The sequence below is a fragment of the Variovorax sp. PAMC 28711 genome, assembly GCF_001577265.1.
In the GTDB taxonomy this organism is placed as follows: domain Bacteria; phylum Pseudomonadota; class Gammaproteobacteria; order Burkholderiales; family Burkholderiaceae_C; genus Variovorax.
This window is the reverse complement of sequence record NZ_CP014517.1, coordinates 3,207,420-3,262,856: the sequence shown is the minus strand read 5'-3', so window position 1 is coordinate 3,262,856 and position 55,437 is coordinate 3,207,420. Positions and strand designations below refer to the sequence as shown.

Below are 55,437 nucleotides of genomic sequence, written 5' to 3'. Positions count from 1 at the left end.
TCACCGCCCATCTGCACGGACTTGACGATGTTCTGGTAGCCCGTGCAGCGGCAGATGTTGCCGTCGAGCAGCGCGCGGATTTCGGTCTCGCTCGACCCGGGGTGGTAGGTGCACAAGTCGATGGCGCTCATCACCATGCCCGGGGTGCAGAAGCCGCATTGCAACCCGTGGCACTCCTTGAAGGCGGCCTGCATCGGGTGCATGGTGCCGTCGGCCTCTGCGATGCCCTCGATGGTCGTCACCTCGGCGCCGGCGACCTGGGCCACCAGTACGTTGCATGACTTGATCGCGCGCCCGTTCACATGGACAGTGCAGGCGCCGCACTGGGCGGTGTCGCAGCCGACGTGGGTTCCCGTGAGGTGGAGGTGCTCGCGGATCGCGTGCACGAGGAAGGTGTTGGGCGGCGCGTCGACCGTGACGTCGCGGCCGTTGACCGTGAGCTGGACCTGCATGTGGCTGTCTCCTGCAATGGGTGATGGCTGTTTCCGGCGAACTGCATCTTCGGCGTCGGTCGGGGGCCTCATCCTAGGCAAAACCCTAGACGCTTGCGCCCCGGCTTTGAAATTCTCAAAATGAAACAGCGCCCGAAAAAAAGAACCCCCGATGCTGTCGCCCTCCCCCCTCTTGCCGCCGATCCCGCCCGAACGCAGCGCCGTGATCGCACAGGCGCGTCGCGCGCTGCTCGACCACGACAGCGCCGCCAGCGCGGCGCCCATGCGCATCGAACCTTTCATCACCCGCTCCTGGCAACGCTGCCTGTCGGCGGGCCGCCAGCCCCGACAGCGCATTGCGTTCGATGCGGTGTCGGTGGCGGAGGCAAAGCGTGCGGCCCTGAACAGCCATGACCTGGTCACCGCAGCCCGCCCAGTGCTCGACCGGCTGGCGCGCGCCATTGCGGCGACCCGTTATTTCGCGATCCTGACCGACGCGCGCGGCGTCGTGGTCGATGTTCGCGGCCTGCCGGCGAATGCCGAACGGCCTGCCGTGGACATTGCGCGCATCGGCGTCGATCTGTCGGAGCGTGCCGTCGGCACCACCGCCATCGGCGCGGCGCTGGCCGAATTGCAGCCGGTGTGGCTGCACCGCGGCGAACATTTCTTCGACGACACCCGCCACTACAGCTGCGCCGGTGCGCCGCTGTTCGGGCCCGATGGCCGCTGCGTCGGCATGCTGGACCTGACCGGCGTCAACGTGGTCGAACGGCCCGAGCTCAAGCACCTGGCGGCGCTGTCGGTCCGCAGCATCGAAAACGCGCTGGTGCTGCAGCGGCCACACGCGCTGCTGGTGCGCCTGAACTGGCCCGGCTATGGCGGCAGTGCCGAGTCCGAAGGCCTGCTCGGCCTGGACGAGGAAGGCCACGTCACGGGCAGCAACGCTGCGGCACGGGAGATGCTGCAGCCCGCGCTGGCCGGGCCGGCGACCTCGGCACGCCTGCATGCGAGCGACCTGTTCGCGTTGCCGTGGACGATGCTGTGGGACGCTGCGAGACGCGGTGATGGCGCCGTGCTCGAAGTGCCGCTTTGGTCAGGTCTCAGGCTGCAGGCCAGGCCACAGATGGCGCGCGAAGGCGCAAGCGACCCCGAGACTACGGCGATGCGTCCGCCGCCTCGCTTGCGCGACGTCGAGACCGCGCTGATCCGCAAGGCGGTCGACGAGGCACGCGGCAACGTCGCCGAAGCGGCGCGCGTGCTCGGCATCAGCCGGGCGACGGTGTATCGCAAGCTGGCGCGCGGTGGCCGCAACTAACGGTAAAACGCCTCGACTTTGCCCTTGATCTTGATCAACAGCGGCTTGCCCTTGCGATCGAGCGTCTTGCCTGCAGGCACCTTGACCCAGCCTTCGCTCACGCAGTATTCCTCCACGTCGAGCCGGTCTTTGCCGTTGAAGCGGATGCCGATGTCGTGCTCGAAAACGGCAGCCACATGGTGCGGGCTGCGCGGATCGATCGACAGGTGATCGGGCAGCGGCGGCGCGGATGAAGTGTCCATGGTCGCGGGAGCTTGTGGCGTGTCGTTCATGAATTCGTTTCCTTGATGGCCTCTATTTTGAAGCCGATCGGGCGCACTCAGCCCGGCAGTGCCACCACCACCGCCGCTTCGTCCACGCTCGCAGCCACGCGCTGCCGCGTGCGCAAGCCGCTGCTGCTGGCCGCGAAGCCGACGAGTTGCTGCGCCCCTGCCAGCGCGACGACGATTTCGTCGCCGTTCTCGCCGCGCGTCACCTTGGTCACCGTGCCCACCAGATGATTGCCGCGTCGCCGGGGCCGCTTCTCGACAACCTCGGCCCGCTCGATCTGCACGGCCGTCGCCTTGCAGAGTGCGAGGGCCACCATGCCAGTTGCAAGACCCAGCAGCTCCGAGCTTTCCTGCGTGATGCGGGCGGTCATGTGCTCGCCGCCGGGCAGCATGAGGTGCACGCGCGAGACGCGGCCGGTCACCTCCAGGGCCTGCACCATCGCCGGCAGCTGGTTGCGCATGCTGGTGCGGATCGAGAGGCTCGCCACCGCCGTGGCCGCTCCGCCAGCGCGCGCCTGCACCGCGCGACGCGCCAGGTCGTGCGCGTCGGCCAGTTCGAGCAGCTGACGGCCGTCGGGCGTGAGCGTCGCTCCGCCGCCGCCCGCGCCACCCACCGCCCGCCGAACGAGCGGCACGCCGGCCAGATTGGTCAGCGTGGCGATCGCCTGCCACGCCGCCTTGTAGCTGATCGCCGCGTCACGTGCGGCTTGCGAGATGCTGCCCGTGCGGCCGATGCCGCGCAGGATGTCGATGCGCTTGTCGCTCATGCCATGGCCGAGCGCGTCGCCAAAACGGGGTGCTGTCATTGCTGGATTGTGCAGTCCTTGCCTGCACGTCAACGCCGACAGGACGCCCCCGGCTATCATTCGCTATTCCATCAATGAATAGCGAACTGAAAGAACCACCGCCCATGCCGAGATCTCCCAAATGGCTGCGTTCGGCGGCCGTCGTGACAGCCTTTTCCCTCAGTGGTGCTGCGCTGCATGCGCAGGAACTGGTGGTGTCGGCCGCAGCCAGCCTGACCAACGCCTTCCAGGCCGTTGGGAAGGCTTTCGAGCAGAGCAAGCCGGGCGCCAAGGTCACCTTCAATTTCGCCGCTTCAGGCCCGCTTCTCGCTCAGATCCAGCAAGGCGCGCCGGTCGACGTATTCGCCTCGGCCGACCAGGAAACCATGACCCGTGCGGCCACCGCCAGGCTGCTCGACGACGCGACCCGCGTCGACTTCGCGCAGAACACACTGGTCCTGATCGTGCCTGCCGCCGCCGCGCAGACACCCAAGCGGCTGAGTGACCTGACGGGCCCGAGCTACGCCCGCATTTCCACGGGCACACCGGCCACCGTGCCGGTCGGCCGCTACACGGTCGGTGCGATCGAACTGGCAGGTCTCACTGCAACGCTGCAGCCGAAATGGATCTATGGCGAGAGCGTGCGCCAAGTGCTCAATTACGTGGCCCGCGGCGAGGTCGACGCCGGCTTCGTGTACCGCACCGACGCGTTGATCGAACCTGACAAGGCCCGCATCGCGCTGACTGTCCCGACCACCACACCCGTGAGCTACCCGATCGCGCAGATCGCCACGAGCAAGAACCCGGCGCTGGCGAAGGACTTCATCGCCTTTGTGCGCAGCGTGCCGGGCCAGGAAGTGCTCCAACGCTTCGGCTTCTCCAAGCCCTGACCCTTGCTCACGCCGCTCTGGCTCACGCTCAAGGTCGCGTTGCTCGCCACGTTGTTGGCGGGGGCGGTCGGCATCGCGCTGGGCTGGTGGATGTCGCGCCGGCGTTTCGCCGGCAAGGACGTGGTCGATGCGGTGTTGCTGTTGCCGATGGTGCTGCCGCCCACGGTGATCGGCTATTACCTCATCGTGCTGATCGGCCGCAACGGCGTGTTCGGCCAGTACCTCGATCGCTGGTTCGGCATCAACCTCATCTTCACCTGGCAGGGCGCGGTGATCGCGGCGTCGGTCGTGTCGCTCCCACTCATCTACAAGGCGGCACGCGCGGCCTTCGAAGAAGTCGACGGCCAGTTCGCGAGCGCGGCACGCACGCTCGGCGCGGGCGAGGCGGAGGTGTTCTGGCGCATCGCGCTGCCGCTCGCGGTGCGCGGCATCGCGGCCGGGCTGATGCTCGCCTTCGCGCGCGCGATGGGCGAGTTCGGCGCGACGTTGATGATTGCGGGCAACCTGCCTGGCAAGACCCAGACGCTGTCGATCGCCGTCTACGAAGCGGTGCAGGCAGGCAACGACAAGCTCGCACTCGAACTCACCGCGGTGATCTCGGTCGTGTGCGTCGTGGTGTTGGTGGTGTCGGGCCGTCTGCTGCAGGCCAGGCACTGACATGACGCCGCCCTCGCCTTCGCTTGACATCCACATCCAGCTCGCGCTGCATTCGCCGGGGCGTGACTTCAAGCTCGATGCGCAGTTCATGTCGAGCGCACGCCGCACCGCGCTGATCGGCCCGTCCGGCTCGGGCAAATCGACCTTGCTCAAGGCCGTGGCCGGCCTGGTGCCCGGCGCGCGCGGCCATGTGCGCGTCGGCGCCGAAGCACTGCTTGACAGCGCGCGCCAGGTCGACTTGCCCGCACGCGAACGTGGCATCGGTTTCGTGTTCCAGGACTACGCGTTGTTCCCGCACATGACGGTGTTTCAGAACCTGATGTTTGGCGTGCATCGCCTCGGCACCCGCGCGACCGACGCCGAGCGTCAGCGCGTGGCTGCCTTGCTCGAACAGTTCGATCTGCTCGTGCTGCGAGACGCGCGGCCGCGCCACCTTTCCGGCGGCCAGCGTCAGCGCGTGGCACTGGCCCGCGCACTCGCACCGCAGCCGCGCCTGCTGCTGCTAGACGAGCCGCTCTCGGCACTCGACATTCCGCTGCGCGAGCGCCTGCGCAGCGAACTCGCCGAGATGCTGGACCGCGTGCAGGTTCCAGTGCTGCTGGTCACGCACGATCCACAGGATGTCAGTGCGCTGACGCAGGCAGCGATCCATCTCGACCACGGCCGCGTCGTCCCTCCAGCGATCGCCTGAAAGACCTCGATGCGCCGGCTTCGCCTTGTTCTCGCGCCCCTGATCATGCTGGTTGCAATGGCCACATCGCTCGGCCAGACCAGCACGCAGATCGACATCGCGGGGGCGGTGCAACGTCCGCTGCAATTGAACGCCGCCGCGCTCGCCGCCTTACCAGCGGCCGATATCCTCAGCGTCGTGCAGACACGCGGCGCCGCCGGCAGCGAAACGAAGAGCACGGTGCGGGGCGTGAGATTGACCGCACTCGTCGAGCAGGCCGGCCTCGTGCTTCGCGACCACAACGACTGGAAGAAGCGGGTCGTCATTGACACGGCAAGCGATGGCTACCGCGCCCTCTTCTCCTGGCCAGAACTCAAGAACACGCCTGTCGGCGACGGCGCGCTGGTGCTGTTCGAGCGCGACGGCCAGCCACTCGACGAGCGCGAAGGCCGCATCGCGCTCGTGTCCACCATCGATCGCCAACCCGGCCCGCGCCGAGTGCGGAATCTCGTGCGCGTCGAGGTCCGCTCCAATCGATTGATCAACTCGTCTTCAAAGGAGAACACCCATGAAAATCAGCGCCCGCAACATGCTCCCCGGCACCGTCGTCTCGATCGCGGGCGGCCCGTCACGACCGAGGTCACGCTCAAGATCGCACCGAAGGTGCAGATCGTGGCAAGCATCACCACCACGTCGGCCGATGCGCTGAAACTGCTCGAGGGCGGTCCGGCCTACGGATTGATCAAGGCATCGAGCGTGATGATCGGGACGGACTGAGCTGTGTGTTGGCTGCGCCCGGGCTGAGGCCGGTGGGGCAGTGCCGTTGCTCAAATCCAGATACGACCGCTCTAGGGATGGTCTGCACAAGTCCACCGGTTGCCGCCAGTGATCGTTGAACACAGATGAAGCAAATCAGCCTTGGCGCCAGCGGGTTCGAACTCTCCAGCAAGAGAACGCGCAAGCGCGACTTTCTCGACGAGATGAACCTGGTGGTGCCTTGGGCCGAGCTGGTCGGGCTGATCCAACCCCACGCACCCGCTGGCAAGACCGGCAGACCTCCCTTTGCCGTGGAAACCCTGCTGCGCATCCACTTCATGCAGCAATGGTTCACCTTGTCGGACCCGGCCATGGAAGAAGCCTTGTACGACGTGCCCCTCTACTGCGAGTTTGCGCGGCTCGATCCCGGCATGAGCCGCCTGCCCGACGAGAGCACCATCCTCAGATTTCGTCACCTGCTTGAAGCCCACGGCCTGGCCTTGCAGATCATGGCGACGGTCAACGCCATGCTCACCCAGCGCGGCCTCTTGCTCAAGAGTGGCACCGCCGTCGATGCCACCCTCATTGCCGCACCGAGCTCCACCAAGAACAAGGACGGCTTGCGCGACCCCGAGATGCACCAGACCAAGAAGGGCAACCAATGGCACTTCGGGATGAAGGCGCACATCGGTGTGGATGCCGACTCTGGCCTGGTGCACACGGTGATCGGCACGGCGGCCAATGTGAACGACGTGACCCAGGCCAACGCATTGCTGCACGGGCAGGAGTCGTCGGTTCACGGGGATGCGGGCTACCAGGGAGCGCACAAGCGTCTTGATGCCCGGCAAGACCTGACCTGGCACATCGCCATGCGACCGGGCAAGCGAAGGATGCTGGACAGGACAGCCGAGATCGACGCGCTGATCGACAAGGTCGAGCAGCTCAAGGCCAGCGTGCGCGCCAGGGTGGAGCACCCGTTTCGGGTGATCAAGCGGCAGTTCGGCCATGTGAAGGTGCGATACCGGGGGCTGGCCAAGAACACGGCGCAATTGCACACGCTGTTCGCGTTGAGCAATCTGTGGATGGCCAGGGGCAAGCTGATGCAGGGCGCACAGGGATGAGTGCGCCTGGAAGTCGGGGAATCGCCCGAACTGAGCTCGCCAAGGGCAATCTACGCGGGGAGCGGTCAGGTAAACACACAAAAATCAGCCGCCAGCTTCACGTCGCTTGAAGTTCACGCCGCCTGTCGCTCGCGGCGCAGGTTGTGCAGACCATCCCTAGCGGTCGTCGGCGGTGGGCCCTAAGCGGAGATTGCTGGCTCAAGAAAACGGACGTTTCCTCGAACCACCTTTCACCGCGCTACGGCGACTGCATTCCTGGCTCTTGGATGTTCGCACGCGCGCGCTCTTGCCATCCCGGAGGCGCCCCTATAAGACCTCTCCTAAGGCAACTTGTCTATCAATTTCCATTTGCCTTTTTCGGTACGGACCTCCCAATCTTTGCCGTTTCGACTTCGGTGAGGACTAATTCCACCCGCGCATCCACCGCCTGCACCCATTGGCGTTTTGCAGAACTCTATTCTTACGTATTCGCCGTCATATTCCACACTCTCGCGGTTGCACGCCGACGGGAGGGGGTAGAACTCAGCGACTTCCTGTACGTGAACCCACTCGGTAACTACCCCTTGCTCAGGTTCGGCGCGGTAGACCTTGCAATCTTTCAGACCTATCAAAATAGGCTCGCCTTTCCCAGCCTTGTTTAGTCGGACGAGATTTTCTCCAAAGGGATTTTGCAAGAGGAGAATTCGCTCCCTATCTTCATTACTAAGCTTCAATTTCTCAATGTTGTCGGTGCACCCCGCCATCAGGATAAAAGACAAAAGCGCTTGAAGTGTTTTCTGAAAATGCTTCATAGGTTATTGACAACATCGCACGCCAAACAAAAAGGTTTATTGGCAGACCAAGCCGGTTTACTGCAGCGCCAAGGGCTGCTTCTGGCCGATTGCAGCTGTCCACAAATTTCTTCGCTACGCCGTTCGAGCACCCACTACGCATCCATGGCTGAGGGTGGCGGGTGGCCCCTGTAGAGAAATAAAGGAGGAGGCCGCAGGCCGGGGGACATTCGCGGAAGGGGCCACCTGCCAACCTCGGCCCCCCCCTGCATCGTTCTCAACATCCCGAGTGAAACGAAATCGAGTTGAAAGCTAAGTGCGCAAGCGGAACGGGCGCTGCCGCCCGTTTTCATTCGAATCTCACGCGCCGATCGTCACCGTGTCCAGCAGGCCAGTGAGGCTGTGCAGCCTGCCAGCGTCGAGCGGCACGAAGTCTGCGCTCTGGACCCATGGGGTGAAGGAATGATCGTTTCTACAGGCGCGCGTCGATGACGCGGGCGGTCGTGCTGGGCGCCGAGCGGCGCCCACGCGTCACACGCCCATGATCGACACCGACTTGGTGACGAGGTACGACTCGAGCGCTTCCGGGCCGCCCTCCGAGCCATAGCCCGAATCCTTCACGCCGCCGAAGGGCATTTCCGGCGACGGCGTGGCCGGCTGGTTGATCCACAGCATGCCGAGCTCCAGGCGCTGCGCCAGGATGTGCGCGTTCTTGATCGAGCCGGTGAACGCGTAGCCCGCCAGGCCGAACGGCAGGCGGTTGGCTTCGGTGATGGCTTCGTCGAGCGTGTCGAAACCGCGAATGGCCGCGACCGGACCGAAGGGCTCGTTGTTGAACACATCGGCGTCGAGCGACACGTTGGTGATGACGGTCGGCGCGAAGAAGTTGCCGGCACTGCCGACGCGTTCGCCACCGGTCGCGATGGTCGCGCCCTTGCTGCGCGCGTCGTCCATCACCTTGGCCATCGCGGTGATGCGGCGTGCGTTGGCGAGCGGGCCGAGCGTCGTGCCTTCGGTGAGGCCGTCGCCGAGCTTCAGGCTTTCGGCGTGCTTGACCAGCGTCTGCGCGAACTCTTCGACCAGGCTGTTGTGCACGAGGAAGCGGGTGGGCGAAATGCAGACCTGGCCGGCGTTGCGGAACTTGGCCGCACCGGCGGCCTTGACCGCGAGTGCCACGTTGGCGTCTTCCGCGACGATCACCGGGGCGTGGCCGCCGAGTTCCATCGTCACGCGCTTCATGTGCTGGCCGGCGAGTGCGGCCAGTTGCTTGCCGACCGGCGTCGAGCCGGTGAAGGTGACCTTGCGGATGATCGGGCTGGCGATGAGGTAGCTGGAGATTTCGGCCGGGTCGCCGAACACCAGGCCAACGGTGCCGGGCGGGATGCCAGCATCCACGAAAGCCTGCAGCAGCGCGGCGGGCGATGCGGGCGTTTCTTCCGGGGCCTTGACCAGGAACGAACAGCCGGTGGCGAGCGCCGCGCCGAGCTTGCGCACGATCTGGTTGATCGGGAAGTTCCACGGCGTGAACGCGGCGACCGGACCGACCGGCTCCTTCAGCACGAGCTGCTGCGCGGCGAGGTTGCGCGAGGGCACGATGCGGCCGTACACACGGCGGCCTTCGTCGGCGAACCATTCGATGATGTCGGCGCCCGCCATCACTTCGACGCGCGCTTCGGCCAGCGGCTTGCCCTGCTCCTGCGTGAGCAGGCGGGCGATGCTGTCAGCCCGTTCGCGCAGCAGCCCGGCGGCTTTGCGCATGGTGGCGGCGCGTTCGTTGGCGGGGGTGTTCTTCCACTTGTCGAAACCGCGTTGGGCCGAGGCCAGGGCGCGGTCGAGGTCGGCGATCCCGGCATGCGCGACGCGTCCGATGCGCTCGCCCGTCGCCGGGTTCAGCACGTCGAGGGTCTTGCGGCTGGCGGCATCGCACCACTCGCCGTCGATGAGAAGTCGGGTGTCGGAGTAAGAACTGGTCATGTCGGTGTGTCCCGGGCTGGTTGCAAAAAAGTGCCCTGACTTTACCGGCGACCGCGGCTGGCCGCGACAACCGGCTACGAAAGCACTACCGGCGGTGCGGTGCCCGGCGCGAACGTCATGGCCAGCCCATTCATGCAGTAGCGCAGGCCGGTCGGCTTGGGCCCGTCGTCGAACACATGGCCGAGATGCCCGCCGCAGCGGCTGCACAGGACTTCATCGCGGCTCATGCCGAGGCTGTTGTCCGCCGTCTTCTCCACCGCCTTGCCGATCGGCGCATAGAAGCTCGGCCATCCAGTGCGGCTGTCGAACTTGGCAGCCGACGAAAAAAGCGCCTGCTTGCAGCCTGCGCACGAGAAGGTGCCGGCGCGCTTTTCCTTGTCGAGCGGGCTCGAATAGGGCCGCTCGGTACCGGCCTGCCGCAGCACCTCGAACTGGTCGGGCGTCAGCATCGCCTTCCATTCGGCTTCGGTGCGGGTGACTTCGTAGGCCTTGGCCGCCTGCGCGAGCGGCGTGAACAGAAAGCCCGACAGCGAACCCAAACCGGTTGCAGCCAGGGCGGCGGTGAAAACTCTGCGTGGAATCATGTGGTGTTCTCCGTTTGAATGCACCCTTGCTGTACGCGCGCAAGGGGTATCGGGATTCAGGATCGCCTCTTTTAAATGCCCTCGCAAGTGCCGTCCCATAATGACCTTGACATGACGACAGCCACCAGCGATATCCCCGCCCGGCTCGACCGGCTGCCCTGGTCGCGATGGCACTGGCGGGTCGTGATCGCACTCGGCGTGGCCTGGGTGCTCGACGGCCTGGAGGTGACGCTGGTCGGCTCGATCGGCGCGGTGCTCGAACGCGCCGACACGCTCGCGCTGAGTGCCGGCCAGATCGGCTGGTCGGGCTCCATCTACATCGCCGGCGCGGTGATCGGCGCCCTGCTCTTCGGACGGCTCACCGACCGGCTGGGTCGCAAGAAGCTCTTTCTGGTCACGCTGGTGGTCTACACCGTCGGCACGCTCGCGACTGCGTTCTCCACCGACTTCGCATTCTTCGCGCTGTGCCGCTTCGTCACCGGGCTGGGCATCGGCGGCGAATACGCGGCGATCAATTCGGCCATAGACGAGTTGATCCCGGCGCGGGTGCGTGGCCGCGTGAACCTCGCGATCAACGGCAGCTTCTGGGTGGGTGCGGCGCTCGGCGCAGGGCTGAGTCTCGTGCTGCTCGATCCGCACGTGCTGGGCCCCGTGTGGGGCTGGCGCGCGGGCTTCGGACTCGGCGCGGTGCTTGCCGTCGCGATCCTGCTGGTTCGGCGCGACGTGCCCGAGAGCCCGCGCTGGTTGATAGCGCACGGCCGCGCCGACGAGGCGTTGCGCATCGTCGAGCGTATCGAGGCCGAGGTGATCGCGCAGCACGGTGCGCTGCCGCCCGCCGCCGGACGCTCCGCGATCGGCACGCATGGCAGCCCCTCGATGCGCGAGGTGGCGCGCGTGCTGCTGCACCGCTACCGGCAGCGCAGCATCGTCGCGATGGCGCTGATGGTTTCGCAAGCCTTTTTCTACAACGCGATCTTCTTCACCTACGCGCTGGTGCTGACGCGCTTTCACGGCGTGGCGGACGCGCGGGTCGCGCTCTACATCTTTCCGTTCGCGCTCGGCAATGTGCTCGGGCCACTGCTGCTCGGCCCGCTGTTCGATCGCGTCGGGCGACGCAAGATGATCGCGCTCACGTATGTGCTGTCGGGCGTCGGCCTGGCACTCACCGGCTGGGCCTTCATGCTCGGCTGGCTCGATGCGATGAGCCAGGCCTTGTGTTGGTCGGCGGTGTTCTTTCTCGCCTCGGCGGCGGCGAGCTCGGCCTACCTCACGGTGAGCGAGGTGTTCCCGCTCGAGATGCGCGCGCTGGCGATCTCGATTTTCTACGCGGTTGGCACTGGCGCGGGCGGCTTCGCGGCGCCCGTGTTGTTCGGCATGCTGATCGAGACCGGCAGCCGCAGCGCGGTGATGGTGGGCTACTGCATCGGTGCGGCCCTCGTGATCGTCGCAGGACTGCTGGCCTTGCGCTGGGGCGTCGATGCCGAGCGCAAGCCGTTGGAGGAAGTGGCGCCGCCGCTCGGCGCCGGCCCGCCCTGAGATCAGCCGCGGACCATCGCCTGCAACTTGCGCTGCGCAGCGCTCAGCTCGGCGCCGCGCAATTGCAACGACTGCAGCATCTTGTTGAGTTCGGCCAGCGTGGCCGGGTCTTCCACGGTCACATTGCTGCCGGTGATCTTCACTTTTGCCGCGTTCTTCTGCAAAAAGTCGGCAATCTTCAGCGTCTCGGCGAGCGTGAAATCGACGGCAGGGAACACGTCCTTGAACGTGGTCGCGGGCACAGTGACCGTGCGGGCGTAGGCCTGGTCGTAGACGGTCTTCAAGTCGTCGGGCTGCTTCAGGGCGGCGCGCGCCTGGTCGGCGGCGGCCTGCTGCTGGTCGAGCGCGGCGCGCAGGGTCGCCATGCCCTGCTGCACCTGCTCGATGTCGCCACGCCGCGCAACGACTTCGGCGATCGAACGGATCGCGCCCTTGGCGATCAGCGCGTTCATCGGCTGGCTCACCGCGCTGCTCATCCCATCGTTGAAATCGGAGATGACCGCGTAGTGGGCGGCGTAGTCGCCGAATCTCCCTTTTTCTTCTTCGGTGAGCTTGGGCACGTGAAGGCCGGGCTTGTCGAGGATGCGCGTCTGCAGGAACCCGATGAAAGCGGTGCGCTGCGCCGGCTCCTTGCTGCCGCAACCGGCCAGCAACAAGGACAAGCCGAGGCAAAGCGCTGCGAAAGCGCGAAACGGAAAAGACATGGAAGCTCCCTGAAAAAAACTACAGCGCGCAAGTCCGGAAGCCGAAGAAGCCGGCGTCGCTGTGCGGCAGTGCGAAATCGCGTCGCCGCGGCGAACGCAGGCGTGCGCGGGTGGCGAAAGAGGCGCCGCGCAACACGCGGGCCTGACCGAACGCGGGCACCGGGTCGAACGCACTGCCGGCGCTCCACGGGTCGGGCCTGAACCCCGGCCAGGGGCGCAGCGTGCCGGCGGTCCATTCCTGCACGTCGGCCCACCGAAAGCCCCGGCGCGGCGCGGTGTGCGCGGCGATCTCCCATTCGACTTCGGTGGCGATGCGACGGCCCGCCCACCGGGCCCAGGCATCGGCTTCCCACCAGCTCAGATGCACCGCGCTGTGGTGGCTTGCGGCGCGCACCGTGGTGCCGAAGCGCTGTTGCAGCACCGAGCCCCCGCTGCCGTTGCGCGCCCCGCCGATCTGCTCGACATGGCGCGGCGCGCGCCGGCCCTCGACCTGCGCCGCGAGCCAGCGCCAGCCATCGGCGTGCCACAGCGCTTCGTTGTCGTAGCCACCGTCGTCGACGAATTCGATGAACTGGCTCCAGGTCACCGGCTGGGCATCGATCTCGAACTCGGGCACGTCGACGCGGTGCATGCCCTGCTCCTGCGAAAAAACGAATCCACTGTCGGGCCGCCCGAGATCCCATGCCGTCGCGGGCACCAGCAACGGTTCGCGCGTGACGGCCGCGGGCGGCTGCCCAATGCCCAGCGACACGCCGAGCGTTTGCGCCATCACCACCAGCTGCTCGCCGCACAGGTCTTCATGCGACAGCGCGAGGCGGTAGAAATAGAGGCTGGCGTCGGTTTCGGCAGCGTTCTCGAGCAGCTCGAGCGTGACCTCCAGCGTTTCCAGCAAGTAGGCCTTGGTCTGCCCAATGTCGGGCAGGTCGGGGCCCCAGCGCGCCGCGTGTGGCCGCTGCATCGGGTCCCACCACGCGTCGGCGTTCGGGTCGATGGCGGCGAGGCGCATCGGTCGCGTCGGACACCGCTCGCCGAAGGCGCGTTGCGTGTTGCGGCTGATCCACCATTCGGCAAACCAGCCGACGTGACCCGCCAGCCAGAGCGGTGGCGCCACGCCCGGTTCGTCCGCCAGATACGGCACCGGCAGCAGCACAGACGCCAGCGCTTCTTCGTACAACGAGAGCAGGTGCAGCGTGTGGTTGCGCGCGTCGATCAGCGCCAGCGACAGCAGCTCGCGGCCCGCGCGCCGCATGTCGGGCGAGTCGATCGAATGGGGCGCCATGCCATCGGAAAACGGGGAGGATCGCGGTGTCTGGGCCATGGCCGCATTATGGCCAGCCCCTATGGTTCGCCCTGTAGGGCGGTGCGTTGGGCGCCGATAGAATTGAGCCCCCCAACGCACCCGACACCAAGGCTCACGAAGCCGCCGCGTCGGGTGCCTTCGTATTGGGGGCACCGATACCCAAATGGAGACGCAATGCAAGGCTTGCTCAAGCTGTCAAAAGCCATCGACTGGCTCAATGCCCAAGTGGGCAAATACGCCATCTGGCTCATCCTCGCCGCGACCGTGATCAGCGGCATCAACGCGATCGTGCGCAAGGTGTTCAACACCAGTTCCAACGCCTTCCTGGAAGTGCAGTGGTACCTGTTCGCCTGGTCGTTCCTGATCGCCGCCGGATTCACGCTGCTGCAGCGCGAGCATGTGCGCATCGACGTGCTCAACAGCCGCCTGTCCAAGCGAAAGCAGGTGTGGATCGACATCATCGGCTTCGCTTTTTTCCTCACGCCGTTGTGCGTGACGGTGCTCTACCTGTCGACGCCCGTCGTGATCCAGATGTATCAGTCAGGCGAAACGTCGGGCAACTCGGGCGGCCTGATCCGCTGGCCGGTGTGGGCCGCGTTGCCGATCGGCTTCGTGCTGCTGCTGCTGCAGGGCTGGTCGGAGCTCATCAAACGCATCGCGTTCCTGCGCGGCGAAGGGCCCGATCCCATGGGCCGCGTGACCGACAAGACGGCCGAGGCCGAACTGATCGAAGCACTGCGCCTGCAGACCGAAGCCGCCGCCGCGACCGCGACGACCGGCACGGCGACCAAGCCGCAACACTGAACGGCCACGCAGAAAAACACCATGGAATTTATTGTTGCCAACTTCGCCCCGATCATGTTCGCGGGGCTGATCTGCTTCCTGCTGATGGGTTTCCCGGTGGCGTTCAGCCTCGGGGCCTGCGGCCTGTTCTTCGGCCTGGTCGGCGTCGAGCTCGGCGTGTTCCAGTCGTCGGTGATGGCCTGGCTGCCGCAGCGTCTGATCGGCATCATGGCCAACGACACGCTGCTGGCCGTCCCCTTCTTCACGCTCATGGGACTCATCCTCGAGCGAAGCGGCATGGCCGAAGACCTGCTCGACACCGTCGGCCAGGTTTTCGGTCCGATGCGCGGTGGCCTGGCGCTGGCGGTGATCTTCGTCGGCGCGTTGCTGGCGGCCACCACCGGCGTGGTGGCCGCCTCCGTCATCTCGATGGGCCTGATCTCGCTGCCGATCATGCTGCGCTACGGCTACGACCGGCGGCTGTCCAGCGGCGTCATTGCCGCTTCGGGCACGCTGGCGCAGATCATCCCGCCCTCGCTGGTGCTGATCATCATGGCCGACCAGCTCGGCAAGAGCGTGGGCGACATGTACAAGGGCGCCTTCCTGCCCGGCTTCATGCTGATGGGCCTGTACGTTCTCTACGTCGTTTTCCTGGCGATCTTCAAGCCCGCGCAGGTCCCGGCGCTTCCGCTCGAAGCCCGCACCTTCCGCGAACCCGATGGCGGTGGCGGGTACGCATCGCTCGTGGCCATCACCGCGCTGTCGGCGGTGGTGGCGTTCTTCCTGGCGCACAACATGGAAGCCGTGCACACGTGGTTCCAGGGCGAGCCCGTGACCTTCGTGGCCACCGACGAGAAAGTCGTGGTCGCCATGTGCGGGGGCGTGTTCGTGGCCCTCGTGATCGCGCTGATCAACAAGGGCCTGAAGCTCAACCTGTTGTCGCGCCTGGCCGAACGGGTGACCTTCGTCCTGATCCCGCCGCTGCTGCTGATCTTCCTGGTGCTGGGCACCATTTTCCTGGGCGTCGCCACCCCCACCGAGGGCGGCGCCATGGGTGCACTCGGCGCGCTGGTCATGGCCTGGGCACGCCGACGCATGAGCTTCAGCCTGCTCAAGCAGGCGCTCGGATCGACCACCCGCCTCTCGAGCTTCGTGATGTTCATCCTGATCGGTGCCACGGTGTTCAGCCTGGTGTTCCAGGCCGCGGACGGCCCGATCTGGGTCGAGCATCTGCTTTCGAGCCTGCCAGGCGGCCCGGTCGGCTTTCTGATCGCGGTGAACCTGCTGGTGTTCTTCCTGGCGTTCTTCCTCGATTACTTCGAGCTGTCGTTCATCGTGGTGCCGCTGCTCGCACCCGTCGCCCACAAGCTGGGCATCGACCTGATCTGGTTCGGCGTGCTCCTGGCGGTGAACATGCAGACTTCGTTCATGCATCCGCCGTTCGGCTTCGCGCTGTTCTTCCTGCGCTCCGTCGCGCCCGAAAAGCAGTACGTGGACCGCGTGACACAGAAGGTCATGGAACCCGTCACGACGATGCAGATCTACAAGGGCGCGGTTCCTTTCGTGTTGATCCAGCTGACGATGGTCGGCATGCTGATCGCGTTCCCGCAGATCGTGACAGGCGCCCTCGACAAGGAGGTCAAGGTCAACCTCGATGACATCGGCTCGCAGATGCGCGACAGCCTCAAGCCCGAAGACGGTGGCCCCGCGGCCGACCCTTACGGCGCGCCGGCAGAAGGCGAGCCAAGCAATGAACCCGCCGCCGCCACCGAACCCCAGGCGCCGGTGGCGACGCCAGAAGCCGCGCCGGAAAGCAGCGGCGAGAGCGATCCCATGAAGGCCATGCAGGACGCGCTCAAGCCGCCGCCGGGCAAGCCCTGACATTCCCGGCGCGTCGAAACACCATTGCAAAAAAAAGGCCGGCCTGCTTTCGCAGGTCGGCCTTTTTGCTTGTGAACGGCCAGATCGTCAGATCTTGACCGAGTTCATGTACTGGTTGAACGGGTACTCCGAGAACCGGTTCCACAGGATCTGATCGCGCTGGAAGGCGCGCATGCTCTCATGAATGGTCTTGAATTCCGGCGACTTGGCTTCGTGCTCGGCGAACACTTCCATCGATGCCTTGAAACCCGCATCCATCACGGCCTTGGGGAACGCCTTGAGCTGGGTCTTCTCGGCGACCAGCTTCTTGAGCGCGATCGGGTTGACAGCGTCGTACTTGGCCGTCATGTCGACGGCGGCAACCTTGCAGGCGGCATCGAGGATGGCCTTGTTCTCATCCGACAACGCGTTGAACTTCTTGACGTTGATGAAGAACTCCAGGTCGGCACCGCCCTCCCACCAGCCGGGGTAGTAGTAGTAAGGCGCAACCTTGTTGAAGCCCAGCTTGGCATCGTCGTACGGACCGACGAACTCAGCCGCGTCCAGCGTGCCCTTTTCGAGCGCCTGGTACACATCGCCTGCAGGCATGTTCTGCGAGATGACGCCCAGCTTGCCCATGGCCTCGCCGAACACGCCGCCGCCCAGGCGCATCTTCAGACCCTTCAGGTCGGCAACGGTCTTGATTTCCTTGCGATACCAGCCGCCCATTTGCGTGCCGGTGTTGCCCGCGCTGGCCGTCTTGAAGTTGTACTTCGAGAAGAAATTGTCGAGCAGCTTGCGGCCGCCGCCGTACTCTTTCCAGGATGTGTTCTGGCGCGCGGTCAGCCCGAACGGGACGGCGCAGCTGAAGGCAAAGATCGGGTCCTTGCCGGTGAAGTAGTAGGCCGCCGATTGCGCCATGTCGATGTTGTCGCCTTGCAGCGCGTCGACCACGCCGAACGCTGGCATCAGTTCGCCTGCGGGATGCACGGAGATCTCGAACTTGCCACCGGAAAGGGCCTTGACGGTTTTCGAGAGCATCTCGGCGCTGCCGAAAATGGTGTCCAGCGAACGGGGAAAGCTGGACGCGAGGCGCCAGCGAACGGCGGCCTGCGCGTGCACGGCAGGTGCGACGCCGGCGGCGAGGATGCCGGCGACGCCGGCATTTTTGATGAGGGAACGACGATCCATTGAATTTCACTCCGGGTGCAAAAGAAAAAACAGAACGCGGCTTGTGACCAGCGTTGACGACTTTTTGAGCCAGAGCGATTGTAAAAAGTCGCTTACAGCATCTCGGGGGGGGTTTTCCCTGCGGAAAACCCTTTGGAGACTCAGGCTGATGGCGCCGCGCCGAAGCGCGCGGCAATGGCGCGCTCGATGCCGGCCGCATCGAGGCCGATGCCGGCCAGCAACTTGACCGGATCGCCATGCTCGATGAACTGGTCCGGCAAGCCGAGTTGCAGCACGGCCTTCTGCACGCCGGCTGCTTGCAGGGCTTCCAGAACCGCGCTGCCGGCCCCGCCCATCACCGCGCCCTCTTCCAGGGTGACCAGCGCACCGTGCGAAGCGGCGACTTCGAGCAGCAATGCCACGTCGAGTGGCTTGGCCCACCGCATGTTGACGACCGTGGCATCGAGCGCTTCTGCGGCGGTCAGCGCCGGATAGAGCAACGTGCCGAACGCGAGGATCGCAATGCCCTTTCCCTTGCGACGGATCTCGCCCTTGCCGAACGGAAGTCCGTGGAGCGTGAGGTGCGGCGTGATGCCTGCGCCCGCGCCACGCGGATAGCGGACGGCCACCGGATGATCCTGTTCGTAGGCGCTCGTCAACAGCTGCCGGCACTCGGCTTCGTCGGCCGGACACGCGACGCTCATGTTCGGAATGCAGCGCAGGAACGGAATGTCGTAGGCGCCGGCGTGCGTCGCGCCATCGGCACCCACCAGACCGGCACGGTCGAGTGCGAAGACGACCGGAAGGTTCTGGATCGCCACGTCGTGGATCAGCTGGTCGTAAGCGCGTTGCAGGAAAGTCGAATAGATCGCGACCACTGGCTTGAGCCCTTCGCAGGCCAGGCCCGCGGCGAACGTCACCGCGTGCTGCTCGGCGATGCCGACGTCGTAGTAGCGGTCGGGAAAGCGCTGCTCGAACTCCACCAACCCGGAGCCTTCGCGCATCGCCGGCGTGATGCCGACGAGGCGCCCGTCCACCGCCGCCGTGTCGCACAGCCACTGGCCGAAGACCTGCGTGAAGGTCTGCTTGGGCACGGTGGTCGGCTTGACCAGGCCCACCTGCGGATCGAACTTGCCGGGGCCGTGGTACGCCACCGGGTCGGCCTCGGCCAGCTTGTAGCCCTGGCCCTTCTTGGTGACCACATGCAGGAACTGCGGGCCGTCGAGCTGCCGGAGATTCTCGAGCGTCGGCACCAGCGAATCGAGGTCGTGGCCGTCGATCGGCCCGACGTAGTTGAAGCCGAACTGCTCGAACAGCGTGGCCGGCACGACCATGCCCTTGGCGTGCTGCTCGAAGCGGCGTGCCAGCTCGAACAGCGGCGGCGCGCCGCGCAGCACGGTCTTGCCGACATTCTTGGCCGCGGCGTAGAACTGGCCGCTCATCAACTGCGCGAGATAGCGATTCAGCGCGCCGACCGGCGGGCTGATCGACATGTCGTTGTCGTTCAGGATGACGAGCAGCTTGCAGTCGCACACGCCGGCGTTGTTGAGCGCCTCGAAGGCCATGCCCGCGGTGAGCGCACCGTCGCCGATGATCGCGACCGCGTGGCGGTCTTCGCCCTTCTGCTTGGCCGCCATCGCCATGCCGAGCGCGGCCGAGATGCTTGTCGACGAATGCGCGGTGCCGAAGGTGTCGTATTCGCTTTCGCTGCGCTGCGGAAAGCCGGCAATGCCGCCTTGCTGGCGCAAGGTGGGCATGCGGTCGCGCCGGCCGGTCAGGATCTTGTGCGGATAGGTCTGGTGGCCCACGTCCCACACCAGCCGGTCGTGCGGCGTGTTGAACACGTGGTGCAGCGCGACGGTGAGTTCGACGGTGCCGAGGTTCGAGCTCAGGTGGCCGCCGGTGCGCGACACGTTGTCGAGCACGCAGGCACGCACCTCGTCGGCCAGCTGTTGCAGTTGCAGGCGGTCGTAGTGACGGATCGGCGAGGGGTCGTGAAGCGTGGGGAGCAGTGGGGCCATGAGAACTTGTTGTTATCGGTCGCGGTCCACGACCATGTACGCCAGCGCGCGCAGCGCCGCGGTGTCGGCGAGTGCGCTGCGTTCCAGCGCAGCGAGCGCTTCGGCGAGCAACCGATGTGCTTGCGCACGCGCGCCGTCGAGGCCGAGAAGGGAGACATACGTGGGCTTGTCGCTCGCGGCGTCCTTGCCGGCAGTCTTGCCGAGTGTTTCGGAATCGGCGGTCACGTCGAGGATGTCGTCGATCACCTGGAACGCCAGGCCGATCGCGCCGCCGTAGTCGCGCAGCGCCGCGAGCGTGGCCGGCGCCACAGTGGCGCTGCACACGGCACCCATTTCGACGCTGCCCTGCAGCAACGCGCCGGTCTTGAGCCGGTGCATTTCACGCAGCTGCGCTTCATCGAGCGCGAGGCCGACGCTGGCCAGGTCGATCGCCTGGCCACCCGCCATGCCCTGGCTGCCGGCCGCCGAGGCCAGCAGGCGGCACAGGCGCGCCTGCATCGCGGCAGGCACGTCATCGCCTTCGGGCGTGAGCAGTTCGAACGCGAGCGCCTGCAAGGCGTCGCCGGCGAGCAGCGCGTCGGCCTCCCCGAACTTCACATGCACGGTCGGTTTGCCGCGGCGCAGTACGTCGTTGTCCATGCAGGGCAAGTCGTCGTGCACCAGCGAATAGGCGTGGATGAGTTCGGTGGCGCAGGCCGCGCGCAGCGCCGCGGCACCATTGCCGCCGACCGCCTCGCTGGCCGCCAGCACCAGCAGCGGGCGCAGGCGCTTGCCGCCGTCGAGCACCGCATAGCGCATCGCATCGCCGAGCAGCACGGGTGCATCGACGCCGACCCAGCGCGACAGCGCCGCTTCGACATTGCGCAGGTGCGATGCGCTCCACGCGGCCAGGCGCGCGGCGTCCCATGTCGACGTCACCGGGCCGCTCATTCGGGTGCCCAAACCTTCAGGCTGCCTGCATCGAGCACCATGATCTGGTCTTCGACCGCCTGCAGCTTGTCGCGGCAGAAAGCGAGCAATGCCGCCCCGCGCTGGTAGCTGCCGAGCAGCTGGTCGAGCGGCAACTGGCCCGACTCGAGTTCGGCCACCAGTTGTTCGAGTTCCTGCAGCCCCGCTTCGTAGCTGGCGGGCAGCGCGGCAGGCGTTGACGTGGCGGGAGAAGGCACCTTGGGCATGCGGGGATCGTGGGTGAAACCGCCCATTTTAGGGCGCAGGCGAGATCGGGCACCCCCGGGTACAATCGCCCCTCTCGCGTCGGCCAGCGGCCGGCGAATTTCATGGCCGTCGCGCTGTTCCAGACGCCGCCTTCCGTTTTCTTTCTCCCTTCCTTCCCTGTGGGGAGCTTGGTCAGGTCTTGATGTCTGATTTAAGTCTTCAACTGCAGCAGGCCACGAGCCAACTTCCGGTTTCCGCGTATTTCGACGAGTCGCTCTATGCGCGCGAAATGAAGACGCTGTTTTCCCGCGGGCCGCGCTATGTCGGCCACCGCCTGGCTGTGCCCGAACCGGGCAACTTCCACACGCTGCCGCAGGAGCACAACGGCCGCGCGCTGGTGCACACGCCCAAGGGCGTGGAACTCATTTCGAACGTGTGCCGGCATCGCCAGGCGCTCATCCTGCAAGGCCGCGGCCAGCTCGAAGCACAGGCCGGCGGCAACATCGTCTGCCCGTTGCACCGCTGGACCTACGCCGCGGCCGATGCGCGCGCCACCGGCACGCTCATCGGCGCCCCGCATTTCGACAAGGACCCCTGCCTCAACCTGCACAACTACCCGCTCACCGAGTGGAACGGGCTGCTGTTCGAGAAGAACGCCGATGGCACGGGGCGCGACGTGGCGGCCGACATGGCCACGCTCGGCCCCCGCGCCGACCTCGACTTCACGGGCTACACGCTGGACCGCGTCGAACTGCACGAGTGCAACTACAACTGGAAGACCTTCATCGAGGTCTATCTGGAGGACTACCACGTCGGCCCGTTCCATCCGGGCCTCGGGAGCTTCGTGACCTGCGACGACCTTCGCTGGGAGTTCAACCCGCACTTCTCGGTGCAGACCGTCGGCGTGGCCAACCGGCTCGGCCGCGCGGGCAGCCCGGTCTACCAGAAGTGGCAGGAGCAGCTGCTGAAGTACCGCGACGGCAAGCCGCCGAAATACGGTGCGATCTGGCTCACCTACTACCCGCACGTGATGATCGAGTGGTACCCGCACGTGCTCACCGTTTCGACCCTGCACCCGGTGAGCCCCACCAAGACGCTCAACATGGTCGAGTTCTTCTACCCTGAAGAAATCGTCGCCTTCGAGCGCGAGTTCGTCGATGCGCAACAGGCCGCCTACATGGAGACCTGCGTGGAAGACGACGAGATCGCCGAGCGCATGGATGCCGGCCGCCGCGCGCTCATGCTGCGCGGAGACGACGAGAGTGGCCCCTATCAAAGCCCGATGGAAGACGGCATGCAGCAGTTCCACGAGTGGTACCGGCAAGCGATGCGCGCGCCCGAGGCCTAGCGCACCACCGCCGTGCAAGCTTTGTGGATGGTGCTGGCCGCACTGATATTCGCCACCATGGGCGTGTGCGTGAAGATCGCTTCCGCGTACTTCGGCAGCGCCGAACTGGTGTTCTACCGGGGCCTCATCGGCATCGTGTTTCTCGGCGTGCTGGCGCGCAGCCGCGGCGTGTCCCTGCGCACCGACTACCCCGGCATGCACGCCTGGCGCAGCCTGATCGGCGTGGTCTCGCTCGGCGCCTGGTTCTATGCCATCGCGCACCTGCCGCTCGCCACCTCGATGACGCTCAACTACATGAGCAGCGTGTGGATCGCGGCCTTCCTGGTCGGCGGCGCGATGCTGTCATGGATGCCGGTGCCCGGGCGCGACAAGCGCAACCAGCGCCCGCCGCTGCAGGGCACGCTGGTGCTCACCGTGCTGGCCGGCTTTTGCGGCGTGGTGCTGATGCTGCGACCTTCGCTCGGCGAGAACCAGGGCTTCGCGGCGCTGATCGGCCTGATGTCGGGCATGACGGCTGCATTCGCCTACATGCAGGTGATGGCGCTCTCGCGCATCGGCGAACCCGAAACGCGCACGGTGTTCTATTTCGCGCTCGGTTCGGCGGTGGCCGGCGGGCTGGCCACGCTGGTCACCGGCTTTTCCGAATGGGACTGGCAGCACGCGCTGTGGCTGCTGCCGGTCGGCGTGCTCGCATCGCTCGGCCAGCTGTGCATGACCCGGGCGTACGCGACGGCGAAGACCGAAGGTGGCACCCTGCTGGTCGCCAACCTGCAATATTCGGGCATCGTGTTCGCGGCGATCTACAGCGTGTTGCTGTTCGGCGACCGCATCGACGCGATGGGCTGGGCCGGCATGGCCCTCATCGTCGCCAGCGGCATCGCCGGCACGATCCTGCGGCAACGCACCGTCCCCAAGGCACCGGCCGAAGAACACTGAAGGAAACGCCATGCGCTACACCACCCTGATTTCCGTCGAACAACTGCAGGCACTCGAAGCCGGCGGTACGCCGCACATGGTGTTCGACTGCACCTTCGACCTGATGAAGCCCGAGTCGGGTGCCGCGCAGTACACCGAGGCGCACATTCCCGGCGCGGTCTACGCGAATCTCGACACCGACCTGAGCGCGCCGCACGGCGTTCCCGGCAAGGACGGCCAGGTGATCGTGGCCGAGGAAGACGGCGAGCCGTCGTCGGGCGGACGCCATCCGCTGCCGAGCCGCGAAAAGTTCGCGGCCTGGCTGTCGAGCGTCGGCTTCGCCAACGGCATGCAGGCCGTGGTGTACGACCGCAACGGCGCCAACTACTGCGGCCGCCTCTGGTGGATGCTCAAGTGGATGGGTCACGACGCGGTCGCCGTCCTCGATGGCGGACTGCAAGCTTGGCAAGCCGCCGGCGGCGCGGTGATCGATCGCGAAGAGCCTGCGCACTTCCAGTCGAACTTCGTGGCCGGTGAACCGCTCCTTGCGCTCGCGACCACCGCGATGGTCGCGAGCCGCCTCGACCAGCCCGGCCAGACCGTGATCGACGCGCGCGCCGGTGCACGCTACCGCGGCGAGGTCGAACCGCTGGACCCGATCGCTGGCCACATTCCCGGCGCATTGAACCGGCCCTTCGCCGAGAACATCGGTGCCGATGGCAAGTTCAAGCCGGCCGCGCAACTGCGCGCCGAGTTCGAGACGCTGTTGGGGGGCCGCGATCCGGCGAGCGTGGTGCACCAGTGCGGCAGCGGCGTGAGCGCGGTGCCGAACCTGCTCGCGATGCAGATCGCCGGCTTCGAGCCGACGGCGCTCTATGCCGGCAGCTGGAGCGAATGGAGCAACACGCCGGGGCTGCCGACCCGGCAGGGAGCGAACCCATGAGCGCGAAGCACGTCTTTGCCGCCGCGGTGCTCGCATACGTCGCGTCCACCGCCAGCGCGCAGGCACAGCATGCGCATGTGCACGGCCTCCTCAAGCTCGATGTGGCAATCGACGGCGCGACACTCACCATCGCGATCGACTCGCCGCTCGACAACATCGTCGGCTTCGAACGCGTGCCGCGCAACGACGCCGAGAAGAAGGTCGTCGCGCAAGCGGTCGCCCGGCTGCGCACGCCCGGCGCGCTGTTCAAAATCGATCCCGCCGCGGGTTGCAAGGCGGGCCAGATCGACCTCGACGCGCCGATGATCGGCCTCGGGGAGGCCAAGGCGGAACGCGATGCCGGCCATGCCGATCTCGAAGGCACATTCACCTTCCGCTGCACCGACGCCGCCAAGGTGCGCTTCATCGACCTCGCGCTGTTCGACGCCTTCCGCACCGTGCGCCGGGTCGACGTGCAGATCGCATCGCCGCAAGGTCAGTTCCAGCGCACCGTCACGCGTCCGAGCGACCGGTTGCGTTGGGGCCCATGACGCCGTGACCGCGATGAACGGTCACGCGACCGACATCGCGCGCCGGGCGCTGGCAGCCGATGCGCTGAAGTTCAGCTGGCCCGGCGCGAGCGCGCCGACCATCGACATCGATCACTTCGAGGTCGCCGCCGGCGAGGCCGTCTTCCTGCATGGGCCGAGCGGCTGCGGCAAGAGCACGCTGCTGTCGCTGCTCGCAGGCGTTTTGCTTGCCGACACCGGAACCATCACGCTGCTCGACCACGACTGGGCCCAGCTGTCGGGCACGGCGCGCGACCGCTTGCGCGTCGCGCACGTGGGCTACATCTTTCAGCAATTCAACCTGCTGCCGTACCTCAGCGTGCGCGACAACGTCTTGCTGCCGTGCCGCTTCTCGGCACGTCGCGAGGCACAGGCCGCACGCACCGGCAGCTCGCGCGACGAGGCCGAGCACCTGCTCGCGCGGATGGGTCTGCCGCGCGATCTCTGGTCGCGCCAGGCCATGCACCTGTCGGTCGGCCAGCAGCAGCGCGTCGCCGCGGCGCGCGCGCTCATCGGCCAGCCCGAACTCATCATCGCGGACGAACCCACCTCGGCGCTCGACGAGGACCGGCGCGAGGCCTTCCTCGATGTGCTGCTCTCGGCGTGCGCCGCACACCAGAGCGCACTGGTGTTCGTGAGCCACGACCAGCGCATCGCGGCGCGCTTCGGGCGACACGTGCTGCTGCCCGACATCAACCGCGCGGCATCGTCGACTGCAGACGCATGAAGGCGATCTTCTCCATCGCATGGCGCAGCGCCTGGAACCGCCGTTTCACGCTGGCGCTCACGGTGCTGTCGATCGCACTCTCGACCTTCCTGCTGCTCGGCGTGGAGCGCATCCGAACCGAACTGCGGGAGAACTTTTCGTCCTCGGTCTCGGGCACAGACTTGATCGTCGGCGCGCGCACCGGCTCGACGCAGCTCTTGCTGTATTCGGTGTTTCGCATCGGCGCGGCGACCAACAACGTGTCGTGGAAGAGCGTGCAGGCGCTCTCGGCGCACAAGGGCGTCGACTGGGTCGTGCCGCTCTCGCTGGGCGACTCGCATCGCGGCTTCGCGGTGCTGGCGACCACGCCGGCGTACTTCGAACACTTCCACTACGGCAACCGGCAGTCGCTCGCGATGCGCGAAGGCAAGCCGCTCGGCGAGCTGTTCGATGCGGTGGTGGGCGCCGAGGTGGCCGACGCGCTCGGCTACCGCGTCGGCCAGAAGATCACCCTGGCGCACGGAAGCGGCGAACTCAACGTCGCCGAGCACGCCGACAAGCCTTTCACGGTGGTCGGCGTGCTCGCGCGCACCGGCACGCCGGTCGACCGCACGGTGCACATCGGTCTCGGTGCGATGGAAGCGATCCATCTCGACTGGGTCAGCGGCGCGCCGATGCCGGGGTTCACCATTCCGGCCGAGCAGGTGCGCAAGTTCGACCTCACGCCAAAAAGCGTGACCGCCGCACTGGTCGGCCTGAAGAACCGCGCCGCGGTGTTCGCGGTGCAGCGCTGGGTATCGACCTACCCCGACGAGCCGCTCATGGCCATCCTGCCCGGCGTCGCGCTGGACGAACTCTGGCGCGTGATCGGCATCGGCGAGAACGCGCTGCTGCTGATGTCGGCGCTGGTCGCACTGGTCAGCCTCGCGGGGCTCGTGTCAGTCGTGATGGCAAGCCTGAACGAACGCCGGCGCGAGCTCGCGGTGTTGCGTGCGGTCGGCGCCAGCCTGCGCCATGTGCTCGGCCTGCTGGCGCTCGAAGGCGCCATGGTCACCTGCTCGGCGTGGTGCTGGGTGTCGTGTTCGCGGTGCTCGGCATCGCCCTGCTGTCGCCGTGGCTGCAATCGCACTTCGGCCTCGCGCTGACGCTCGGCGAACCTACACTGAACGAATGGACGCTGATCGGCGGGCTGCTCGCGGCCGGTTGGCTGGCCAGCCTGATGCCGGGCGTGCGGGCCTACCGCCTCTCGCTCGCCGACGGCCTTTCCCCCCGAATCTGAACGGAGTCGAACACCATGCTTCGCCACACCTTTGTCACGCTGGCGGCTGCGACCGCCATCGCGTCGGCCTTCGCTGCCGGCCCGGCGCCGCAGCCGACGTCGCCCACCAACCCGCTGGGCGGCAAGGCGGCACCCGCCGCGAAAGCGGGCCAGGCGCGCGAGATCTCGTGGGCCGAGTTGGTGCCGAAGGACTGGGACCCGATGAAGGCCTACAAGGACATCGACCTCAGCAAGCTCGACGATGCCGATCCGAAGGCGAACGAGCTGCTCATGAAGATGCAGAAGGTATCGGACAACGCACCGAGCAACCCGGCGCTCAACGGCGTCGAGGTGAAGATTCCGGGCTTCATCGTGCCGCTCGAAGAGAACAAGGGCGAAGTAACGGAGTTCCTGCTGGTGCCCTACTTCGGCGCCTGCATTCACACGCCGCCGCCACCCGCCAACCAGATCCTGCACGTCAAGCCGCAGCAGGGCGCCAAGTTCCGCGCGATGGACACGGTGTGGGTCACGGGCAAGCTCGAAACCGTTCGCAACGATTCGATGATGGGCGTGAGCGGCTACAGCATGTCTGCGCAAAGCGTCACCAAATACAACGGCGGCGCGAAATAGGCCCACAGGCAGCGGCGATACGCGCTGTCACATCCCGCGTCGGCGTGCGGCATACGGTAAACGTTGAATGACAAGGGCCACCCGGATCTCTCGGCGCCTTTCGTTTTCCGGAGACACCGCTGATGAACCGATTTCCCAAGCCCGTTCGCCGTCCAGGCAACTGATGATCGTGGTGCTCTGCGCTGGCGCGATGCTCGTCAGCGGCTGCGACAAGGCGCCAGGTGTCCCGGCGCCCGCCGCGCCCCCGACCCCGTCGGCCGAATCCACCGCGCAGCCCGTCGTCGCCACGCCGGTCTCGGCGCTGGCCGCGCCGGTTTACGTGCCGCCGGGCGCCGAACAGCTCTACCAGATGGTCGCGCCGATCGCGCTCTATCCCGACAAGCTCGTGGCACAGGTGCTTGCCGGATCGACCTACCCCGACCAGGTCACTGCGGCCGATCAATGGCTGGGGCAGAACACCTCATTGAAAGCCGGCCCGCTGGCGGATGCCGCCGAGCAGCAGCCATGGGATCCGAGCATCAAGTCGCTTACCGCCTTCAAGCGCGTGCTCGACCAGATGGCGTCGAACATGCCATGGACGACCGCACTGGGGCAGGCCTACTACCACGACCCCGACGACGTGATGAACGCCATCCAGGTGATGCGACAGCGCGCGTCGAAGGCCGGCAAGCTCAAGAGCACGACGCAGTTGCGTGTGGCGAGCGGCTCGGCGCCGGCGGCGGGCTACGCACCCGATCCGAATGCGCCTTCGTACTACAGCGGCCCCGTCATCGTGGAACCGCCGCCGCAGTACATCACCATCGAGCCGGCGCAGCCCGACGTGGTGTACGTGCCCAGCTACGACCCGCGCGGCATCTACGGCGAACCGGTGGCGGTCTATCCGGGCTATGCGTACGCGCAACCGGTGTACGCCGAACCGCGCTACAGCAACGCGCAGATCGCCACGGCGAGCGCACTCACGTTCGGCACCGGCGTCGTCGTCGGCGCGGCGCTGCAGCGCCATGGCTGGGGCTGGAATTCGTGGGGCATGAACTGGGGCCGGCCCGATGCCTATCGCGGTGGCAATCGCCCCCCGCACGAAGCGCGTGGATACGACAGGCCGGCAGTGGTCTACAACCGGTCGACCTACGTCTCGCGCACGCAGGAAACCATCATCAACAACAACGTGCGCAACAACTTCGTCAGCAACGGCGGCGGTGCGTCGCAAGGCCAGGGCCAGACGGCGTTCGAGCAGATGCGCCGGCAGCAGGTGCAGCGCGAGCAGGCCCAGCAACAGGCGCAACAGTCCGGCCAGGCTGCTGCTCAGCAGTCACAGCTGATTCAGCAGCAGCAGCGACAGCAACAACAGGCACAAGCACAGGCTCAGGCCGCGCAACAGGCCCAGGTGCGACAACAGCGAGAACAAGTCCGCCAACAGCAGATGCAACAGGCTCAGGGCCAGCAGCAGCAACAGCAGGTTCGGCAGCAGCAGGCACTGCGCGACCCGCAACGGCAGCAGCAAGTACAGCAGGTTCAGCGTCAGCAGCAACGCCAGCAGGAGCAGCAGGCCGAACAGTCACGGCGCCAGCAAGCGCAGGGGCAGCAAGCGCAGCAGCAAGCGCGGCAACAACAGCAACAACAAGCGCAACAGGCTCAGCAGCAGGAGCGCCAGCAACAGATGCAACGGCGCCAGGCGCAACAAGCGCAGGCACAGGCCCAGCAGACCCAGGTGCGCCAGCAACAACAAGCCCAGCAAGTGCAACAACAGCAGGCCCGTCAGGAGCAAGCACAGCAGGCTCACGCGCAGCGAATGCAGGTTCGCCAACAGCAGGATCAGGCGCAACGCCAGCAACAGCAGGTGCAGCAACAGCAGGCCCAGCAAGCTCAGCAGCAGCAGGCTCATCAGCAACAGATGCAGCAGCGTCAGCAGCGTCAGCAGCAAATGCAGCAGCAGCAGCAGCAGCAGGCTCAGGCGCAGCAGCGTGTGCAAGCCCAGCGACCGCCGGGCCGGCCGGGGCGCCGCCCTCAGGACGAGCCGAATCGCTGACGGCTGGCTTCACGCCGGTCAAACGGGGTGAAGCCAGCCTGGAGATTGATCAGTCGGGCGCTTGCACGACGCGATCGGTTTCCTCATCGGCCGGCACGTTGTCGGCATCGAGATCGCTCGCATCGGTCAGGTCGATGCCGGTTTCCTCCGACAGCTCGTCGGGCGCCTCGTTTTCCGGCACTTCGAGATCGTCGTCCAGCACATTCGGTACGGGATGCGGATGGGATTGCGGCTGTCCGCCGGCGTGAACTTTCGAATCGGCACTCGACATGATCGGCTCCTCGTTCTGGACTTTGTCAAAGACCACATGGTGCGCCCAAGCGATGGCAGGTGCTTCGGCACCGCGCCCGTTTCAGGTGTCGGACGGCGCCGCAGATGATGCCGCGCTCAATGCTTGTGGTCGTCGTGCGCCTGCGTCTCTTCGCCATGCGAATGGTCGTGATCGTGACCCTGTTCGCCGTGCGCGAGCCGGCTCACCAGCGTCACCAGCACGATGCCGGCCAGGAGCCAGACGATCTGCGCCGCGGTCTGCCGGGCCGGCAAACGTTTCTGCAGTTGCGGAATGAGGTCGGCCAGGGCGACGTAGACGAAGCTGCTGCTCGCCAACACCAGAAAGTAAGGCAACCATGCGTGCAGCTGGTCGACCAGCCACCAGCCCACGATGCCGCCCAGCGCGGTCATGGTGCCGGCCAGCGACACCTTGAGCAGTGCGGCGCGCGAATTCGGCGATGTCTGCCGCAGTACGATGAGGTCGCCGATGTGGTGCGGCACCTCGTGTGCCAGCACCGCCACCGCGGCCACCAGCCCCAGTCGCATGTCCGCAATGAAGGCCGACGCGATCAGAATGCCGTCGCCGAAGCAATGCACGCTGTCACCGGTGAGCACCGCCCAGCCGCCGGCCGGTGGCGCGTGCGAATGCGCATGCCCGTGATCATGGCCATTTCCGTGCCCATGCCCGTGGTGCGCGGCGTCTTCACCGTGGCTGTGCTCGTGCCCGTGATGCCACAGCTCGGCCTTGTCGAGCAGGAAAAAAAACACCAGCCCGAAGAGCAGCACCGCGAACAGCACCGCCGGCTCGATGCGGCTTTCAAAGGCCTCGGGCAAGAGGTGCATGAACGCCGTTGCGAGCAGCGCGCCGGCCGCGAGGCTGAGCAGGTGCTGCGGGTTCACGCCACCGCCGTCGCGCCGCACGCCGACGCGCATGAGCAATGCAGCCAGCCAGACGCTGCCGATGCCGGCGACGAGGGTCGCGCCGATGATTGCGATCAAATTCATAGAAGCCGATGTCATCTGAAAATAAAAAGGCCGCCCATCGGACGGCCTTCCAAGCGAAAGCGGCTACCGGGCGTCGTCAGGCGACACCGTTGACCCTGAACCAGGCCAGCGCCCGGTTCCAGCCGTCATCGGCCGGACCCACGATGTAGCTCGGCCGGTAATCGGCGTGGAAGGCGTGGCCCGCCTCCGGATACACAACAAAGCTCGACGCTTTGGCGGCGGCACTGCCTGTGGCCAGGACGCTTTTCATCTTATCAACGCTGTCAAGGGGGATGCCCTGGTCCTTGCCGCCATAGAGGCCGAGCACGGGCGCCTCCAGGACGGTCGCGATGTCGACCGGGTTGGTCGGGGTCAGCGGGTTGGTCGCACCGACAAGCCGGCCGTACCACGCGACGCCGGCCTTGACCTTCCCGGTGGCGGCATAGAGCCAGGTGATGCGGCCGCCCCAGCAGAAGCCGGTGATGCCGGCGTTGGCCGCATTGCCGCCGTTGGCCGACGCCCATGACAGCGCGCCGTCCAGGTCGGCCATCACCTGCGCATCGGGCACCTTGCTCACGATGTCGGCTTGCAGCTTGGGAATGTCGGTGTAGCCCTTGGGGTCGCCCTGCCGCGCATACAGCTCGGGCGCGATGGCCAGGTAGCCGAGGTTGGCGAAACGGCGGCACACGTCGGCGATGTACTCGTGCACGCCGAAGATTTCCTGTATCACGAGGATCACCGGCAGGCCGGTCTTGCCGGCGGGCTGCGCCGCATAGGCCGGTACGTCGAAGCCGTTGACCCGGTAGGTGATCGGGCCGGCCTTGAGCCCCGTGTCAGCCGTCTTGATGACGGTTTGCGCAGCGATCGGCAGCGTCGCTGCGGCGTAGCCGACGCCCAGCGCGACCTTGATCGCGGTGCGGCGCGAGGCGCCCTGATCGGTGCTGGCGCCGGGGCGCAGGGAATCGAATTCGGCTTTCAGGTCGTCACGGGTCATGCGTCCGGTTCTCCGGGTGAGTGAATGAAATGGGCGAGAGCGCAGTCTGCGCCGGAAGGCCAAATCCCTTGGGCAAAACGGTCAATGCGCCTTTTCCCAATTGGGTCCGAAGCCGATCTCGGCGAGCAGCGGCACCTGCAGATCGGCCACGCTTGCCATGATCTTCGGCACTTCGACGCGCACCCATTCGACTTCGTCTTCGGGGACTTCGAACACCAGTTCGTCGTGCACCTGCATGATCATCTTCGTGCCGCGCCGCTCGGCGTCGAGCACGTCTTGTACTTTCACCATGCTGAGCTTGATCAGGTCGGCTGCCGTGCCCTGCATCGGCGCGTTGATGGCGGCGCGCTCGGCACCGCCACGGCGCGGACCGTTGGGCGAATTGATCTCCGGCAAATAGAGCCGGCGACCGAACACCGTCTCGACGTAGCCCTTTTCCTTGGCCAGCGCCTTGGTTTCGTCCATGTAGATCTTCACGCCCGGATAGCGCGCGAAGTAACGATCGATGTACGAGGCGGCCGCCTTGGTTTCGATGCCGAGGTTGCGCGCCAGGCCGAAGCTGCTCATGCCGTAGATGAGCCCGAAGTTGATCACCTTCGCGTAGCGGCGCTGCTCGCTCGTCACCTGCTCGGGCGTGCTGCCGAACACTTCGGCGGCCGTCGCGCGGTGCACATCGATGCCTTCGGTGAACGCGCGCAGCAGCGAGGCGTCGCCGCTGATGTGCGCCATGATGCGCAGCTCGATCTGCGAGTAGTCGGCGCTGGCAATCACACTGCCCTGCGGCGCCACGAAGGCCTCCCGCACACGGCGCCCTTCTGCGGTCTTCACCGGGATGTTCTGCAGGTTGGGATCATTGCTGCTCAACCGCCCCGTGACGGCAACCGCTTGCGCGTAGTGCGTGTGCACGCGGCCCGTGCGTGGGTTGGCGAGTTGGCCCAGCTTGTCGGTGTAGGTGCCCTTGAGTTTGGACAGGCCGCGGTGCTCGAGGATCTTCTTCGGCAGCGGATAGTCCTCGGCCAATTTTTCCAGCACCTCCTCGTCGGTGCTGGGCGCGCCGCTCGGCGTTTTCTTGACGATGGGCAAACCGAGCTTGTTGAAGAAGATGTCGCCAATCTGTTTCGGGCTGCCGAGGTTGAACGGCTGCCCGGCGATCTCATAGGCCTCCTGCTCGATCGCCATGATCCGCGTGCCGAGTTCGTGGCTCTGCGTGGCGAGCAGCGGCGCATCGATCAGCACGCCGTTGCGCTCGATGCGGTAGAGCGCCTCGCTCGAATCCATCTCCAGACGGTAGATGAACATCAGCTTCTCGTCGGCCTGCAGCTGGGGCCACAGCACGCGGTGCACGTCGAGCGTCTGGTCGCTGTCTTCGCAGGAATATTCGGCGGCCTTCGCGATGTCGACCTGGCTGAATGAGATCTGGTGCGCGCCCTTGCCGCACAGGTCTTCGTACGAGATGCCGCTGCGCCCGAGGTGGCGTTCGGCCAGGCTGCCGAGCCCGTGCGGCCTGTGCACTTCGAGCACGTAGCTCTGGAGCATGGTGTCGTGCGCATAGCCTTGCACCTCGACGCCGTGGTTCGCGAGCACGTGCCGGTCGTACTTGACGTGCTGGCCCAGCTTTTTCTTTGCGCCGTCCTCGAGCCAGGGCTTAAGCCGTGCGATGACCTCCTCGCGGTTCAGCTGCTCGGGCGCATCGGGGTAGTTGTGGGCCAGCGGAATGTAGGCCGCCTCGCCCGGCGTCACGCTGAAGCTCAGGCCCACGATCTCCGCACGCATTTCGTCGAGCGAGGTGGTTTCGGTGTCGAGCGCGACGAGGTCGGCAGCCTCGATTTTCGCGAGCCACCGGTCGAAGGCCTCCCACGTCATCACTGTGTCGTACGACAGGTTGGAAGCGCGATCGGCCGCTTGTGCAGCGAACTCGTCGAACAAGCCGGGGTTCTGGTCGTCGGCCTTGTGCTTCTTGATGCTGTCTTCGATCAGTTCCGGCGGCACTTCCTGTGCTTCGAGCGATTTCACCAGGCTCTTGAATCCGTACTGCTCATAGAACGCCTTGAGCTCGGTCGTTCGCTGTGCACTCATGGCGATCCCGTCCATCGCCGGCAGCCCGGAGACATGCCCGGCGAGGTCGCAGTCGGTGCGGATCGTGACGAGGCGACGCCCCTGCGGCAGCCAGTCGAGCGCATTGCGGAGGTTCTCGCCGGCCTGCCCTTGATTTCCGCGGCATGTTCGAGCAAGCCGTCGAGCGAGCCGTATTGCATGAGCCATTTGGCCGCCGTCTTGGGGCCGACCTTGTCAACGCCGGGCACGTTGTCGACGGTGTCGCCCACGAGCGTCTGGTAGTCGACCATGAGCGCGGGCGGCACGCCGAATTCAGCGGTCACGCCGGCCACGTCGCGCTTTTTGCCGTTCATGGTGTCGATGATGGTGACGTGCGCGTCGACCAGCTGGCTGAGGTCCTTGTCGCCACTCGACACGATCACTTCGATCTGCTGGTCGGCCGCGGTGCGCGCCAGCGTGCCGATCACATCGTCGGCCTCCACGTCGGGCACGCACAGCACCGGCCAGCCCATCAGGCGGACCACTTCGTGGATGGCGACGACCTGGCTGCGCAGGTCGTCCGGCATCGGCGAGCGGTTGGCCTTGTAGTCGGGATACCAGTCGTCGCGAAACGTCTTGCCGGGCGCGTCGAAAACGCACGCCGCGTAGTCGGCCCGGACCTCACGCCGCAGCGCCTGCATCATGTTGATCATTCCGCGGATCGCGCCGGTGGCGGGGCTGGCCGGATCGCCCGGCACCGCGCGCAGGTCGGGCATGGCGTGGAATGCGCGGTAGAGATAGCTCGATCCATCGACGAGCAGCAGGGTTTTCTTGTCGGTCATGCGGGGCATTTTGCCGCGTTGCCTTCCGACATCAGGGCCATGGGCGGCCACCTACAATCGCTCCCATGCCCTCCACCCTCTTCCTGTTCGTCCGCCGCGCCGCCGTGACTCTCGCCTGCGTCGCGCCTTTTGGCTGGGCCGTGGCCCAGAACGCGACGCCGCCCGCACCCATCGCTGCCGAGGCGCTGCCGAGCCAGGACCAGGATTCGGCGCGACGCAACCAGAAGATCGAAAACATTCACGTCGAAGACTCGGGTGCGAAGGTCGACGAGGTGCGTTACGGGGGCCGCACGCAGAGCATCGCCGTCCAGCCGAAAGCGAACGTGCCGGGCTACGAAGTGCGGCCCGAAAACGGCGCGCGCCCGGGCGAAGCCTCCAATGGCAACGGCACCGGGCCGCGCGTCTGGAACGTCCTGAAGTTCTGACCGTACGGCGTCGTGGCGGTCTACACGGAAGTCGGCTTCGACGAAGCGAACGCGCTCGTCCAGCGACTCGGCCTGGGTGCACTCACCGCATTGCGCGGCATCGAGGGCGGCATCGAGAACACCAACTACTTCGCGACCACCGAGCAAGGTGAGTTCGTGCTGACGGTGTTCGAGCGCCTGGGCTTCGAACAGCTGCCCTATTACCTCTGCCTGATGAAGCACCTGGCGGAGCGCGGCATTCCGGTGCCGGCGCCTGCAGCCGATCCGCAAGCCCCGCCAGCCACCGCCCACGTGCTCGACGTGATCGCTACGCAGGCGTCCTGCGAGCTGCTGCACACGGTCGCGGGCAAGCCGGCAGCGGTGGTGCAGAAGCTTGCCGGCCAAAGCGTGCTCGCGCCGACTGCCGCGCACTGTGCCGAGCTCGGCCGCATGCTCGCGCAAATGCATCTGGCCGGCCGCGACTTTCCCCGCATCCAGCCGAACCTGCGCGGCCTGGCGTGGTGGAACGACACCGCGCCGGTGGTGCTGCCCTACCTGGAAGATGCCCAGTCGGCGTTGCTGCGAAGCGAACTCGCCTACCAGAACCATGTGGCCGAATCGTCGGCTTATGCGGCCTTGCCGCGCGGGCCGGTGCATGCCGACCTGTTTCGCGACAACGCCATGTTCGCGACCGACGCCGAAGGCGCCGCGCCGCGGCTCACCGGCGTCTTCGACTTCTACTTCGCCGGCACCGACACCTGGCTCTTCGACCTCTCGGTGTGCCTGAACGACTGGGCCATCGACCTGGAGAGCGGCCGCCACGACGCACCGCGCGCCGATGCCCTGCTCGATGCCTACACGGCGGTGCGCCCGCTCACCGGCGCCGAACGCGCACTGTTGCCCGCCTTGTTGCGGGCCGCAGCGCTGCGTTTCTGGATTTCGAGGCTGTGGGACTTCCACCTGCCACGCGAAGCCAGCATGCTCAAGGCCCATGATCCCGCCCATTTCGAACGTGTGCTGCGCGAACGCGCACGCGCCCCCGCCCCATACGCCGTGACCTCCCCTGCGCCCGAGCCGGTCGCCGCCTGACATCCAAACCATGAAACTTCACATCGTGCCGGCGAAAACCGGCGTCGAATGGGTCCGCCTCGGACTGCGGACCTTCTGGCGTCAGCCGCTGGCCTTCGTGTCGTTGTTCTTCTTTTTCATGGCGGTGATCTCGATCGTGTCGCAGATCCCTCTGCTCGGCAGCATCGTCGCGCCCATCCTGCTGCCCTTCATGACGCTGGGCCTGATGGTCGCGACCGCGGTCGCGCACGACAACGCCACCGACAAGCCGACCGCGCCGGCCATGTTCATGGCCGCATTCGGCGCCATGCGCGCGCAATGGCGACCCATGGTGACGCTGGGCGTGATCTATGCCGTGTATTTCGTGGTCGCGATCGCGCTCTCGGCGCTGATCGATGGTGGCCAGCTGGCCAAGGCCTATCTGTTCGATGCCGACCTGACGCCCGAGGTGATGGGCAGTTCGGACTTCCAGACGGCCCGTCTGCTGGTGATGGCGCTGAACCTGCCGCTATCGCTCGCGATGTGGCACGCGCCGGCGTTGATCCACTGGCACCACGTCGAACCCGTCAAGAGCCTGTTCTTCAGCGTGATTGCGCTGTTCCGCAACTTCACCGCCTATGCCATGTTCGGTTTGTCGTGGTTCGGCGTGTTCATGCTCGCCGGCATCGCGCTCGGCCTGCTGGCGACCGTGTTGGTCAGCGTCGGCGCGCTGGGTGATGGCGCCTCGGCCATCGGCAGTGCCCTGATGGTGGGCAGCGCCCTCATCCTCGCCGCCATGTCGCTCAGCTCGACCTGGTTCACCTTCCGCGACAGCTTCGACGCGGAGTAGGCGCCCGAGCGGCGCGCCGCTCAGACCGGCGTGAGTTTGGCCACCGAGAGCGCCAGCCACTTCACGCCGTGCCGCACGAACTTCACCTGGGCCCGGGCGTCGTCGCCGGTGCCTTCGAGGCCGAGTACCGTGCCTTCCCCGAACTTGTTATGGAACACCTGCATGCCCGACCGCAAGCCGTGCGAAGGCGCCGTCTTTTGCGGAGGCACCGGCGGGCTGGCAAAGGTGTCTTTGGCATACGACGATGAAGCGCCGCCACCCGGGCGCGACGTCGCGTAGCCACCGCCATAACCGAAGGCCGAGGGCGCGAAGCCCTGGTTCTTCGGCGTCAGCCACTTGAGCGCGCCTTCGGGCAGCTCTTCGTAGAAGCGGCTCTTCACGTTGTAGCGCGTCTGGCCGTGCAGCATGCGGGTCTGCGAATGGCTCATGTACAGCCGCTTGCGCGCACGCGTGATCGCCACGTACATGAGGCGCCGCTCTTCCTCGAGGCTCTCGTGGTCGCTCATCGCGTTCTCGTGCGGAAAGAGGCCCTCTTCCATGCCGGTGATGAAGACGCAGTCGAACTCGAGGCCCTTGGCGGCATGCACCGTCATCAATTGAACGGCGTCTTGGCCGGCTTGCGCCTGATTGTCGCCCGACTCCAGCGCAGCGTGCGTCAGGAACGCGGCGAGCGGACTCAGCGTTTCGCCGGTCTCGGCATCGGGCGCGAGTTCCATCGCTTCGTCGAGCACCGGCAGGTTCGGGTTCAGCCCCTGGCTCGCCGGCGACTGGCGCAACTCGTCGATGGGCAACGCCACCGCATCGCGGCCGAAGCCTTCCTGCGTGACGAAGCTCTCCGCCGCGTTGACCAGTTCTTCCAGATTCTCGATGCGGTCGGCGCCTTCACGGTCGGCCTTGTAGTGCTCGATGAGCCCGCTGTGGTCGAGGATCAGTTCGATGATTTCCCGCAGCGAGATGTTCTGCGTCTGCTCGCGCAGCACGTCGATCTTCGCGACGAAGCCGGTGAGATTGGCACCCGCCTTGCCCGGCACGGCATGCACCGCATCGTGCAGCGAGCGGCCTTTTCCGTTGTCGTAGGCGCGCGCGGCGTCCTGCAACTGCTCGATGGTGCGCGCACCGATGCCGCGCGGCGGAAAGTTGACGATGCGCAGGAAGCTCGTGTCGTCGTCCTTGTTCTCGAGCAGCCGCAGATAGGCCAGCGCGTGCTTGATTTCGGCCCGCTCGAAAAAGCGCAGTCCGCCGTACACGCGGTACGGCACCGAGGCGTTGAACAACGCCGTTTCGATGACCCGGCTCTGCGCGTTGCTGCGATAGAGCACCGCCATTTCCTTGCGGTCGAATCCTTCGCGCACCAGTTGGCGCATCTCCTCGACCATCCATTGCGCCTCGGCGAAATCACTGGTCGATTCGTAGACGCGCACCGGCTCGCCGGGGCCCTGGTCGGTGCGCAGGTTCTTGCCGAGCCGCTTGGTGTTGTGGCTGATGAGCGCGTTGGCGGAGTCGAGGATGTTGCTGTAGCTGCGGTAGTTCTGCTCCAGCTTGATCTGGTGCGACACCGCGAACTCGCGCACGAAGTCGGCCATGTTGCCGACGCGCGCACCGCGGAACGCATAGATGCTCTGATCGTCGTCGCCCACCGCGATCACGCTGCTGTCGCCCGGCACGAAACGGCCCTCGCGCGTGTTGCCCGACAGCATCTTGATCCACGCGTACTGGAGACGGTTGGTGTCCTGGAACTCGTCGATCAGCACATGGCGAAAACGCCGCTGGTAGTGCTCGCGCACCGGGTCGTTGTCGCGCAGCAATTCGTAGCTGCGCAGCATGAGCTCGCCGAAATCGACGACGCCTTCGCGCTGGCATTGCTCTTCGTACAGCTGGTAGAGCTCGACCTTCTTGCGGTCGTCGTCGCTGCGAATCTCGACATCCTTCGGACGCAGGCCATCTTCTTTCGCGCCGGCGATGAACCACTGGGTCTGCTTGGCGGGAAAGCGCTCATCGTCGACGTTGTACTGCTTCATGAGCCGCTTGATGGCCGAAAGCTGGTCTTGCGTGTCGAGGATCTGGAAGGTGGACGGCAGGCTCGCGAGCCGCCAGTGCGCGCGCAGGAGCCGGTTGCACAGACCGTGGAAGGTGCCGATCCACATGCCGCGTACGTTGACGGGCAGCATCGCCGTCAGCCGCGTCATCATTTCCTTGGCGGCCTTGTTGGTGAAGGTCACGGCCAGGATGCCGCCGGGCGAGACCTGGCCGGTCTGCAGCAGCCAGGCGATGCGGGTGGTGAGTACCCGCGTCTTGCCGGAGCCTGCCCCGGCCAGGATCAGCGCGTTGCCGGCCGGCAAGGTGACTGCGGCGAGTTGCTCCGGGTTGAGGTTCTGGAGCAGTGGCAGGTCGGTGCGCGGCGCGGTATCGGTGAACATCGGTCGATTGTAGAAAGCCGCGCGTATGCGGGGTATATGAACGGCCATTGCTTCGCGGCGAAAGCGACCGCGTAAAATCAGTCACCGGGCCCAAGTTTCTTGCGCCCGGTTTTTCGTTTCTGGAAAGCCGGCCGAACCAAGCGCTCATTCATCATCAATGGAGCTTCGTTCATGCAGATTTTCGACTACGACAACATTCTTTTGCTCCCACGCAAGTGCCGCGTGGAAAGCCGTTCAGAGTGCGACGCCAGCGTCTCGCTCGGCGGCCGCAGTTTTCGCCTGCCAGTGGTGCCGGCCAACATGAAGACCGTGGTCGACGAGACCATCTGCCTGTGGCTCGCGCAAAACGGCTATTTCTATGTGATGCACCGCTTCGACCTGGACAACCTGACGTTCGTCGAGACGATGCAAAGCAAGGGTGTGTTCGCGTCGATCTCGCTGGGCGTCAAGAAAGCCGACTACGACACCGTCGACCAGTTCGTCGCCAAGAGCCTCGTGCCTGAATACATCACGATCGACATCGCGCATGGCCATGCGGACAGCGTGAAGAACATGATCGGCTACCTCAAGGACAAGCTGCCGAAATCGTTCGTGATCGCCGGCAACGTCGGCACGCCGGAGGCGGTGATCGATCTCGAGAACTGGGGCGCCGATGCCACCAAGGTGGGCATCGGCCCGGGCAAGGTCTGCATCACCAAGCTCAAGACGGGCTTCGGCACCGGCGGCTGGCAGCTGAGCGCGCTCAAATGGTGTGCGCGCGTGGCCACCAAACCGATCATTGCGGACGGCGGAATTCGCGACCATGGCGACATCGCCAAGAGCATCCGCTTCGGCGCGAGCATGGTGATGATCGGCTCGCTGTTCGCAGGCCACGAAGAGTCGCCGGGCAAGACCGTGGAGGTCGACGGCGCACTCTTCAAGGAGTATTACGGCTCGGCAAGTGACTTCAACAAGGGTGAGTACAAGCACGTCGAAGGCAAGCGCATCCTCGAGCCGATCAAGGGCAAACTGGCGGACACGCTGATCGAGATGGAGCAGGACGTGCAGAGCTCGATCAGCTACTCGGGCGGCAAGAAGTTGATGGACATCCGCAAGGTGAACTACGTGACGCTGGGCGGCACCAACGACGGCGAGCACCTGCTGATGTGATCACGCTTCGAGCAGCTGCATCGCCTGGCGATGCAACGCGTGGGCCGGCTCAGCCAACGCATCGACGATGCTGAAGTGGTCGAGCCCGGGCAGCACCTTGCACACCGGCACTGCGCGCGCGCCCCACGCTCTGCGAATGAGCGCGTTGTGCCGCAGGAACTCCTCGCTTTCATTGCCGCCCACCACGCTGTAGAGGCACCCTCCCCGAGGCGCCGGCCACAGTGCGGGGCTGGCTCGGCGGGCATCGGCGTCGGTCAGTTGAAGTGCGCCCTGCAAGGATGGCGTGTGCATCAACGGCCGCAGGTCGAAGAGCCCCGACACCGAAAGTGCGTTGCGCGGCGGGCGGGTCTGCAGGCTCAACAGCATCGCGGCGAGATGGCCACCGGCCGAGTGGCCGGCGACGGTGATGCGGCCTGGGTCGCCGCCATAAGTCGCCGCGTGGCGGACCACCCAGTCCAGCGCCTTGACCATCTGCATCGCGATATCGGGAATCGTCACCGGACGCCCGGGTGCGCCGGGGCACAGCGCGTAGTTCGGCACCACGACGCAGACACCTTGCCGGGTGAATGCGGGCGCCAGAAACGAATGGTCGCTCTTGTCGAGCGAACGCCAGTAGCCCCCGTGAATGAACAGCAACACCGGCGCCTTCGGACGATCGGCAGGAAAGACGTCGAGCGTCTCGTTCACGCCATCGCCGTAGCGCACGTCCAGCGAAGCACGTGCAGTCGCCCTCACTTGCACCGAATCGCTTGCCCAACGCGCGAAGTACGCCGGGTGCTCCGGCACGCGCGCGCGGTTGTTGTACATGCGGTCCAGCCAGACAGGATCTTTCAGCGTCATGGGGTCTGCCTTCAGGCGTCAAGTGCCAGGTGCTGTCCGTGCAACGCGGCCGCGGCGGGCGACGCGAGGAAGCCGATGGTCTGCGCGGCCACAGCCGTCGACACCCACTCGGCCGGATTGGCTTCCGGCATGGCCTGCCGGTTGGCCGGCGTGTCGAGGACGCTGGGCGCGATGCTGTTCACCTGGATGCCGCGCGGCGCCAACTCCGCCGCCATCGATTCGACCAGGCGCTGCAACGCGCTCTTCGACGCGATGTACGCCGCCATGCCGGCCACGCCACGCGTTGCGGTCTTCGCGGTGACCGCGATCACGCTGCCGGTCTCTCGCGCGACCATCGACGGCACGAAGGCTTGTGTGACAGCGACAAACGACCAGGCGTTGAGGTCCATCATCCGGTCCCACGCGGCACGGCTGAGCGCATGGGTTTCGTCGCCCATCGCGAAGCCGCCGGCGATGTGCACGAGCGTGTCCACATGCTTGAAGGCGGCCAGCACCTGCGCTGCAGCTGCCGACACCGCATCGGCGGAAGTGACGTCCGCAGCGATCAGCAGATGTTGCGAATTGTCCAGACCCGGATAGGTGCTGGCGAGGTGTTCCGCGCTGTGGTCGAGCAGCGCAACGCGCGCGCCCTGATCCAGAAAATACTGCGCCACCGCGCGGCCCAGCGCGCCGGCTGCGCCCGTCATCACGACGTGCTGCCGCGTGTTTGCATCGATCATGGTCGTTCCTTGTTTGATAGCGCATCGTAGCCTCGGCGCTTGAGACTTGCGAATTTTCTGGGCTATAATCGAAGGATTGCCTGATAGCAGCGATGCTTGTCAGACAGGGGCTCTTAGCTCAGTTGGTAGAGCAGCGGACTCTTAATCCGTAGGTCGAGTGTTCGAGTCACTCAGGGCCCACCACCCCACACCAAAGTATCAAAGGCTTGCATGAAAATGCGGGCCTTTTTTATTTGCGCTGGCATTGCGCTGTCTGGCGTGACAGCGTCATTGGCGTGACGCCATTTCATGACCACGACTACGCACCCGATGACTTCGATGTCCGGGTTTCAGAACCGCTGGTGGCCACTGCCGATGGCGAAGGTGCCCCGGTCAGCGATTCGGTCTTCAGGGTATTGGTGGCCGGGTTCATCGACGGCAGGCGCATCTCTCGACGTGTGGAAGCAGCAGCCGATCGAATGCTGATTGCCGTCAATCAATCGGCCGCGCTCGAAGCGACTTCTTGCCAACACGTCGTCGACGGACGGATGCCAAGGTTGGTGCATTACGTTGCGCGGCTTCCTGATGTCGATACATTGTTTCGACGGTGGCTCGTTGCAAAAACGGCTTACTTGGGCATCTCACAGAAACGGTGGCGATCGAAACCATCTGGATATCATGCGCGCCCCAAAGAATTTCGCGCCTTCGAGTGTCCAGTGATCGCCGTCGAACATCGCTTTCATGTTGTCCGGCGTGACCACCTCGCATACTTTGCTGGCATCGTCGCACATGAGACTGCGGCGATCCAGATACGGGATGCCATGGCTGTTGGCAATTTGTTCGATTTCGCGATTGTAAGATTTCGCCTTGATGCCTTCATACTGAAATGCCAGTCGATCGACTTCGGTCTTCACTGCTGCATGATTTTCGCGCCGGATATACCAATCGAAAACCGGGAGCGTGCCGGGCGGTGTGAATTCTGCCGCGTTGCCAAGCAGCACGACTTTTTTACCTTTTCCCATGATCTCTTCGACTTTTTTGCTCAACGCTGAAACTGTCAGCCTGTTGTATTTCGGCGCGAAAATGATGATGTCTGCAGCAGCAAAATTTGGCGACGAGTACAGCCATTCAAACTCATTGTCAGGCAGGTCCTGGGCCAATGCAAAGCGTGCGACTTCAACACCATCAAGCGCTTCTCTATTTTGGTAAAGCGCGTTGAAAACGTCCTTGCTGTGCGAATTTCCGATCACAAGGATTTTTTTGCGCGCCTGTGGTGTGAACCATAGGTCGTTTCGCTCATGTTGAGAGGCAGTTCCGGCATTCCAATCACCGATCACTTCTCCGGGCGACAGCGAGCGAAGGATCGAAGTCGATTCATAAGCCAGCTTTTGATTGTCGATTTCGTTCTTGCCGTAAAGCGAAGCAACATCCGCAAGACGTTGTGGAAAGCCGTTGTAACGGATGACGACAAATGAAAAGGCGGCGACGACCACCAACGAGCCCACGATGGCGGAAACAAACGCCTTGGTGGACAGGGTGAGGCGAAACGGCCTTTCCACCAGTGCATAGCCAAGCCAGGAAAGCGTCGCAGTCAAGGCGAGCCAGGCAGAGTAGTCAAGCAGGGTGGGATCCCCTGCCAACCGCATTCTTCCGAAGGCAAAGATCGGAAAGTGCCAAAGATAAAGCGAGTAAGAAAGTTTGCCGACAAACACGGTGGCTTTTGACGATAGCAATTGCGTGACCGGTTCACCCTTTTGTGCGAACCAGATCAGCGCACATGACGCGAGGACCACTGGAATCGTGGTGAACCCCGGGTGGCTCGATGCTTCGAGAGAAATTGTCGAAAAAGAATAAATCAGCACCGCCACGCTGGCAGCTGGAATGCACTTCGCTATGCGATATGTATTCAACTTACCTTGCTTCCGAGCGATCTCTAAATACGCCAACAAAGAGCCTGCCAGCATCTCCCAGGCTCGACTGACCGGAGAATAAAAAGAAAGAAATGCGTGAATATGGGTCGTCGTGATTTGCGCCGCAACAAAGCTCGATACGAGAAGTATGTAAAGAACGATCTTCGTCCAGCGACCGGCGCGAAATTTGTGCACGCCAAACAGCAGCAGCGGGAAGATGAAATAGAACTGCTCCTCGATGGAGAGACTCCATGTGTGAAGAAACGGCTGCAAAAGACCCGACTGGGCGCCGTACTCACCCAAGGTGAAGAACCAGAAAATATTGCTGACAAACGCGAGTGCGGCAATTAGGGATTTTGCGAATCGGGTGAGTTCCGTTGGCAGCAATTGCGTCCACGCGACCAGCATGCTGAAAATCATCACCAACAACAAGGCCGGCAAAATCCTTCTCGCACGGCGAGAATAGAAATTCGAGAAACTGAACGTGTTGGTTTCGTTCAACTCTTTCAGGATCAGTCCGGTGATCAGGTAACCCGACAATACAAAAAAGACATCGACTCCTAAAAAACCGCCCGGTAAAAAATACCCGGCGGACAAGGAAATTTTCAAGTGGTACAAGATAACGGCGATGACCGCTACTGCCCGCATGCCATCTATTTCTGGCCGATAACGAAGACTCATCAAAAACTTTCCTGGATCGGGATGGCGCTCTACAACTTCTGCTCGACAAGCACAGTAGTACTTATTGTTGCATTTTAAGCGGCGCCCGCGGTAACACGTCTCTGTGAACCATGAAAAAAGCCCGCCTCTTTCGAGGCGGGCTTTCAGGATTCTGCGATCAGCGAATCAGCGCGTCGGCTTCGACGGACGCTTGGCGGCGTCACGCGGCACGAACACCTTGCCGGCGCCGCCATGGCCTGCGCCATTGCCGCGCGGTGCAAAGCCGTCGTTGTGGCGGGGCGCAGCGCCACCGCGTGCGGCGCTGTCGCCCCAACCCGGCTTGCGGCCGAAGCCACCACCGTCGTCCCGTGCGCCGGCACCGAAGCCGGCGTTGTGACCGCCGCCCGCATGGTGCGGGCGCGCACCCGGGCCAGCCGGACCGCGCGGTGCGCGGTCGTTGAAGCCCGATGCGCCGGCATAGCCACCCGACGGTGCGCGATGGTTGGCACCGCCACCGAACTTGCGATCACGCGGAGGACCGTCGTTGCGGCCACGGAAGTCGCCTTGCGGGGGGCGCGATTGCGGCATGCGTTGCTGCGGTTCCAGGCCGGGGATGGTTTCCGACTTGAACTGCTGGCGCGTGAACTGCTCGATGTCCATGATTCGGCGGCGATCGCGGAACTCGGCGAACGTGATCGCGAGACCGTCACGACCCGCACGACCGGTGCGACCGATGCGGTGGGTGTAGTCCTCGGCCTTCATCGGCAAGCCGAAGTTGAAGACGTGCGTGATGGTCGGCACGTCGATGCCGCGTGCGGCAACGTCGGTCGCCACAAGAATCTGGACCTGGCCTTGGCGCAATGCCATCAGGCGACGGTTGCGCAGACCCTGGCTCAAAGCACCGTGCAGTGCAACGGCGCTGAAGCCGCTTTGCTGCAGGTCGGCCGCCAGGCCGTCGCATTCGATCTGCGTGCTCGCGAACACGATGGCCTGGTTGATGGTGGTGTCACGCAGCCAGTGGTCGAGCAGCTTGCGCTTGTGCTGGCTGTTATCGGCCCAGAACAGGACTTGCTTGATGTTGGCGTGCTTTTCTTGCGGGCTGTCGATGGTGATGCGCTGCGGTTCACGCATCACGCGCTGGGCCAGCTGCTGGATGCGCGGCGCGAAAGTCGCGCTGAACATCATGGTTTGCTGACGCCCGCTCGTGAGCTGGTTCACTTCGGCCAGATCGTCGGAGAAGCCGAGGTCGAGCATGCGGTCGGCTTCGTCGACCACGAGGAACTTGACCTGGTCGAGCTTGATTTGCATCGAGCGCTGCAGGTCGAGCAAACGGCCGGGCGTCGCGACCACGAGGTCGGCGTTCTGCAGCTTGGCGATCTGCAACTGGTAAGGCATGCCGCCCACCACGTTGGCGATGCGCAGGCCGCGGCAATGCTTCACCAGTTCGATCGCATCGTGTGCGACCTGCTGCGCGAGTTCGCGCGTCGGGCACAGCACCAGGGCGCCGGGCGTGGCGGCCTTGAAGTTGCGATTGTTGGTCGGGTCCTTGCGCTTGGCCTTCTTGAGCGGCGCTTCGCCACGGGCAAGGGCTTCGTCGGAAAGGCGCTGAAACTCTTCCTTGGCAGCGGCTTCGGCATCGGCCTGGCGCTTGAGCAGCGTGTGCAGCACAGGCAGCAGGAAGGCGGCGGTCTTGCCGCTGCCGGTCTGGCTCGACACCATCAGGTCTACAAAGCGGGCAGCGCCGTTCTGATCGACATTGCCACCCATGGCCAGCGGAATGACCTTGTCTTGCACGGTGGTCGGCTGGGTGAAGCCGAGGTCGGTGGTGGCGGCGACCAGTTCCGGCGCAAGGCCCAGACGCACGAAGCCGTTCGGCAGCACCGGGGCTTCGACAGCAGGTTCCACGGCCTCGAGGGTTTCGAGAATGAACACCTCCGACGCGACGTCGGGAGTGGCGGAAAATTCATTAGATTGCACAGGCGCGAATTCGCCCTGCGCTTCAAAAGCGTCGGTCATGATTCATTTCTCTACGCGAGCGCAGCCGTGAGCGGCGCTCCGTTGGTGGTTAAAAACATCAACCATCCAACGACATTCAACTACAGGCTAGAGCCTGAGGCTGCGGCCCTTTTTGATCACGGTGAGTGATCGGGCGCGGTGTGCAAGACAGGGAGATGCAAGAGACGCTGCAAATTTGGCAATGCAGCGAAGCCACCGATTATGGCACGGCCCCGGGTTTTCACCTAATCCTCAATCGACAAGACGCAGAAATGTCGTGCGGTAGTGGGCGAGCTCTTCGATCGACTCGTGCACATCGGCCAGCGCCGTGTGCGCCTGCTGCTTCTTGAAGCTGCTGTAGGCCGACGGCTTCCAGCGCTTGGCGAGTTCCTTGAGCGTGCTCACGTCGAGGTTCCGGTAGTGGAAATATCCCTCCAGCTTCGGCATGTACTTCACCAGGAAACGGCGATCCTGACCAATCGTGTTGCCGCACATCGGCGAGCTCGTCTTCGGGATGTAGCGCGAGATGAATTCGATCAGTTGCTTTTCCGCCGTCGCTTCGTCCAGCGTCGACGCCTTCACCTTGTCGATGAGCCCGCTGCGGCCATGCGTGCCCTTGTTCCAGGCATCCATTGCTTCCAGCACCTCGTCGCTCTGGTGAATGACGAGCACCGGACCTTCGATACGCGGCGAAAGATCCGGTCCGGTGACCACGACGGCGATCTCGAGCAGGCGTTCTTTCTCGGGGTCGAGCCCGCTCATTTCGCAGTCGAGCCAGACAAGGTTCAGATCGCTTTTCTTGAGCGTGACAGTGGCGGCGGGAGAGGTCGGATCATTGGATTCAGGCATCGGGAGATTGTCGTCGAAGGGCTGCGTGCGCCGCGCGCGGAGACTAAACTCGGCGCCCCATGACCCCATCACTTCTCTTCACGTCCGTCTTCGCGGCTGCACTCGTCGTCGGCCTGCTCGTGAAGTTCTGGCTCGCGTCGCGCCAGGTGCGTCATGTGGCGGCACATCGCGACGCCGTGCCGGCAGCATTCGCGCAGACCATCACGTTGGCTGCGCACCAGAAGGCCGCCAGCTACACGGTGGCCAAGGCGCGTTTCGGACTGATCGAAATGGCGTGGGGCGCAGCTGTACTGCTCGCCTGGACGCTGCTCGGCGGTCTCGATCTCCTGAACAAATTACTGCTCGCGGCCATGGGCGGCGGCATGGTGCAACAGCTCGTGCTGCTCGTTGCCTTCGTGGCGATCGGCAGCGTGCTCGAACTTCCCTTCTCGCTCTGGCAGACCTTTCGTCTCGAAGAACGTTTCGGCTTCAACAAAATGACTTTTCGGCTGTGGCTGATCGACACCCTGAAGTCGACGCTGATCGGCGCGGTGATCGGCCTACCGATCGCCGCGCTCATCCTGTGGCTGATGGGCGCGGCCGGGACGCTGTGGTGGCTTTGGGCGTGGGCGGCGTGGATGGGGTTCAACCTCCTGCTCATGCTGGTCTACCCGAGCTTCATCGCGCCGCTGTTCAACAAGTTCAAGCCGCTCGACGACCCGACGCTCAAGGCGCGCGTGACGGCCCTCATGAATCGCTGCGGCTTTGCGGCCAAGGGCTTGTTCGTGATGGACGGGAGCACCCGCAGCGCACACGCCAACGCGTATTTCACCGGCTTTGGCGCCAGCAAGCGCGTCGTTTTCTACGACACCCTGTTGCGTCAATTGAATGCAGACGAAGTGGAGGCGGTGCTGGCTCACGAGTTGGGGCACTTCAAGCATCGCCACATCGTCAAACGCCTCGTGGCCATGTTCGCGCTGAGCCTCGCAGGCTTCGCACTTCTCGGCTGGGTGTCTTTGCAGACGTGGTTCTATACGGGCCTCGGCGTGGCACCCAACATGGCCGCGCCAAACAATGCGCTGGCGCTGCTGCTCTTCATGCTCGCCGTGCCGGTGTTCGCTTTCTTCGTCGCACCGTTGCCCGCGCGCCTGTCGCGCAAGCACGAGTTCGAAGCCGACGCCTACGCCGTTGCGCAGACCAGCGGCGCCGATCTCTCGGCGGCTTTGCTGAAGCTCTACCAGGACAACGCTTCGACGCTCACGCCCGATCCGTTGTTCGTCAAGTTCTACTACTCCCACCCGCCGGCCTCCGAGCGCCTCGCGCGCATGGCCACAGCCTGACCCAACACACGTAACACCATGACCAGCATGCTCAAGCCCAAGGACTGGAAGACCCTGCCGCGCCGCGTTGCAACGGCCACCGAAGTGGTCGCCGGCCTGGCGCAACTCGACGGCTGGAAGCTCACCGGCGACGGCGCCAATGTGGCGATCGAAAAAACATTCACCTTCACGAACTACTTCGAGACGATTGCGTTCGTGAATGCGCTGGCCTTCGTCGCGCACACGCAAGACCATCACCCCGATTTGTCGGTGCATTACAACCGCTGCATGGTGCGATTCAACACGCACGATGTCGGCGGACTTTCCGCCACCGACTTCGAATGCGCGCGCCAGGCGGACGCGTTGCTGTCGACGGCCGCCGCATGACGGACCGCGCCGTTGGCTAAGCCGCACCGCGCCCCCGCTGCCAACGCGGGCGCCGCGACCGCGGCCCAGCGCGATGGCCTCGTCATCGCCAGTCACGGCCGTCACTGTCTCGTCGAAACCCCCGAGGGCGAGCGCCTCATCTGCCATCCGCGCGGCAAGAAAAGCCAGGCCGTGGTCGGCGACCGCGTGAAATGGCAGGCCACCGAAGACGAAGGCACGATCGAGAAGGTCGAGCCGCGGCGAAATCTTTTTTACCGGCAGGACGAGATCCGCACCAAGTCGTTCGCGGCCAACCTCGACCATGTGTTGATCCTCATCGCGGCGGAGCCCGAATTCTCCGAACACCAGCTCGCGCGCGCGCTGATCGCGGCGGAGGCGGAACGCATCACACCGATCATCGCGCTCAACAAGAGCGACCTTGTCGGCCCTTTCGAGCGCGCATGGACCAAGCTCGCGCCCTACCGCCGCATGCACCACGGCGTCCTGCCGTTGTCGCTGAAGGCATCGGGCGACGTCGACCGGGCATCGCTCTTGAAACTTCTTGCGGGCAAAAGCACGCTGGTGCTCGGGCCTTCGGGCGCCGGCAAGAGCACCCTGATCAACCTGCTGGTGCCCGGCGCGACCGCCCTCACCAACGAAATCTCCTATGCGCTCAATTCCGGCAAGCACACCACGACCAGCACGACCTGGTATTGGGTGGACGCCGAGCGCACCACCGGCCTCATCGACTCGCCGGGCTTCCAGGAGTTCGGCCTGCACCACATCGCGCCGACACAACTGGCCGGCCTGATGCCCGACATCGCCGAGCACGCGAACGACTGCAAGTTCTACAACTGCACGCACCTGCACGAACCGGGCTGCGGCGTGATCGCCAACGTCGAAACCCCGTCCAGGCCAGGCGCCATCAGCGCCACGCGCTACAGGATCTACGGCGAATTGTTCGCCGAGCTGAGCCAGTCGCGCTATTGAATCGGCGCGCTTCAGGCGCCGAGGATTTCCGTCAGGGCACTCACCAGTGCGCCGCATTGCTCGCGCGTGCCGATGCTGATGCGCAAATACTGCGCGATGCGCGGTTGCCTGAAATGCCGCACCAGCACCGCCCGTTCGCGCAGCGCCGACGCCAGCCCGGCAGCGTCGTGCGCCGGATGTCGCGCGAAGACGAAGTTGGCCCGCGACGCAAGCACGTCGAAGCCCAGATCTTCCAGCGACAGCACCAGGCCTTCGCGTGTGTGGACGACCGCATCGCGTGTTTGCCGGAACCACGCCTCGTCTTCCAGCGCGGCCACGGCGCCGGCGCTGGCGAGGCGGTCGAGTGGATACGAATTGAAGCTGTCCTTCACGCGGATGAGCGCATCGACCAGCAGCGCGTGGCCGCACGCAAAGCCCACGCGCAGACCCGCGAGCGAGCGCGATTTCGACAGAGTCTGCACCACGAGCAGATTGGGGTGTCTGGCGATCAGTGGCAGCGCGCTCTCGCCACCAAAATCCACATAGGCCTCGTCGACCAGCACCACACGCTGCGGGCACGCTGCCAACAGCCGTTCAATGTCGGCGAGCGGAAGACCGATGCCGGTCGGCGCGTTGGGGTTGGCGATCACCACGCCGCCGCAACCTTGTCGTGCGCGCGCGGCCAGCGCGTCGATGTCAATGCACAGGCCGTCGTCAACCGGCTGCAATGCGCAGTCGATGCCGTAAAGCTGCGCATACACGTTGTAGAAGCTGTAGGTGACGTCCGGGAAAAGCAGCGGCTCGGCTTGCTGAAAGAACGCAAAGAATGCATGCGCCAGAACCTCGTCGGAGCCGTTGCCCACGAACACCTGATCGACCTGCAGACCGTGCCGTGCCGCGATGGCTTCACGCAGCGCCAACGACGTGGGATCGGGGTAGCGCTCCAGCCCGTTGGCAGCCGCCTGCTGGATCGCGTCGATCGCGCGCGGCGACGGCGGGTAGGGGTTCTCGTTGGTGTTGAGCTTGACGAGGTCCGCGATGCGCGGCTGCTCGCCCGGCACATAGGGTGCGAGCGTCGCGATGCGCGGGCTCCAGAACGACGGGCCAGTCGTCATCCCAGCAGCCGGGCCAACGTGAGCAGCGCCAGCAGCACCATCCACATCACGACCGAACGCCACACGAGACCGACTACGCTGCGCAGGTGCGCAGGCTCGGGCTCCCGCCCCGGCGTGCTGCCGCTGTCGGCGCCGCGATCGTCGACAACCGACTCACCGGCCTGTGCGCGCGCGAGCGGGTCGGCGAACGGCGCTGGACTCAACGCGCCGCCGCCGAGGCGCACGTTCACCGCACCGGAAGTGGCGGCCAGGATCACGCCATCGTTCAGGTCCGGAAAGCGCTTGGCGTCGTTGCGCCAGCAGTCGATCGCGTCTTCGAAACTGCCGACCACCGCAAAGCCCAGTGCTGTGATGCGCGCCGGAAGCCAGTCGATCACGTGCCAAGCCCGGGCCGCTGCCTGCTGTACCCAGACGCTCGATGGCTGCACGGCCGCGCCGTTCTTGTGGGCCCAATAGCGCGAGACAAATTCACTCATGCGATAGAACACCGCGCCGGCCGGGCCGAGTCCGAGCGCCGCCAGGATCGAGAACCACGCCAGCACGCCGAAGACGTGACGGTGCGCAGCGATCACCGAATGCTCGATGACCTGGCGCACGATCTCGCTGCGCGGCAGGTCGAGCGCCTCGACCCGTTGCCAGTGCGCGAGCAACGAGCGCGCCAGCGGCTCGTCGCCCACGTCGAGTGCATCGCGGATGTCGGTGAAGTAGTGGCTGAACTGACGAAAGCCGAGCGTCGTGTAGAGCACGGCGATGCTCCAGAGCACCGCGAACGGCAAGCCCAACGTGAGCACCAGCAGCCAGTGCACGCCCAGCGCCAGCCCGGTGGGCAGGAACACCGCAAGTGCCCATGCGATCCATCCATGGTGCGACTTGCCGGCATCGAGATTGCGGCTGGTCCAGCGCGTCCACGCAAGCACGCCGCCGTAGACGGGGTTGTGGTACGCGAGAGGGCGCACCTGCTCGATCAGCAACGCGCACAAGATGGCAAAGAAGCTCATCCTTCGATGATAGCGAGCGACTTCGCGGTCGCCGCGGGCATCAGGCGCTCAGGAAACGATACAGGTTGCGCAACATCCCGGCCGTCGCGCCCCACACGAAGCGCTCGTGCTTGCCGTCCTGGTACGGCATGGAAAACCACTCGCGGCGCTCATGCTGGCCATCGCTCGCCTCCCACTCCATCACGTGGCGCCGGTGGTTTGCGGGATTCATGAGAAACGCGAGCGGCACCTCGAACGATTCGGCGACTTCATAGGGGTTGTTCGTCAGCACGAACCCGGGCCGCACCAGCGCAACGACGGGCGTGATGATGAAAGACGTGCCCGTCGTGTAAGTCGGCAGGCTGCCGAGGATGTCGACGAAGCGCGACTCGAGTCCTACTTCTTCCCATGCCTCGCGCAGCGCAGCCGCGGCGACGTTGATGTCTTCAGGGTCGACTCGCCCGCCCGGAAACGCCACCTGACCGGAATGGGTCGACAGGTTCGTGGTGCGCTGCGTCAGGATGACGCTGGGTTCGTCGCGCATGACGATCGGCACCAACACCGACGCCTGCGCCGGCACGCGATCGGCAAAGCGCGGCTCGCGCCAGATCTCGGGCTCCCAGGGCGGTGGTGCGGCGAAGCGCGCACGCAAAGCGGCCGGCGTGAGCTGCGTTGCCGGCACCGCCGGCAGATCGCTGTCGACCGCGGTGACCGGCACCGTGCGCGGATCGAACGACGGCAACGGCGCAAAAGGCGCTGCATTGATCGGTTCGACGGAATCCTGGGTCATGGCTGAGTTCGAAATAGGAATGCAAAAAGCCGCCAGAGCGGCGGCTTTTTGCGGGGCAAGGGGCAGCTTACTGTGCGTCCGCTGCAGGTGCGGCGCTCTTGGAGCCCCTGAGCTGCAGCTTTTCCTTGATGCGTGCCGAACGACCGCTGCGTTCACGCAGGTAGTACAGCTTGGCGCGACGGACATCGCCGCGGCGCTTGACTTCGATGCCGGCGATCAACGGGCTGTAGGTCTGGAACGTGCGTTCCACGCCTTCGCCGCTGGAGATCTTGCGAACGATGAAGCCGCTGTTGAGGCCGCGATTGCGCTTGGCAATCACCACGCCTTCATAGGCCTGCACGCGCTTGCGGGTGCCTTCGACGACGTTCACGCTGACGATGACCGTGTCACCGGGCATGAAAGACGGAATCTTCTTGTTGAGCCGGGCGATTTCTTCCTGCTCGAGGGTTTCAATGAGGTTCATGATTTCCTGATGTCGATCGTGGCCGCGCTGCACTAAAGGCGCTCTCTTTCAAAATTGACTTTGAAGATGACGCGGCCGGCCAGAGGATCGGGCAACCGCGGATTATAGCTTTTTCTTGAGCGCTGCTTCGTCGGCCGGGCTGAGCCGGCCTGCCTGGCGCGCGGCAGCGATGAGTTCCGGGCGGCGTTCGGCGGTCATGGCGAGGCGCTGGTCGCGGCGCCAGCGCTCGATCTGCACATGGTGGCCCGACAGCAACGGCGCCGGCACACCTTGCCCGTTCCATTGCTCGGGCCGCGTGTAGTGCGGGCAATCCAGCAGGCCGTCGAGCGCCGGATTGAAGCTGTCCTGCACATGGCTGGCTTCGTCGCCGAGCACGCCCGGCTGCAGCCGGGCCACGGCGTCGAGCAGGGCCATTGCCGCGATCTCGCCACCCGACAGCACAAAATCACCCAGGCTGATCTGGTGGGTGATGCGCGAGTCGATGAAGCGCTGGTCGATGCCTTCGTAGCGCCCGCAGACCAATACCGCGCCTGCGCTGGCCGACCACTGCTCGACAGCTGCATGCCGCAGGACGTCACCGATCGGCGAGAACAGCACGACCGGCGCCAGGCGCTCGTCGGCTCGCGCCGCATGTACGGCATCGAGGCAGGCGGACAACGGCTCCGCCAGCATGACCATGCCCGGCCCGCCCCCGAACGGACGGTCATCGACGCGCTTGTAGTTTCCCTGAGCGTGGTCGCGCGGGTTCCACAGCACGACCTCGACCTGCCTTGATTCGTAGGCGCGCCGCGTCACGCCGCTCGTCAGGAACGGTGCGAACAACTCGGGAAACAGGGTGACGACGTCGAAGCGCATGGGCGGTGCGCAAAGCGCGTCAGTAGTCGGGCTGCCAGTCGACCGTGATCGTCCGGCCGGCCAGATCGACGCCGTCGACGAAGGCAGAGACGAAAGGAATCAACCGCTCGATCGCCTCGCCGTCGCGCTGCGCGTCGAGCACGAGCGTGGTCTGCGGGCCGGCGGCGAGCAGTTCGCGCACCGCACCCAGCGCGACGCCTTCGCGGTTCACCACTTCGAGGCCGATCAGGTCGACCCAGTAGTACTCGTCGGTGCCCGCGGTCGGAAAGCTCGAGCGGGGCACGAACACCCGCGCGCCACGAAGTGCTTCGGCCGCATTGCGATCGGGCACATCGTCGGATGTGGCCACGACCCAGTCCGAATGTTCCTTGGCTTCGCGGATCGCGAGCCGGAACGTGCCGGTTCCGCCGCCGGGAGGCTGCAAAAACCAACGTTTGGATGAGAAGAGCGCCTCGGGTTGGGCGCTGTGGGGAAGGACCTTGAACCAGCCCTTGATGCCCCATGCATTGGCGATGCGCCCCACCTCGATCGCATCCGCCGGCAGTGCGGCGGCTTCGAGCGTGGGCAACATCGCCTGGGCAGCCGGCAGCTTAGGCCGCTGCCTTCGGAGCCGCGGCAGCGGCTTGCTTGATCAGGCGAACCACGGTCGGCGAGGCTTGGGCGCCCACGCTCTTCCAGTAGGTCAGGCGATCCTGGGCAATGCGAATGCTTTCTTCATTTTCCTTGGCGGTCGGGTTGTAGAAACCCAGACGCTCGATGAAGCGGCCATCACGGCGAACCCGCTTGTCCGACACGACGATGTTGAAAAACGGACGACCTTTGGAGCCGCCGCGGGAGAGTCGAATGACGACCATGATTTATCCTTGGGTGGTGCAGCAAGCCATTTCGAAATCAAAGGCCTGCACACGGTGTTCTTCCAGCGTCGAGACACGCGACATGGCCACCCGGCCAGCGACACGCTGAAAAGCCCACGATTATAGCCCGCCAGCCTTTTCTGCAATTTCGGCCTCGCGCCACCCATCCCATGACCACCATTCGTCCCAGTCGCGAAGACGACCTCGCCGCCATCACCGCGATCTATGCGCATCACGTGCTGCACGGCACCGGCACCTTCGAAACCGAGCCGCCAACGCTGGCCGACATGACCGCACGCCGGGCCGATGTGCTGTCGAAAGACCTGCCCTATCTCGTGGCGGAACAAGACGGTGAAGTGCTCGGCTTCGCCTACTGCAACTGGTTCAAGCCACGGCCGGCCTACCGCTACTCGGCCGAAGACTCCATCTACCTGGCGGAGGCCGCACGCGGCCAAGGGCTGGGCACGAAGCTGCTCGCCGCGTTGACGCAAGCGGCTGAAGCCGTCGGCGTGCGCAAGCTCATCGCCGTCATCGGCGACTCTGCCAACGTCGGCTCCGTCGGCGTGCATCGCGCGCAGGGTTTTTCGCACGTGGGCATCCTGAAAGACTGCGGCTGGAAGTTCGGCCAGTGGCGCGATGTCGTGCTCATGGACAAGGTGATTGGTCAGGGAAGCGATACCGC

Annotated in this window: 54 protein-coding genes, 1 tRNA gene and 1 pseudogene (2 of these 56 running past the window's edge); 26 read left to right on the top strand and 30 right to left on the bottom strand. The window is 65.2% G+C overall.

Going from position 1 to position 55,437, the window contains the following annotated elements; translation table 11 throughout:
• Positions 1–452, bottom strand: the 5' portion of a protein-coding gene (locus AX767_RS15780; RefSeq protein WP_068632199.1) for a (2Fe-2S)-binding protein. 43 nt of this gene lie to the left of the window's left edge; the window shows 452 of its 495 coding nt (coding positions 1–452); it begins with the start codon at positions 450–452; its stop codon lies beyond the left edge, outside the window.
• A 151-nt stretch (positions 453–603) separates the two neighbouring features.
• Between AX767_RS15780 and AX767_RS15775 the strand changes: the two genes are divergently transcribed.
• A complete protein-coding gene (locus AX767_RS15775) occupies positions 604–1,746 on the top strand; it encodes a helix-turn-helix domain-containing protein (protein ID WP_068632198.1) in 1,143 nt (380 codons plus the stop codon).
• On the opposite strand, the gene AX767_RS15770 is transcribed toward AX767_RS15775, so the two are convergent.
• Positions 1,743–1,988 carry a DUF3297 family protein gene (locus AX767_RS15770; RefSeq protein WP_068632197.1) on the bottom strand — a complete coding sequence of 82 codons (246 nt, stop codon included), beginning with the start codon at positions 1,986–1,988 and terminating at the stop codon, positions 1,743–1,745. The genes AX767_RS15775 and AX767_RS15770 overlap by 4 nt on opposite strands.
• 77 nt (positions 1,989–2,065) lie before the next feature.
• Positions 2,066–2,821, bottom strand: a complete 756-nt coding sequence (locus AX767_RS15765; RefSeq protein ID WP_068632196.1) for a TOBE domain-containing protein — start codon at positions 2,819–2,821, stop codon at positions 2,066–2,068.
• Between the two features lie 104 nt (positions 2,822–2,925).
• Here AX767_RS15765 and modA point away from each other — a divergent pair, with 104 nt between their 5' ends.
• The 5 genes from modA to AX767_RS15740 all read left to right on the top strand — a co-directional run bounded on the left by modA (position 2,926) and on the right by AX767_RS15740 (position 6,894).
• Positions 2,926–3,690 carry a molybdate ABC transporter substrate-binding protein gene (modA, locus tag AX767_RS15760; protein ID WP_068632195.1) on the top strand — a complete coding sequence of 255 codons (765 nt, stop codon included), beginning with the start codon at positions 2,926–2,928 and terminating at the stop codon, positions 3,688–3,690.
• A gap of 3 nt (positions 3,691–3,693) precedes the next feature.
• A complete protein-coding gene (gene modB, locus AX767_RS15755) occupies positions 3,694–4,347 on the top strand; it encodes a molybdate ABC transporter permease subunit (RefSeq protein ID WP_068632194.1) in 654 nt (217 codons plus the stop codon).
• 1 nt (position 4,348) lies between these two features.
• Complete coding sequence (locus tag AX767_RS15750; RefSeq protein WP_068632193.1) at positions 4,349–5,038, top strand: ABC transporter ATP-binding protein; 690 nt, start codon at positions 4,349–4,351, stop codon at positions 5,036–5,038.
• Between the two features lie 57 nt (positions 5,039–5,095).
• Positions 5,096–5,794, top strand: coding sequence for a TOBE domain-containing protein (locus AX767_RS21945; protein WP_068632192.1), 699 nt, complete (start codon positions 5,096–5,098; stop codon positions 5,792–5,794).
• 125 nt (positions 5,795–5,919) lie between these two features.
• Entirely contained in the window at positions 5,920–6,894 is a 975-nt protein-coding gene (locus tag AX767_RS15740; protein ID WP_068631210.1) for an IS5 family transposase, read from the top strand.
• Between the two features lie 320 nt (positions 6,895–7,214).
• Here the strand turns inward: AX767_RS15740 and AX767_RS21415 are convergent, their stop codons facing one another.
• From AX767_RS21415 to msrB, 3 genes are all read right to left on the bottom strand, one after another.
• A complete protein-coding gene (locus tag AX767_RS21415) occupies positions 7,215–7,685 on the bottom strand; it encodes a hypothetical protein (protein WP_156481057.1) in 471 nt (156 codons plus the stop codon).
• A 510-nt stretch (positions 7,686–8,195) separates the two neighbouring features.
• A complete protein-coding gene (locus tag AX767_RS15735) occupies positions 8,196–9,638 on the bottom strand; it encodes an NAD-dependent succinate-semialdehyde dehydrogenase (protein WP_068632191.1) in 1,443 nt (480 codons plus the stop codon).
• A 74-nt stretch (positions 9,639–9,712) separates the two neighbouring features.
• Complete coding sequence (gene msrB / locus AX767_RS15730) at positions 9,713–10,222, bottom strand: peptide-methionine (R)-S-oxide reductase MsrB (protein ID WP_068632190.1); 510 nt, start codon at positions 10,220–10,222, stop codon at positions 9,713–9,715.
• A gap of 111 nt (positions 10,223–10,333) precedes the next feature.
• Here msrB and AX767_RS15725 point away from each other — a divergent pair, with 111 nt between their 5' ends.
• Positions 10,334–11,758, top strand: a complete 1,425-nt coding sequence (locus AX767_RS15725; RefSeq protein ID WP_068632189.1) for an MFS transporter — start codon at positions 10,334–10,336, stop codon at positions 11,756–11,758.
• A 2-nt stretch (positions 11,759–11,760) separates the two neighbouring features.
• Here the strand turns inward: AX767_RS15725 and AX767_RS15720 are convergent, their stop codons facing one another.
• On the bottom strand, positions 11,761–12,462 hold the full coding sequence (locus AX767_RS15720; RefSeq protein WP_068632188.1) for a DUF3053 family protein: 702 nt from the start codon (positions 12,460–12,462) through the stop codon (positions 11,761–11,763).
• A 19-nt stretch (positions 12,463–12,481) separates the two neighbouring features.
• Positions 12,482–13,780: an SUMF1/EgtB/PvdO family nonheme iron enzyme gene (locus AX767_RS15715; RefSeq protein WP_156481056.1), complete on the bottom strand. Its 1,299-nt coding sequence runs from the start codon at positions 13,778–13,780 to the stop codon at positions 12,482–12,484.
• Between the two features lie 156 nt (positions 13,781–13,936).
• On the opposite strand from AX767_RS15715, the gene AX767_RS15710 reads away from it, so the two are divergent.
• Entirely contained in the window at positions 13,937–14,566 is a 630-nt protein-coding gene (locus tag AX767_RS15710; protein WP_068632186.1) for a TRAP transporter small permease subunit, read from the top strand.
• Positions 14,567–14,587: 21 nt separating this feature from the next.
• Positions 14,588–16,426, top strand: coding sequence for a TRAP transporter large permease (locus tag AX767_RS15705; RefSeq protein ID WP_068632185.1), 1,839 nt, complete (start codon positions 14,588–14,590; stop codon positions 16,424–16,426).
• Positions 16,427–16,513: 87 nt separating this feature from the next.
• Here the strand turns inward: AX767_RS15705 and AX767_RS15700 are convergent, their stop codons facing one another.
• From AX767_RS15700 to xseB, 4 genes are all read right to left on the bottom strand, one after another.
• Entirely contained in the window at positions 16,514–17,596 is a 1,083-nt protein-coding gene (locus tag AX767_RS15700) for a TRAP transporter substrate-binding protein (protein ID WP_068632184.1), read from the bottom strand.
• A 140-nt stretch (positions 17,597–17,736) separates the two neighbouring features.
• Positions 17,737–19,596, bottom strand: coding sequence for a 1-deoxy-D-xylulose-5-phosphate synthase (gene dxs / locus AX767_RS15695; RefSeq protein ID WP_068632183.1), 1,860 nt, complete (start codon positions 19,594–19,596; stop codon positions 17,737–17,739).
• A gap of 12 nt (positions 19,597–19,608) precedes the next feature.
• A complete protein-coding gene (locus AX767_RS15690; protein WP_068632182.1) occupies positions 19,609–20,526 on the bottom strand; it encodes a polyprenyl synthetase family protein in 918 nt (305 codons plus the stop codon).
• Positions 20,523–20,771 (bottom strand): exodeoxyribonuclease VII small subunit, encoded by a 249-nt coding sequence (xseB, locus tag AX767_RS15685; protein ID WP_068633770.1) that lies wholly within the window; start codon positions 20,769–20,771, stop codon positions 20,523–20,525. Before xseB ends, AX767_RS15690 begins: the two co-directional genes overlap by 4 nt.
• A gap of 182 nt (positions 20,772–20,953) precedes the next feature.
• Here xseB and AX767_RS15680 point away from each other — a divergent pair, with 182 nt between their 5' ends.
• The 8 genes and pseudogenes from AX767_RS15680 to AX767_RS15645 all read left to right on the top strand — a co-directional run bounded on the left by AX767_RS15680 (position 20,954) and on the right by AX767_RS15645 (position 29,125).
• Positions 20,954–22,099: an aromatic ring-hydroxylating oxygenase subunit alpha gene (locus AX767_RS15680; protein WP_068632181.1), complete on the top strand. Its 1,146-nt coding sequence runs from the start codon at positions 20,954–20,956 to the stop codon at positions 22,097–22,099.
• A 27-nt stretch (positions 22,100–22,126) separates the two neighbouring features.
• The gene (locus AX767_RS15675; RefSeq protein WP_068632180.1) at positions 22,127–23,035 is read left to right on the top strand and encodes a DMT family transporter; all 909 of its coding nucleotides are present in this window, start codon (positions 22,127–22,129) and stop codon (positions 23,033–23,035) included.
• A gap of 10 nt (positions 23,036–23,045) precedes the next feature.
• Positions 23,046–23,957 carry a sulfurtransferase gene (locus tag AX767_RS15670; RefSeq protein ID WP_068632179.1) on the top strand — a complete coding sequence of 304 codons (912 nt, stop codon included), beginning with the start codon at positions 23,046–23,048 and terminating at the stop codon, positions 23,955–23,957.
• On the top strand, positions 23,954–24,487 hold the full coding sequence (locus tag AX767_RS15665; protein WP_068632178.1) for a DUF2796 domain-containing protein: 534 nt from the start codon (positions 23,954–23,956) through the stop codon (positions 24,485–24,487). The genes AX767_RS15670 and AX767_RS15665 overlap by 4 nt, the downstream gene beginning before the upstream one ends.
• A 13-nt stretch (positions 24,488–24,500) precedes the next feature.
• Positions 24,501–25,232: an ATP-binding cassette domain-containing protein gene (locus tag AX767_RS15660; protein WP_068632177.1), complete on the top strand. Its 732-nt coding sequence runs from the start codon at positions 24,501–24,503 to the stop codon at positions 25,230–25,232.
• Positions 25,229–26,490 (top strand): annotated as a pseudogene (locus AX767_RS15655) (ABC transporter permease). Before AX767_RS15660 ends, AX767_RS15655 begins: the two are co-directional and overlap by 4 nt.
• Positions 26,491–26,505: 15 nt before the next feature.
• The gene (locus AX767_RS15650; protein ID WP_068632176.1) at positions 26,506–27,099 is read left to right on the top strand and encodes a DUF3299 domain-containing protein; all 594 of its coding nucleotides are present in this window, start codon (positions 26,506–26,508) and stop codon (positions 27,097–27,099) included.
• A 163-nt stretch (positions 27,100–27,262) separates the two neighbouring features.
• The gene (locus tag AX767_RS15645) at positions 27,263–29,125 is read left to right on the top strand and encodes a DUF3300 domain-containing protein (RefSeq protein WP_068632175.1); all 1,863 of its coding nucleotides are present in this window, start codon (positions 27,263–27,265) and stop codon (positions 29,123–29,125) included.
• Between the two features lie 49 nt (positions 29,126–29,174).
• Here AX767_RS15645 and AX767_RS15640 read toward each other — a convergent pair whose 3' ends face one another.
• The 5 genes from AX767_RS15640 to AX767_RS22280 form a co-directional block, all read right to left on the bottom strand.
• Positions 29,175–29,396, bottom strand: coding sequence for a hypothetical protein (locus AX767_RS15640; protein WP_156481055.1), 222 nt, complete (start codon positions 29,394–29,396; stop codon positions 29,175–29,177).
• A 116-nt stretch (positions 29,397–29,512) separates the two neighbouring features.
• A complete protein-coding gene (locus AX767_RS15635) occupies positions 29,513–30,400 on the bottom strand; it encodes a ZIP family metal transporter (RefSeq protein ID WP_068632173.1) in 888 nt (295 codons plus the stop codon).
• A gap of 76 nt (positions 30,401–30,476) precedes the next feature.
• Complete coding sequence (locus AX767_RS15630; RefSeq protein ID WP_068632172.1) at positions 30,477–31,373, bottom strand: dienelactone hydrolase family protein; 897 nt, start codon at positions 31,371–31,373, stop codon at positions 30,477–30,479.
• An 81-nt stretch (positions 31,374–31,454) separates the two neighbouring features.
• Positions 31,455–33,539 carry a DNA polymerase I gene (gene polA, locus AX767_RS15625; RefSeq protein ID WP_443082785.1) on the bottom strand — a complete coding sequence of 695 codons (2,085 nt, stop codon included), beginning with the start codon at positions 33,537–33,539 and terminating at the stop codon, positions 31,455–31,457.
• On the bottom strand, positions 33,446–34,249 hold the full coding sequence (locus AX767_RS22280; RefSeq protein WP_443082750.1) for a 5'-3' exonuclease: 804 nt from the start codon (positions 34,247–34,249) through the stop codon (positions 33,446–33,448). Before AX767_RS22280 ends, polA begins: the two co-directional genes overlap by 94 nt.
• Before the next feature lie 65 nt (positions 34,250–34,314).
• Here AX767_RS22280 and AX767_RS15620 point away from each other — a divergent pair, with 65 nt between their 5' ends.
• From AX767_RS15620 to AX767_RS15610, 3 genes are read left to right on the top strand one after another with little or no spacing between them, the layout of a single operon-like run.
• Complete coding sequence (locus tag AX767_RS15620; RefSeq protein ID WP_068632171.1) at positions 34,315–34,674, top strand: hypothetical protein; 360 nt, start codon at positions 34,315–34,317, stop codon at positions 34,672–34,674.
• Between the two features lie 12 nt (positions 34,675–34,686).
• The gene (locus AX767_RS15615; RefSeq protein WP_068632170.1) at positions 34,687–35,742 is read left to right on the top strand and encodes a homoserine kinase; all 1,056 of its coding nucleotides are present in this window, start codon (positions 34,687–34,689) and stop codon (positions 35,740–35,742) included.
• 10 nt (positions 35,743–35,752) lie between these two features.
• Positions 35,753–36,550 (top strand): BPSS1780 family membrane protein, encoded by a 798-nt coding sequence (locus AX767_RS15610; protein WP_068632169.1) that lies wholly within the window; start codon positions 35,753–35,755, stop codon positions 36,548–36,550.
• Positions 36,551–36,570: 20 nt separating this feature from the next.
• Here AX767_RS15610 and AX767_RS15605 read toward each other — a convergent pair whose 3' ends face one another.
• On the bottom strand, positions 36,571–38,967 hold the full coding sequence (locus AX767_RS15605; RefSeq protein ID WP_068632168.1) for a UvrD-helicase domain-containing protein: 2,397 nt from the start codon (positions 38,965–38,967) through the stop codon (positions 36,571–36,573).
• A 171-nt stretch (positions 38,968–39,138) separates the two neighbouring features.
• Here AX767_RS15605 and AX767_RS15600 point away from each other — a divergent pair, with 171 nt between their 5' ends.
• Positions 39,139–40,116: a GMP reductase gene (locus AX767_RS15600; protein WP_068633767.1), complete on the top strand. Its 978-nt coding sequence runs from the start codon at positions 39,139–39,141 to the stop codon at positions 40,114–40,116.
• On the opposite strand, the gene AX767_RS15595 is transcribed toward AX767_RS15600, so the two are convergent.
• A complete protein-coding gene (locus AX767_RS15595) occupies positions 40,117–40,956 on the bottom strand; it encodes an alpha/beta hydrolase (RefSeq protein WP_068632167.1) in 840 nt (279 codons plus the stop codon).
• An 11-nt stretch (positions 40,957–40,967) separates the two neighbouring features.
• Entirely contained in the window at positions 40,968–41,675 is a 708-nt protein-coding gene (locus tag AX767_RS15590) for an SDR family NAD(P)-dependent oxidoreductase (protein WP_068632166.1), read from the bottom strand.
• 107 nt (positions 41,676–41,782) lie between these two features.
• Here AX767_RS15590 and AX767_RS15585 point away from each other — a divergent pair.
• Positions 41,783–41,858: transfer RNA gene (locus tag AX767_RS15585), tRNA-Lys, on the top strand.
• A gap of 437 nt (positions 41,859–42,295) precedes the next feature.
• On the opposite strand, the gene AX767_RS15580 is transcribed toward AX767_RS15585, so the two are convergent.
• The 3 genes from AX767_RS15580 to orn form a co-directional block, all read right to left on the bottom strand.
• Positions 42,296–44,245, bottom strand: coding sequence for an acyltransferase family protein (locus AX767_RS15580; protein WP_082755033.1), 1,950 nt, complete (start codon positions 44,243–44,245; stop codon positions 42,296–42,298).
• 165 nt (positions 44,246–44,410) lie between these two features.
• The gene (locus AX767_RS15575) at positions 44,411–46,240 is read right to left on the bottom strand and encodes a DEAD/DEAH box helicase (protein ID WP_068632164.1); all 1,830 of its coding nucleotides are present in this window, start codon (positions 46,238–46,240) and stop codon (positions 44,411–44,413) included.
• A gap of 231 nt (positions 46,241–46,471) precedes the next feature.
• A complete protein-coding gene (orn, locus tag AX767_RS15570; RefSeq protein ID WP_068632163.1) occupies positions 46,472–47,068 on the bottom strand; it encodes an oligoribonuclease in 597 nt (198 codons plus the stop codon).
• Positions 47,069–47,127: 59 nt separating this feature from the next.
• Here orn and AX767_RS15565 point away from each other — a divergent pair, with 59 nt between their 5' ends.
• Genes AX767_RS15565 through rsgA form a run of 3 tightly spaced genes read left to right on the top strand, consistent with a single transcriptional unit; the run spans position 47,128 to position 49,722 of the window.
• Positions 47,128–48,387, top strand: coding sequence for a M48 family metallopeptidase (locus AX767_RS15565; protein ID WP_068632162.1), 1,260 nt, complete (start codon positions 47,128–47,130; stop codon positions 48,385–48,387).
• Positions 48,388–48,405: 18 nt separating this feature from the next.
• Positions 48,406–48,753, top strand: a complete 348-nt coding sequence (locus tag AX767_RS15560; RefSeq protein WP_068632161.1) for a 4a-hydroxytetrahydrobiopterin dehydratase — start codon at positions 48,406–48,408, stop codon at positions 48,751–48,753.
• A gap of 12 nt (positions 48,754–48,765) precedes the next feature.
• Complete coding sequence (gene rsgA / locus AX767_RS15555) at positions 48,766–49,722, top strand: ribosome small subunit-dependent GTPase A (protein ID WP_068632160.1); 957 nt, start codon at positions 48,766–48,768, stop codon at positions 49,720–49,722.
• Positions 49,723–49,733: 11 nt separating this feature from the next.
• Here rsgA and hisC read toward each other — a convergent pair whose 3' ends face one another.
• From hisC to rpsP, 7 genes are all read right to left on the bottom strand, one after another.
• Entirely contained in the window at positions 49,734–50,816 is a 1,083-nt protein-coding gene (gene hisC / locus AX767_RS15550; RefSeq protein WP_068632159.1) for a histidinol-phosphate transaminase, read from the bottom strand.
• On the bottom strand, positions 50,813–51,814 hold the full coding sequence (locus AX767_RS15545) for a CobD/CbiB family protein (RefSeq protein WP_068632158.1): 1,002 nt from the start codon (positions 51,812–51,814) through the stop codon (positions 50,813–50,815). Before AX767_RS15545 ends, hisC begins: the two co-directional genes overlap by 4 nt.
• Positions 51,815–51,854: 40 nt before the next feature.
• Positions 51,855–52,583: a CoA pyrophosphatase gene (locus AX767_RS15540; RefSeq protein ID WP_068632157.1), complete on the bottom strand. Its 729-nt coding sequence runs from the start codon at positions 52,581–52,583 to the stop codon at positions 51,855–51,857.
• Positions 52,584–52,650: 67 nt separating this feature from the next.
• Entirely contained in the window at positions 52,651–53,046 is a 396-nt protein-coding gene (gene rplS / locus AX767_RS15535; RefSeq protein ID WP_068633765.1) for a 50S ribosomal protein L19, read from the bottom strand.
• Between the two features lie 102 nt (positions 53,047–53,148).
• Complete coding sequence (trmD, locus tag AX767_RS15530; protein WP_068632156.1) at positions 53,149–53,901, bottom strand: tRNA (guanosine(37)-N1)-methyltransferase TrmD; 753 nt, start codon at positions 53,899–53,901, stop codon at positions 53,149–53,151.
• A gap of 19 nt (positions 53,902–53,920) precedes the next feature.
• Complete coding sequence (gene rimM, locus AX767_RS15525; protein WP_068632155.1) at positions 53,921–54,472, bottom strand: ribosome maturation factor RimM; 552 nt, start codon at positions 54,470–54,472, stop codon at positions 53,921–53,923.
• 19 nt (positions 54,473–54,491) lie between these two features.
• Positions 54,492–54,755 carry a 30S ribosomal protein S16 gene (gene rpsP / locus AX767_RS15520; RefSeq protein ID WP_068632154.1) on the bottom strand — a complete coding sequence of 88 codons (264 nt, stop codon included), beginning with the start codon at positions 54,753–54,755 and terminating at the stop codon, positions 54,492–54,494.
• A 170-nt stretch (positions 54,756–54,925) separates the two neighbouring features.
• Here rpsP and AX767_RS15515 point away from each other — a divergent pair, with 170 nt between their 5' ends.
• On the top strand, positions 54,926–55,437 hold the 5' portion of the coding sequence (locus AX767_RS15515) for a GNAT family N-acetyltransferase (RefSeq protein WP_068632153.1). The gene runs 10 nt beyond the window's last position; the window shows 512 of its 522 coding nt (coding positions 1–512); its start codon is at positions 54,926–54,928; the stop codon falls past the right edge of the window.

What these genes read in the sequence shown, in the direction of transcription:
- AX767_RS15580 (WP_082755033.1), bottom strand. Translation starts at nt 44,245, where the DNA reads ATGAGTCTTCGTTATCGGCCAGAAATAGATGGCATGCGGGCAGTAGCG.
- AX767_RS15670 (WP_068632179.1), top strand. Translation starts at nt 23,046, where the DNA reads ATGCGCTACACCACCCTGATTTCCGTCGAACAACTGCAGGCACTCGAA.
- AX767_RS15665 (WP_068632178.1), top strand. Translation starts at nt 23,954, where the DNA reads ATGAGCGCGAAGCACGTCTTTGCCGCCGCGGTGCTCGCATACGTCGCG.
- msrB (WP_068632190.1), bottom strand. Translation starts at nt 10,222, where the DNA reads ATGATTCCACGCAGAGTTTTCACCGCCGCCCTGGCTGCAACCGGTTTG.
- AX767_RS21415 (WP_156481057.1), bottom strand. Translation starts at nt 7,685, where the DNA reads ATGAAGCATTTTCAGAAAACACTTCAAGCGCTTTTGTCTTTTATCCTG.
- xseB (WP_068633770.1), bottom strand. Translation starts at nt 20,771, where the DNA reads ATGCCCAAGGTGCCTTCTCCCGCCACGTCAACGCCTGCCGCGCTGCCC.
- AX767_RS15700 (WP_068632184.1), bottom strand. Translation starts at nt 17,596, where the DNA reads ATGGATCGTCGTTCCCTCATCAAAAATGCCGGCGTCGCCGGCATCCTC.
- AX767_RS15660 (WP_068632177.1), top strand. Translation starts at nt 24,501, where the DNA reads ATGAACGGTCACGCGACCGACATCGCGCGCCGGGCGCTGGCAGCCGAT.
- AX767_RS15640 (WP_156481055.1), bottom strand. Translation starts at nt 29,396, where the DNA reads ATGTCGAGTGCCGATTCGAAAGTTCACGCCGGCGGACAGCCGCAATCC.
- AX767_RS15690 (WP_068632182.1), bottom strand. Translation starts at nt 20,526, where the DNA reads ATGAGCGGCCCGGTGACGTCGACATGGGACGCCGCGCGCCTGGCCGCG.
- AX767_RS15610 (WP_068632169.1), top strand. Translation starts at nt 35,753, where the DNA reads ATGAAACTTCACATCGTGCCGGCGAAAACCGGCGTCGAATGGGTCCGC.
- AX767_RS15675 (WP_068632180.1), top strand. Translation starts at nt 22,127, where the DNA reads ATGGTGCTGGCCGCACTGATATTCGCCACCATGGGCGTGTGCGTGAAG.
- AX767_RS15575 (WP_068632164.1), bottom strand. Translation starts at nt 46,240, where the DNA reads ATGACCGACGCTTTTGAAGCGCAGGGCGAATTCGCGCCTGTGCAATCT.
- AX767_RS15560 (WP_068632161.1), top strand. Translation starts at nt 48,406, where the DNA reads ATGACCAGCATGCTCAAGCCCAAGGACTGGAAGACCCTGCCGCGCCGC.
- AX767_RS15605 (WP_068632168.1), bottom strand. Translation starts at nt 38,967, where the DNA reads ATGTTCACCGATACCGCGCCGCGCACCGACCTGCCACTGCTCCAGAAC.
- rimM (WP_068632155.1), bottom strand. Translation starts at nt 54,472, where the DNA reads ATGTTGCCCACGCTCGAAGCCGCCGCACTGCCGGCGGATGCGATCGAG.
- AX767_RS15735 (WP_068632191.1), bottom strand. Translation starts at nt 9,638, where the DNA reads ATGACCAGTTCTTACTCCGACACCCGACTTCTCATCGACGGCGAGTGG.
- rpsP (WP_068632154.1), bottom strand. Translation starts at nt 54,755, where the DNA reads ATGGTCGTCATTCGACTCTCCCGCGGCGGCTCCAAAGGTCGTCCGTTT.
- AX767_RS15765 (WP_068632196.1), bottom strand. Translation starts at nt 2,821, where the DNA reads ATGACAGCACCCCGTTTTGGCGACGCGCTCGGCCATGGCATGAGCGAC.
- hisC (WP_068632159.1), bottom strand. Translation starts at nt 50,816, where the DNA reads ATGACGACTGGCCCGTCGTTCTGGAGCCCGCGCATCGCGACGCTCGCA.
- AX767_RS15540 (WP_068632157.1), bottom strand. Translation starts at nt 52,583, where the DNA reads ATGACCCAGGATTCCGTCGAACCGATCAATGCAGCGCCTTTTGCGCCG.
- AX767_RS15725 (WP_068632189.1), top strand. Translation starts at nt 10,334, where the DNA reads ATGACGACAGCCACCAGCGATATCCCCGCCCGGCTCGACCGGCTGCCC.
- AX767_RS15565 (WP_068632162.1), top strand. Translation starts at nt 47,128, where the DNA reads ATGACCCCATCACTTCTCTTCACGTCCGTCTTCGCGGCTGCACTCGTC.
- AX767_RS15775 (WP_068632198.1), top strand. Translation starts at nt 604, where the DNA reads ATGCTGTCGCCCTCCCCCCTCTTGCCGCCGATCCCGCCCGAACGCAGC.
- dxs (WP_068632183.1), bottom strand. Translation starts at nt 19,596, where the DNA reads ATGGCCCCACTGCTCCCCACGCTTCACGACCCCTCGCCGATCCGTCAC.
- AX767_RS15680 (WP_068632181.1), top strand. Translation starts at nt 20,954, where the DNA reads ATGTCTGATTTAAGTCTTCAACTGCAGCAGGCCACGAGCCAACTTCCG.
- AX767_RS15630 (WP_068632172.1), bottom strand. Translation starts at nt 31,373, where the DNA reads ATGACCCGTGACGACCTGAAAGCCGAATTCGATTCCCTGCGCCCCGGC.
- AX767_RS15720 (WP_068632188.1), bottom strand. Translation starts at nt 12,462, where the DNA reads ATGTCTTTTCCGTTTCGCGCTTTCGCAGCGCTTTGCCTCGGCTTGTCC.
- AX767_RS22280 (WP_443082750.1), bottom strand. Translation starts at nt 34,249, where the DNA reads ATGACCGACAAGAAAACCCTGCTGCTCGTCGATGGATCGAGCTATCTC.
- AX767_RS15710 (WP_068632186.1), top strand. Translation starts at nt 13,937, where the DNA reads ATGCAAGGCTTGCTCAAGCTGTCAAAAGCCATCGACTGGCTCAATGCC.
- AX767_RS15770 (WP_068632197.1), bottom strand. Translation starts at nt 1,988, where the DNA reads ATGGACACTTCATCCGCGCCGCCGCTGCCCGATCACCTGTCGATCGAT.
- orn (WP_068632163.1), bottom strand. Translation starts at nt 47,068, where the DNA reads ATGCCTGAATCCAATGATCCGACCTCTCCCGCCGCCACTGTCACGCTC.
- AX767_RS15645 (WP_068632175.1), top strand. Translation starts at nt 27,263, where the DNA reads ATGATCGTGGTGCTCTGCGCTGGCGCGATGCTCGTCAGCGGCTGCGAC.
- AX767_RS15545 (WP_068632158.1), bottom strand. Translation starts at nt 51,814, where the DNA reads ATGAGCTTCTTTGCCATCTTGTGCGCGTTGCTGATCGAGCAGGTGCGC.
- AX767_RS15635 (WP_068632173.1), bottom strand. Translation starts at nt 30,400, where the DNA reads ATGAATTTGATCGCAATCATCGGCGCGACCCTCGTCGCCGGCATCGGC.
- AX767_RS15595 (WP_068632167.1), bottom strand. Translation starts at nt 40,956, where the DNA reads ATGACGCTGAAAGATCCTGTCTGGCTGGACCGCATGTACAACAACCGC.
- AX767_RS15600 (WP_068633767.1), top strand. Translation starts at nt 39,139, where the DNA reads ATGCAGATTTTCGACTACGACAACATTCTTTTGCTCCCACGCAAGTGC.
- AX767_RS15705 (WP_068632185.1), top strand. Translation starts at nt 14,588, where the DNA reads ATGGAATTTATTGTTGCCAACTTCGCCCCGATCATGTTCGCGGGGCTG.
- modA (WP_068632195.1), top strand. Translation starts at nt 2,926, where the DNA reads ATGCCGAGATCTCCCAAATGGCTGCGTTCGGCGGCCGTCGTGACAGCC.
- AX767_RS15650 (WP_068632176.1), top strand. Translation starts at nt 26,506, where the DNA reads ATGCTTCGCCACACCTTTGTCACGCTGGCGGCTGCGACCGCCATCGCG.
- AX767_RS15590 (WP_068632166.1), bottom strand. Translation starts at nt 41,675, where the DNA reads ATGATCGATGCAAACACGCGGCAGCACGTCGTGATGACGGGCGCAGCC.
- trmD (WP_068632156.1), bottom strand. Translation starts at nt 53,901, where the DNA reads ATGCGCTTCGACGTCGTCACCCTGTTTCCCGAGTTGTTCGCACCGTTC.
- AX767_RS15740 (WP_068631210.1), top strand. Translation starts at nt 5,920, where the DNA reads ATGAAGCAAATCAGCCTTGGCGCCAGCGGGTTCGAACTCTCCAGCAAG.
- AX767_RS15750 (WP_068632193.1), top strand. Translation starts at nt 4,349, where the DNA reads ATGACGCCGCCCTCGCCTTCGCTTGACATCCACATCCAGCTCGCGCTG.
- AX767_RS15715 (WP_156481056.1), bottom strand. Translation starts at nt 13,780, where the DNA reads ATGGCCCAGACACCGCGATCCTCCCCGTTTTCCGATGGCATGGCGCCC.
- rplS (WP_068633765.1), bottom strand. Translation starts at nt 53,046, where the DNA reads ATGAACCTCATTGAAACCCTCGAGCAGGAAGAAATCGCCCGGCTCAAC.
- AX767_RS15620 (WP_068632171.1), top strand. Translation starts at nt 34,315, where the DNA reads ATGCCCTCCACCCTCTTCCTGTTCGTCCGCCGCGCCGCCGTGACTCTC.
- AX767_RS21945 (WP_068632192.1), top strand. Translation starts at nt 5,096, where the DNA reads ATGGCCACATCGCTCGGCCAGACCAGCACGCAGATCGACATCGCGGGG.